Raw genomic sequence first — 57,671 nt, forward strand, 5'->3', positions numbered from 1 at the left:
TTTCATGATTTATGAACATTTGACACCGGATGAAATAACAGAGAAGTACTTTACAAAATATAATAAGGAGAATCCCAATCATCAAATGACAGCTTTTGATAATGTGAACTATTGTCTTGCTGTTAGAAAATAAATGTGAAAGTTTTTCATTAAGGTGGCATAGATTTTTAATGACTTTGAAATTTAACAAGCACAACAGATTAAATTACTAATAAAATAATATTGAATTAATAATTATGGAGCTGCATATATGTTTTTTAGATTTCCTGAGAATTTGATACAAAACAAAAATAAAGTATATATTGTAGATAAAAAATTTGCAGATGTGAATGGTGATGGTTATATTGAAACTTTAATAATTACAGGAAAGAAACCTTATGGAGAAAATGGTTTTATAAAAGATATAACTCTTACTGTAAAAAATGAAAAAACGGGATTGAATATAAAAGTAAAGCCAAAAGAAAATTCAGGTTATGAGCCTAATTTATTTATAGGAAGGTTTGATGAAAAAAGTAGCATACCATATGTATTTTTATCTATAGCTTCAGGAGGTAGTGGAGGATATTATTTTAATTATATTTATTCCTTTAAAAGAAATGTAGCAGAAGTTGTTTTTGATTATGATAAATTTAGTATTGAAAATGTATATAATGCTGTATATGAAAATTTTTATAGAGTAAGTGTAAAATCAGAAAATAAGGATTTGAAAGGCATAATAGATCTTAAGTCCATAAGAGATGAGGAGTATTTGTCCAAACTTTATAATAAAGATGGAACTCTTAAAGAGCCTACAGCGGCAGGGGTATTGTTTCTTTCTAATCTTTCACCCTTAAGCATAAATGGATCTGAGGTTTTTAAACTTTTAACGAATCAAAGAATAATAGGAATTTATAATGCAGATACATTAGGTTATGTAGAATCTATTTTAAAGTGGGATAAAGATAAATTTATACCTTTAGTAACTAGGTTAGTAGTATCAATGTAATATAAAAACCAATTGCAAATATAACGTATTTACAATTGGTTTTTATATAATTATTTAGTCTTTATATTTTTTTATAATGACCATCTATTTTACCATAAGGAATTAAAACAATTGGTTGATTTGCAGGTGTAAATAATTCTATTCCTTCTTGGTTTTCGTCTGGTCTGAAATATTTTTTCCCTAACTTTTCAACTATCCATCCTGTAATTCCTTTAGGGATTGAACCAAAATTACCGTTTTTTTCAACTGATTCAAAGGATGGCATTGCAGTACCTGTTCCATATAGAGGAGAATAGTAGCATCTTTCTGTAATTTCAATTCTGTATAACTTTTTTGTTTCTAAAAAACTCATTAAAATCCCTCATTTCTTTAGTTAGTTCCATCTGCTCTCCAAGTTCTAAGTTTAGCTTTTCTTGCTGCATCTTTTTGCTGTGCACTAAGTCCCCAGTAACCAGAAGCAACAGCTGGTTCCCAGTCACCATAGGATGGATTTGGAAGAGCAATAAATTTAGTTCCAAAGGAATCTTTATTTTTATCTGCAGAAGCGTTTCTCTGATCTAAACTTACACCATAAGTACCTATAGGCATGTCATTTTCATTATCGCCCATATAAGTTACAACATTATAATCTTTTGCAACAGCATCAAATCTAGGCTGCTTATTGCCTTTATCTGTTTGAAGAAGAAGATGTTTATCATCTACATTAGGGAAGCCTAAATCTTTCAAGTTTTTCATAGTTCCTTGCATTCCGTTTTTTGCATCTCTATTAGTAACATAGAATACTTCTACTCCTTTGCTTGAAAGGTATTGTAAAAGATCTTTAGCACCAGGCATAGCACCAGCTTTTGCTGCATCAACCCATTTTGCCCAGCTATCATTAGCGTAAGCATCATTATAGCCTGTATGACCTGCATCATAAGCAGTGTTATCTATAACTGCTTCGTCACAATCTGTGATTATAGCTAAAGGTTTATCACCTGATTTATGATTTTTAAGAGCTTCATCTACTTGCATTTTAGTTAGATTATAAGCTTGGTAACATAATTCTTTATATTCTGCAGCAGTTTGCATCCATAATAATGCCATTACATCCTGTTCGTTTAAATCCTTTTGAGAATAAGCAGCAGGAGCTGGCTTTGGTACTGGAGCTGACTGCACTGTTTTTGGCAATAATTTTATTGTCTGTCCAACATAGATTAAATTAACATTGGAAATATTGTTGATTTTAGCTAGTGCTTTGAAATCCATAGAGAATTTCAAACCTATTCTAAATAAATTATCACCAGGTTTAACGACATAAGTGTCTTGAGTAGTAGTTGTTGTTGGAACAGCTGGAGCTTGAGCAGTATTTGAAGCTGAAGCACTTTTTACAGCTGGAGCACCATCTGCTCTCCAGGTTCTAAGTTGAGCCTTTCGTGCTTCATCCTTTTTAGCTGCGCTAAGACCCCAGTAACCAGAAGCTACAGCTGGTTCCCAGTCGCCATAGGATGGGTTTGGAAGAGCAATAAACTTAGTTCCAAAGGAATCTTTGTTTTTATCTGCAGCATCATTTCTCTGCTGTAGAGTTTTACCATAAGTATCTACAGGTAAGTCATTTTCGTTGTCACCCATATAAAATACAACGTTATAGTCTTTTGCAACAGCATCAAATCTAGCCTGTTTATTTCCTTTGTCTGTTTGAAGAAGAACATGTTTTTCATCTATGTTAGGAAAACCTAAATTTTTTAAGTTTTTCATAGTGCCTTGTAATCCTGTCTTAGCATCCCTGTTAGTAACATAAAAAACCTCTACTCCTTTATTTGAAAGGTATTGTAAAAAGTCTTTAGCACCAGGCATAGCATCAGCTTTTGATGCATCAACCCATTTCCCCCAACTATCATTGGCATAAGCAGTATTGTGGTCTATGTGACCTGCATCATAGGCAGTATTGTCTATAACTGATTCATCACAGTCTGTAATTATAGCTAAAGGTTTATCACCTGATTTATGATTTTTAACAGCTGCATCTACTTGCATTTTTCCAGCATTATAAGCTTGATAACAAAGCTCTTTGTATTCTGCAGAAGTCTGCATCCAAAGCAGAGCCATTACTTCCTGTTCATTTAAGTCCTTTTGAGTATAATTTGATTTAACTGTTGCTGATGTTACTGTGTCTGGCTTTGAAGCAAAAGCTGGATTTGCAGCAAAAGTAACAATAGGTGAAAGTATGAGTGAAGTGCTTAAAGCAAGAGATAAGAGAATATTAATTTTCTTTTTTAACATAATTTCTAAGTCCCCCTTTGAAATTTTGTAATTAATAGTCAAGCTGACACTTTAATAGTTAGGTTGGCTATTTATGTAATATTTTATTATAATTATATTGAAAATATAATGAATTGTAAATACAATATGGTTATTAAAGAAAAATAAATATTAACAGAAAGATATTATGATGCGATTTATTAAGGCGTAAGGGAAAATGTAAATAAAACATATTATAAAAACTTTAAATCAGGAGGCGGCAGATTGAACAGTAAATTTTTAGAATCAGAAAGATTAATTTTAAAGCCATTATCCTTTAAAGAATTGGTATATATTAAGGATAATGATATTAGTAATATTGAAATAGAAGCAGTATCTAATTCTGTTAAGTCAGCAGTATCAAAGAAATTGAGCAAAATGAAATATATCGGTTCAGAGTTTCATGAATGGTATACATATTGGTTAATTATAAGCAAAAATAATGAAAAAGGGATAGGCTTCATTGGCTTTAAAGGACTACCAGATGAAAATGGTTATTTAGAAGTGGGATATAGTATTTCACCTAATCATAGAAAAAAGAGGATTATGACAGAAGCTTTAAAAACATTAGTTACATGGGCTTCTGAATTTCAAGACTGCAGGGGAATAATTGCCAGGGTTTTAAAAAGCAATATAGGGTCTCATAAAGTGTTAACTAATTGCAATTTTAAAGTAAATAGTTCTAATGAGGAAGAAAATAATTATACTCTTAAATTAAAATAGAAATGTAACATGATAAGTATAAAAGAATTAGGTTTTACCGAATATTGGTTGTAATACTTTTATTTTATATAACAAGATTGAAAAAGAAGGTAAATTTAGCTAATATAAGAGTACATGATAAATTATAATATAAGAAAAAGTTCGCTGTAAGCTGCATTTTTTTATTAAGTTTTGTGCTTTGAGCGAAGCAAAGGGGATGGATATGAATATGAAAGAAGTAAGTAAAATACATAGTACGTTTTTGGCAATATTTTCTATAGTATTTATTTGGTCTGCTATTTACCCTAAAGATTCTTTTACTTGGGTTTTAGAAGTTTTTCCAGCAGTTATAGGAATTATAATTATAATATTTACGTATAAAAAATTTAGATTTACTACTTTTGTTTATGGCTTGATTCTAATTCATGCAATTATATTGTTAATAGGTGGACATTACACTTACGCAGAAATGCCTTTGTTTAATTGGATAAAAGATAGTTTTCATTTAAGTAGAAATTACTATGATCGCTTAGGGCATTTTGCTCAAGGGTTTATACCAGCTTTTATTTCTAGAGAGATATTAATTAGAAAATCTTATTTAAAAAAAGGTAAGATGTTATTATTTATTGTTATATGTATTTGTTTGGCAATAAGTGCAGCTTATGAACTTATAGAATGGTTGGTAGCCGAAGTAACAGGTTCTGCAGCAGATGCTTTTTTAGGAACTCAAGGAGATGTGTGGGATACCCAATGGGATATGTTTTTAGCTTTAATAGGTTCAATGTCAGCTGTATTTATGTTTTCTAAAATTCATGATAAGTGTATAGAAAAATTTAAATAAAATAAATTTAAAGGGGATGTTTTAGACATTCCCTTTTAAATTTTATAACTAAAAATCCTATTTTGTATTTTGAAAATACCATATGAAGTTGCAAATTTTAAAATAAAACTTATTGTATAGTTTATCTATCTTGAGAGTGTGAATTTTAGAAAAAGCTATGCAAAGTTTCCATTTATAAATACAGGAATTTCTTTACCATCCTTTGTAATACCTGTAATACTTAAATCTTTTGTACCAATCATAAAGTCTACATGCTCAAAAGAATCATTTACACCTGCATTTTTTAAATCTTCCTTACTCATATTTTCACTGTTTTTTAAACAAGTAGGATAAGCTTCACCTATAGCCAGGTGGCAGGAAGCATTTTCGTCAAATAAGGTATTATAGAATAATATATTTGAATTGGAAATTGGAGAATCAAAAGGTACAAGAGCAACTTCTCCAAGGTAATGAGTACCTTCATCTGTTTCTATTAAGTTTTTTAAATTATCATAACCTTTTTCACAAGTAAAATCTACAATTTTTCCATCTTTAAAGGTAAGAGTAAAGTTTTCTATAAGATTGCCATTATAATTTAAAGGCTTAGAACTTGTAACTTTACCATTTACACCGAACTTATAAGGTAAAGTAAATACTTCTTCTGTAGGAATATTAGCCATAAATTCAGTACCTTCTGGTGTAAAAGAAGAGCCACCAAGCCATAAATGATTTTCTGGAAGTTCTATTTTTAAATCAGTGCCCAGGGAATTTTTATAAACAAGATATTTAAAGTTATTTTTATTAAGAAAATCCATAGACTTTTTTAAATTATTCTGGTGATTATTCCAAGCTTCTATAGGATCATCTTTATCAGCTCTTACAGCTTTAAATATAGCATTCCAAAGCTTTTCTACTGCCTCATCTTCCGAAACATCCTTAAATACCTTTTTAGCCCAGGCTTTTGTTGGAACAGAAGCAACACACCACACATTTTTGTCTGCCATAAGCCTTTCTCTATATTCAGACAATGCAGCACTTTGAGCCTTATTAGACCTCATTATTCTTTCAGGGTTTACGTCCTTCATAAGTTCAGGATTTGAAGCAGCAATACTAAAAAAAGCAGCCCCTTTTTTAGCACAAGATACGAATAAATCTTTTTGCCAGCTAGGAAATTCATCAAATATTTCATCTTTTCCATGTAAGTATTTTATTTTAGAGGAAAGTTCATCTCTCCAATTTATTATTACTTCTCTAGCCCCTTCTTTATAGGCAATTTCAGAAATAGTTCTGGTAAAGTCACCGCATTCTATAGGTGAATTTATAACTAAAATTTGATTTTGTTGTATGTTCAATCCTGTTTTTACGATAATTTGAGAATATTTTTCTAAATAATCTTTATGCATCTTAAAACATCCTTTCATAAAAAGATATTATAAGTATAACCAATGTAGTTATATTTTACAAAAAGGTTTATATTAACTTCACATCTAATTTTTTTAATTTTTCTTTAATATCATCATTAATGTCTGAATCAGTGATTATAACATGGAGTTCATCTAAAGTAGCAAATTTATATATACTATCTAAATTGAACTTTTCTTTTTCAATAAGCAAGAATACTTCTTTGCTGTTGGAAATTACAGTTTCTTTAAGATTACCATCTTCTAAGTCAGTGGTGCCTGCGCTGTTAGTAATTAAATTTACACCTGAGCTCCCTAAAAAGCTTTTATTAAAAGTATATTTAGATATACTTCTAATTGCCTCTGAACCAAAAACTCCACCAGCTTTATTATCATATATTCCTCCTATACATATTAACTTAACATTTTTATTATCATTAAAAAGAGGTGGAATTGTTGGCATGTTAGTTATCAAAGTTACTTTTTTATTACTATTAGCAATTAGTCTAGCTAACAGAAAATCAATACTTGAAGGTTCTAAAAAAATCACATCTTCATCTTCTATAAGATTAAAGGCTTTCTCAGATATTACCTTTTTACTGCTTAAGTTCAACTTCATTCTATCAGTTATAGGACTGCTTTTAGAAATTCTTCTGCTTAATATAGCCCCGCCATAGGTTCTTTGAATAGCACCATCTCTTTCTAATCTTTGCAAGTCCTTCCTTACCATACCTTCTGAAACATTAAATCGTTCACTTAGTTCTTTTACCTTTACCCTACCATTTTCGTTAAGTATACTTAATATTTGTTCTAATCGTTCTTCAGTAAACATTTAAGCACCTCATTAATTATCAATGTTTATCATTATTGATTAATATTATAACATTACTATTAAAATTCACAAAATATCTTGAATAAAATTTTAAAATGATATACAATGATAATAAATGATAAACAATAATAATAAATGATATTAATTGATAGAACTGTTTTAAAGATCATATGATTTAGCGTAATAGGGTAATGCCTAGCGTGATATTTTATATGTTTAGGCATCTTCAAAAACTAGGTGTAGTATTGTTTTTTTGAAGATGCCTAATAAATCAATAGTAGAGGAATATCTTGGGAGGTAAAATATGTACAAACTATTAGCTGTTGATATGGATGGTACATTATTAAATAGTAATAGAATTATTTCAAAAGCAAATAAGGAAGCAATTAGAAAGGCTGTAGAAAAGGGTGTTAATGTTGTTATAACATCTGGAAGAGGGCTTAAGGGTGTGGATAATTTTTTGGACGAAGTTCATTTAAGAGGAGAGAATCAATACCTTATTGCAAATAACGGGGGAACTATATATAGAACTAGTAATTTTGAATGTGTTGCATATAAAGGATTAAGAGGCAGGGATTTGATAAAAGCACATACTTTAAGCAAGAAATTTGGACTTAATATGATTGCATATACTCATGAAGGTCCTATTGCAGCAGAGGAAAGTGAATTTACAAGATTTGAAGCAGAATATGTTGGAACTCCTGTTAAAATTATTAATTTTAAATCAGATATTGAAGATAATGATGAAATTACAAAGATATTATTTTCTCAGACAGAAGAATTGTTAGACAAAAAAATGCTTGAGTTGCCAAAGAAATTTTATACTGAATATAATGTGGTGAAAACTATGCCAATAATTTTGGAAGTTATGAATAAAAATTGTAACAAGGGTTATGGTGTAAAAGTTTTAGCAGATAAATTAGGAATAAAAAAAGAAGAGGTAATGTGCATAGGTGACCAAGCAAATGATGTTGAAATGTTAACTTATGCTGGTCTTGGGGTTGCAATGGGAAATGCCATTGAAGAGCTTAAGGATATAGCTCAATATGTAACCTTAGACAATGATAATGATGGAGTGGCAAAGGCTATTAAAAAATTTATATTGTAAACTAATTGCTTTGTATCAGAAACTGCTTATATGGACAGCAGCACATAAGCAGCTTTTGTTTTAAACTTACCCTATACATGTAACATCTAATTTATTACGATCTACTAATCTTTTATATTTGTATTTAGGATATCCAACCATAAGAGCACCTGTGATTACTTTATCCTTAGGGATATTGAATAAATCTAATAATGGTCTATAATTTAAAAATGCACAAAATTCAAATAGTCCAGCCCAACAAGAACCTAATCCTAATGTAGGTGCAAATAGTTCCACATAGGATAATGCAGAAATGCTGTTTTCTCGTCCATTTTTAAAATCCTTTGGTGCAGTTGCGAGTATAAGATGAGGAGCATCACGTAAAATTGAATCTATGCCATTTTTTCTATAATTATTTACATGTCTTGAAAAACTCCAGTGAAGATCAATGTTATCTTCCATCCACTTAACTATTATTTCAGTAGATTTTTCTAATATTTTTTTATCTTTTACGATAATATAGGATACTCCTTGTGAATTGCTGGCAGTAGGGGCAAAACGTGCAATATTAACTAATTTTAATAGTTCTTCATATGGCACAGATGTATTTTTATAACATCTTATTGACCTGCGTGATCTAAGAAAGTATTCAGCAGTTTTTGAATCCAAACCTTTAAAATCTTCTATTTCTACCTGACTATTTAGTGGTGTTTTAACATTGTCAAGTGCACCACAAGGGCATACAGCAGCACATTGTCCACAGGCAATACAAGAATTGTTATTGTTTTTTGGACCATCTTCTTTCATATACAAAGCTGTAGTTGGACAAACTTTTGTACAAGCTCCGCATTTTACACATAATGATTCATTTACTTTAATTAAATTCATTAACATTCACCTCTTAAATTTTATGATTTACAAATTCAGTTCCTATATCAAATGCTTTAGCACAATCTTTAGGAAAGATTTCTTTATGTCTTTTTAACTTTTTTTCGTGATCAAACTTATCTGAAACTACTTTTGAATAATCGTTAAACTGATAAGTATCAGTACAATATAATGTTTTGCATTTTCCAAAGAATTTTTTAAATAGTAATTCATTAGATTCAAGATATTTATCTAAATGTATATTTTTCATTTTTTCTTCAGATATGTTCATCGTATATATTAATGCTGTAGGAATGTTTCTAGGTAGAAGTGTAGGGTGATTAGTATACTCTATTAGTGGAAAAAATAGTCTTTCCATAAATGATCTTGTTTCACCTGTAATGTTGTTTAAATATATAGGTGAACCTAAAACAACTGCATCTGCTATATGCAGCTTTTTCAGTACAGGGGAAAGATCATCTTTAATAATACATTTACCATAATTTTTACCTTCTTTTAATTTACATGTAAAACAGCTGATGCAACCTTTGAAGTTTAAATCATATAGATGAATAATCTCTGTTTCAGCACCTTGGGAGGCAGCTCCTTCAAGAACCTTATTTAATAAAGTTGCTGTATTATGATCTTTTCTAGGACTGCCATTAATAGCTATTACTTTCATAATATAAAAACCTCCTATAAAATATTATTTTTTATTCAATAGAATTTCATATTTATGTTGCATTTTTAAATTAATATTGTAAAATGTTTTACAAGAGATAGTATATACTGTACTATTATTTTTTGGAAGTAGGTACTTTTAAGTAGTATAGTATCTATTTGTATACTATAGAGAGAAAAGAGGTGGATTTTAGTGATGTCAGTATAGCAACAAATAGTTTGATATATTTCATCACTAAATATAATGAATGTTAAAATTTAAAGGTAATGAATACAGCTGTTCTATGGAATTAACTTTAGATATAATAGGTGGCAAATGGAAACCACTTATCATATGGCATTTAGGCAAGAAAACTATGAGATTCAGCGAATTAAAGAAAACTTTGCCTAATATTACTCAAAAAATGCTTACTCAGCAGCTTAGAGCATTGGAAGAAGATCAATTAGTGAATAGATTTGTTTACACTCAAGTGCCACCTAAGGTGGAATATTCTCTTACAGAGAGAGGGAAAACTCTTTTGCCTGTTTTATCAACTTTATGTGAATGGGCCATAGGATATTCTAATTCCTTAGAGGACAATTAACTCAGTTCTTTTTTGAATTTGTACTAGTACATTCATGATATAATGAGGCATTAAACTCTCCACCCAAAATTACAATGATAGAAATTAGAAAAAGCCAGGTAAGTAGGACAATTATAGCTCCAATGCTGCCGTAGATAACTGAATAATTAGCAAAGTTATTTACATAGTAGGCAAAGCCGGTAGATACAAGTATAAGATGAAGTATTGCAAATAGGGAACCTGGCAAAACCTCAAGCCAGGTAAGCCTTTTACAGGGTGCATAGCGATAAAGAGAAGTAAATATAAATACAGCAGTGGATATAAATATAAAATATCTAGTTAATGTCCATAGAATAATTAACCTATGAGCAAAACTTAATTTATAAGCTGTATATTTCCATATGATATGTCCTAGTATCAATAAAAACATCATAATTAGTATTATAAAAGCCATTCCAATTGTGCAAAGTATTGAAATAATCCTAACCTTAATGAAGCTCCTTGATTCAGGAACTCCATAAGCTTTATTGAGACCTTTTATAATTCCTGTAAAACCAGAAGATGCAGACCAAATAGTAAGTATTAAACTAAAGGACATAAGCTGGCTGTGTTTTGTGGTGATTACTTCAGAAACTGTAGTACTTATAAGATTGAAGGCACTTGCCGGCATAATTTTACTTAAAGCTAGTAATATTTCATTATTGTTTAAGGAAGTATGTCCTATAAGTGTCATAAGAAAAATTATAAAGGGAAAAAAGGATAGGACTAAATTATATGCAAGCTGGGAACCTAAAGCAGGAATATCATCATTGTTGAATCTATAAATCAAATCTAATAACAATCTTTTCATAATTATAACAATCCTTTTCAATACTCCTTTTTATTATATTGCATAGGCTTGAGTTATATGATTTAAAAAGAAGAAAATGAAAGTGATTTTTATGAGAAAATAGTTTTAAAATTAACTTTCTAAGTTAAAATTTTCTATTTGTAAAAATTGCGGTATAAACAGTAAAAAAATAGCTTGACCATTTTTAACTATAATGTAGTATAATATTTTTTAGAATGCAAAAGGAGGGTAGTGAAGAGAATATGGAAATTTAAATGAGTAGAGGATAATTTTTGTATTTAATCATTACTAAAATATAATAATAGATGAGGAACGTAAGAGATGACAATGGAATTAGAAAAATACTACAATAAATTTTGTGAAGATAAAAGGTTAACGAGAAGATATGGACAAGTTGAATATATCACTTCCATGAAGTATATTCATGAATATCTAGGAAATAACAAGAATGCAAAAATATTAGATGTTGGTGCAGGAACAGGCAGGTACTCTGTACAACTAGCAAATGAAGGATATGATGTTACTGCAATTGAACTTGTGAAACACAATCTAGGTGTTTTAAAGTCAAAAGGAAGTGCAGTAAAAGCATATCATGGAACAGCATTGGATTTATCAAGATTTTCAGAAAATACTTTTGATATGACCTTGGTGTTTGGACCTATGTATCATTTATATCAATTTGAGGATAAAGTAAAAGCACTGCAAGAGGCAAAAAGAGTAACCAAATATGGAGGTTATATTTTAGTTGCATATTGTATGAATGAATATAGTGTAATAACCTATGGTTTTAAGGAAAATAATATTCGTGAATGTATTGATAATGGAAAACTTACTGATGATTTTCATGTTATATCCGAGCCAATAGATTTATATGATTATGTAAGGATTGAAGATATTAATAAGTTAAATGAAGAAGTAAAACTTAAAAGAATAAAATTAATTGCAGCAGATGGACCTGCTGATTATATGAGGCCTGTTTTGAATGCTATGGATGAAGATACATTTCAAATTTTTCTTAAGTATCATTTTTCTACCTGTGAAAGACCAGAGTTACTGGGAGCAAGCGCACACACAGTAGATATTTTGAGAAAAGAATAAGTAAAAGATAGGAAGTCAATTACAGATAAGTCATTTATATATGCTGGGATATTGATAAATTAGAAGCATTTTGAATATTATATTAGTGGTTATTAATTTTCCTTAGAAGGGGTTTTTATGGATGCAAAAATATTTATGTCAGTATCGCAGTTAACTAAGTATATTTTTTTGATTTTTCTATTGGGAGCCATACTTGGTGGTATATTAGGAGGACTTATGGTTTCAAAAATTAAAAATGGCTTTAAAGGGAATAAAAACAGATTTCATAAAAATAAGTAATATCATAATGAAAAAGTAAGGAGTTAAAAAGTACAGCTCCTTACTTTTTTAGTTTGAATTAATGAAAATAAGTTTTGAAATTAATATTACAATGGTTTTGCATTTTAATATAATTAAAAATTGGTTTTGAAATAACCTGATAATATATAGCCTAATCGTATATATTGACAAATTATAACACTGTAATATATAATTAATTTCGAATTAAAATTTACTATGTCTTGGGAAATTATGAGCTATATACTTAATTTGGGCACTTTGTATATAGGGAGTTATTAGTGCAACCGGCCGAATATTTATTTGGTCGATTTTTTTATATATTTATTATTTTTGAGGTTAAGCTGTAATTGAAAGGTGAATTATGAAAAGAAAGAATATCTTTATTATAATTTTATTAGGAAGCATTTGTATAGGTGCGTATACATATAAAAATTATAAGGTTAATACAAGTTCAGGAAAAATAATTATAAGTAAAAAGAGCAAGTATGATGCATCAGAGGAAATAAAAAAAGCATTGAGTTCATTAAATAATAGTAAAAAGGCAGACGTTATAACAAATGTAGATGCATCAGCAAATGTGGTAAGTTTATCATTTGATGGCCTTAGTGATAAGGATACTATGAATAAAATAGTAACTATGTTGAATGAACATGGAATTAAAGCAACATTCTTTGTTCCGGGAATTGAAGCAGCTGAGGATTCCAGTATAGTGAAAATGATTCAAAAATCTGGACATGATATAGGAAGTGGAACTCTATCTTCCACTAAGAATATGGAAAAGCTATCCTCAAAGGAATTAGTTACGGATTTTTGCAGAACTAATAAAATTTTAAAAATCATAACTGGAAAAAATCCTGTTTTATTAAAGTGTAATTCCACAGTTTATAGTGACAGCATATTGAAAGCAGCTTATGCATCAGGGAATAAATATGTGGTTGAAAGCAATTATTATTTAAATTATCAAAGCTTTAAAAATTATGATCAAGCGTATAGGTATGTAAATAGTTTAAAAAGAGGAACTATAATTTCTATAAAATTGGAAGGGGTTCTTGATAGTACTGAATATAAAGGAAAAGAAGAGAAACCTGCAATAGATAAACAGGCTAATGTGAATATAGATAATAAGCTTGGTATAAGTGAGGAAAAAAGTGAAAAGGAAAAAGAGGACAATATTGTACAAATTGTAGGATGGCTTTTAAAATCAATGGATGAACAGAAAAAGACTGTTGCTAAAGTATCTGAAATGCCAAATGTTGAAAAATATAATAAGCTTCAAAGAATAAAAGATACAATAGCTAGTAAGTATACTAAAAAGGATGCATTGAAAACTAAACCTAATAAAAATAGTACATTGGTAAATAAAGCAGAAGGTACTAAACCTAAAGATAGTAATAATACCAAAGATAACATAGATTTAATAAATTTTAAGGAATTAGTAGAAGAAAATAATAAGAGACAAGCTCCTGTTGTATCAGAGTTTTATACTACTCAAAAGGCTTTAGCTTATACCTTTAGAGGATTAAGTAATGAAACTAGCTTGAATAATGTACTTATAGAACTTGATAGGGTTAATGCTAAGGGGACATTTTTTGTAACAAAGGATGAAATATTAAAGTATCCAGACAGAATAAATAGGATATTGAGCAAAGGGCATGAAATTGGCAATGGTGGAATAACAACCAATTTAAATTTACTAAATAAATCACCAGAAGAAATTTGCAAAGAAATATATGAAGTAGATAAATTATTAAAGGAAAGAGGAATAGCCACAAATGCATATATGCCTGGATATGGATATGTAAATCCTAAAATTCAAGAAGCATTATCAGCAGCAAATAACATTCCTTCTCTTAAAAATTATGAATTGTTTACTTACACAAAGGCACCTATTACTAATAAATATAAAGGTATGAGTGCCGAAGACATTGTACATAGTTACTTTAATGTAAATTCATATTTATCACTTAGAAAGGGAGAAATAGTTTATTTTAGATTAGATTCAAATTTGTTTAAAAATGATAATGCTGTTGCCAATATGGTTGACATATTAACTAAAAATTATGTCCAGAATGGTTATGTAAGTAAATATAATGAAAAAACCAAGGATTATGATTTAGCCCAAAAGCCATTAGGATATTCACTAGTAACCTTAGACAATCTACAAAAAACTATTGAAGAACCATCACAATATGGAAGATATAATATTATAAAAGATCAAGTTCCCATGAAAAAGAGAACTTATGAAGAAGCTTTATCAATGATGAAGACCAATTATATAGGAAATGAATATGTAGATTTAAGTGATTTTACTGAAGAAGAAAAAACATCTCTTGATAAAAGTGGAACTATTGATACAAAGGGAGAAAGTGTTATATTTTTTACCTTTGATGACTGGGGAGGAGATCCTGTAGTAAATGCTTTGATAGATGTTTTAAATAAACATAAGGTTCATGCAACCTTCTTTGCAATATCAAAATATGCAGATGTTAATGCAGGAATATCAAATGCTAATCCAAATTTACTTAGAACAATTGCTTTAAATGGTAATGATATTGGAAGTCATAATTATAACCATGAACTTTTAGGAACTAATAGACAAGAGCTTGAAGAGTCTTTAGTAAAATCTTATGATGTTATGGAAAGTGTAATAGGAGATTTAAATTCACTTAAACCATATTTTAGGCCACCCACCCTGCTTTTAAACAAAGAGGGATTGGCAGCTGTATATGAAAGTGGTTATAAATATTGTGTTAGTGGAAACATAACAACTCATGACTATGAGAGACCTTCAGCACAAAATATTGTTGATTATATACAGCAGGGCTTAGTTAAAAATAAGGGAAATGTAGTGGTAATGCATATGAATGATCAAACTTATTATACTGCAGAAGCTTTGGATATATTTTTAACTAATAATGAAAAAGGAGTGTACGGAGAAAAATATAAAATCGCAAAATTAAGTGATTATTTAGGAAAGTAACTTTGTACAAACTAGGAGTTTTAGAAATGCTTACACAAAAGAAATTAAAAAAATACGAAAGTGAAGAAACTGATATACTTTTAAATCCACGTAAGGATAGAAGATTATTAGCAAATGTTCCAGATAAAGAAGCTATAAGAACTACAGTTGATAGAAGAGGAAAAAAGGTAATAGAAGATTATAGTGATGACCCTAATTTGTTTATAAAAAGTAAAAAAGCTGGAATAAGATATGTAATGAAAACTGATGTTAAAGTAAGATGTGGGAAACACAAGGCAATCAGCAGCTTTAAAGCTAAATCCATAGATGTTTCAACTACAGGAATTTTATTAGAACTAAAGGATAAGAAACAATTAAACATAATCGTTAAGGCTGACAATATTAAATTAAAATTTAAAGTACTGCCAGGTGCTATGCCGGAAGGGTATGAAATGAATGTTAATATTAATGGCAAAAAGGTTAGAGATGCTGTTAATGCAGATGGAAAGATAGTATGTGGCATAGAATTTCTGGAAAGTTTATCTGAGTATTCTGGTAGGAAAAAGGACAGATATGTATTAGCTTCTTCCAGCTTATTACTATTGTTTATAAGTATATTTATCATACTAATGAGAGCAGAAAGTATTATTTATTTTGAATTTAACAAGTGGATATATCTATATAGTATTATTGCAGCTGTATTTTTATTAAGTAGGTATTTATTTGGAGTTTTGTACAAACCTATGCCTATGGATATTGATTATACTCCAGGTGTAACAATTATTATTCCTTGCTTTAATGAAGAGGAATGGATAGAAAATACAATTTTAAGCTGTATTAATCAAGATTATCCTATTGATAAGCTTGAAGTTATAGTTGTAGATGATTGTTCAAATGATAAATCTGTAGAAAAAATAAAAAACACCTTAGATAAGCTAAATAATGAAGCAGAAAGATTTGATGCTGCAAATAGGGTAAAATATTTTGTTCAAGAAAAAAACATGGGAAAAAGAGAGGCTCTTTGTAGAGGCGTTTTAAATGCAAAGCATGATTTAGTAGTATTTGTTGATTCAGATAGCTTTTTAGATCCCTTTGCAATAAGAAATCTGGTGCAGCCCTTTAAAGATCCTAAAATGGGTGGAGTATCAGGTAGGACAGATGTTGCAAATACTTTTACAAACACTTTGACTAAAATGCAGTCTGTTAGATATTATATTGCCTTTAGAATTATGAAAGCAGCAGAGGCTTATTTTGATGCAGTTACATGTTTATCAGGACCACTTTCATGTTATAGAAAACAAATAGTTATGGACAATATGAATGGGTGGATAAATCAAAAATTTTTAGGTCAAAGGGCAACCTTTGGAGATGATAGGGCTATGACTAATTTTGTATTAAATGGACATAGAACTAGTTATCAAGATACAGCAATTTGTTCCACTATTGTACCTAACAGTTATAAGGTATTTCTTAAGCAGCAAATGAGATGGAAAAGGTCCTGGCTAAGGGAGTCAATTATTGCAGGAAAGTTTATGTGGAAAAAAGAACCCTTTATGGCTGCTTTCTTTTACATGGGAGTATGTGTTCCTATTGCTGCACCTGTAATAGTTATTTATAATTTAATATACGTACCTATTGTACATAAAATATTTCCTACCACATTTCTTTTGGGACTTTTAATGATGTCACTTATGATGAGTTTTGCTCAAATGTTCTTTAGAAAAAGTACTACCTGGATTTTTGGAATGCTATTTTGTATTTATTATGAAGCTGTACTGCTTTGGCAAATGCCTATAGCTTGGGTAACCTTCTGGAAATCCACTTGGGGAACAAGAATGACTCCAAGTGATATAGAAGCTGAAAGAAAAAAGAGAAAAGCATTTAATATTTTAACAAAGAAAGGGGAGAATGTAGTTGAAAAGTAAAGAATTCTCTCCGGAAAGAAAAGATAGAATTAAGAAAATAAGAAGTATATTTCAAGGAATAATTTTATGTGCAGTATTAATATGTATTGCAAAAGTACTGTTTACAATTTCAACATATAAACCCTATAGTTCAAATATTGTTTCTAAAAGCAGAAAGAGTGGTTTTATCTCAATATCCTATTTTGGTGTAGATAGAACTGGAGATGATACACTAATAAGCACTGATGCTTTAGAAAAACAATTAAAAGCATTAAAGGATAATGGATATGTAACTATAACACAGCAGGACATATTGGATTACTATAAAAAGGGAAAGGCACTGCCGGAAAAATCCTTATTTCTGTTGTTTGAGGATGGAAGAACAGATACAGCAATATTTTCTCAAAAAATTTTAGAAAAATATAACTATAAAGCTACAATGTTGACCTATGCAGATAAATTTGAAAAAAATGATCCCAAATTTTTAATGCCTAAGGATTTGATGAAACTGAAAAATAGTTCTTATTGGGAATTAGGTACTAATGGGTATAGATTAGAATTTATAAATGTTTTTGATAAAAATTCAAATTACTTAGGAAATTTAGATTCAGTTCAATTTTCAAAGGAGGCTCCTAAAGTCAATAGAAAATATAATCATTACCTTATGGACTATATTAGAGATGAAAATGGAATACCTTTGGAAAGCTATGATGAAATGAAGCAGCGTATTGATAATGATTATAAAAGCTTATCAAATATATACAATAAAGATATAGGATATGTACCAGCTTTATATGCACTGATGCATTCAAATACAGGAAAGTTTGGCACTAATGATAAAGTCAGTGAAATAAATGGTAAATGGATTGAAAAAACTTTTAGTATGAATTTTAATAGGGAAGGATATTCATTAAATTTGCCAGACAGTTCTATTTATGACTTAACAAGAGTTCAACCACAGGCTTATTGGAGTACCAATCATTTATTAATGAGAATTTGGGATGATACCAAAAAAGATGTTAAATTTGTAGTAGGAGATAGAGAAAAAGCTAAAAAATTTGAGAAGATAAAGGGACAAGCAGAGTTTGTAGACGATAAAATTATATTGACATCTCAGCCAAAGGAAAAAGGACTCATAAAGCTTGAAAACAGCCAAAATTATAAAGACATTAAAGTATCAACACTGCTTAATGGGAATATAATAGGTTCCCAGTCTATATATTTAAGATCCAATGAGGATGGAAGCAGTAGTATATGTGTTCAGCTTATTAACAATACAATTAGTGTTATTGAAAATTCAAATGGAACTAAAAATGTGTTGTATTCATCAACTTTAAATAAGAACAATAGAGAAATTGATATAAAGGAATCTGGAAGTAAAAAAGTGGATATAACATTAGCTTCCCAAAAATTAACTTTAACTATTGATGGAAAGAAGATAGTAGAAGATTTAAAAGTGAGTAAGGAAAAGGAAGGAAGTATCCTTCTTGAGTCTGCGTGGGGAAATTATGGATATAGTCAAAGAAACATTGCAGATGATGTATATGATGCAGTGTTTAAAAGTTTTAAAGTGACTAATACAAGTAACAAGGTTTTATATGATTCATCCTTAAAAGGAATGGAAGCTGTAATTTATAATACTAAAAATTATTTTAATGAAGTTGTAAATTGGTTCATTAAGAATTTATAGTTTGAGAGAGGTTAATATGAAAAAAAAGTTGTTTTGGATTGTACCTATAGTATTGTTAGTATTATTAACACCAATTATATATAAAGGTGTTAATTCAAAAGAGGCTGATTCTAAGGACAATAAGGTCGCAGCAAAGGAAGGTTCAAAAGCATTTGGTGGTGATGTAAATAGTCTATCTGCCTGGGTTGTATATTGGGATTTAAGTGCTGATAAAGAAATTAAAGCTTTAAACAATAAATTAAAAAATGTTTCCTATTTTTCAGCTAACTTTGACTCAAACAGCAAACTAGTGATGCCAGAAGAATTAATTAACTATTATAATGAAACAAAAGGTTTTAAGTACGATAAATATATAACTATTGTCAATGATAAGGCAAAAGGTGATGGAAGCTATTCATTAAAGGATACAAGCTTGTTAAAAACTTTATTAAATAATGAAGCTTCAAGAATAAGTCATATTGAAGATATTATGAACCTGGCAGTTAAGTATGGTTTTAATGGTATAGAAATTGATTATGAACAAATAAAAAATGATATGGGGCTTTGGAATAACTATATATTATTTGTAAATGAACTATACAAAAAGGCTGAAAGCAAAGGTTTAAAACTGAGAGTTGTACTGGAAACTAATACACCTTTTGATAAATTGAATTTTGCTGAAGGACCAACCTATGTACTTATGTGCTATAATTTGCATGGCGGCTTCAGTAAACCAGGTGGAAAAGCAGATGACAAGTTTATTAGAAGTTCAATAGAAAAAATGAGTAAAGTTCCAGGAAAGAAGGATTTTGCCATTGCAACAGGAGGGTTTAACTGGTCATCCAATGGAAAAACTACTTCTGTTACGGAAGAGGAAGCTAACGGTATATTAAAGAAGTACAAGGCTAAAGTACGACGTGATGATGACAGCAAGTGTTTATATTTTAGCTACAAGGATGAGAATAATTTGAACCATGATATATGGTATGCAGATAAAATTACCTTGAATTCATGGATGAAGGTTATAAGTGAAAAAGGTTATGACATTAGCATTTGGAGATTAGGTGGAAACTTATTTTAATAGATAATGAAAAAGACAAGATGTGTTTTAAAATACACCTTGTCTTTTTTTGAAATTTAATTTTAAAATTTAATCTTTTTAGAAACAGTCATCATATCGTAAAAAGTTGCTTCAGCTTCATCTATGTAGAATATTTCGAAAATTCCATCGCCTACTTTATATATATTTTTAAGCATAGGCATAATATTTAAAGCAGCTTCTTGTGATTCTTTTGTTGTATTAAAAACTACCTTTCCATTTAATCTAAGCCACTTTCCTTCTGGAGAAGTTGCACTGATTTGGCATTTTGGGTTAGCCTTTAATTGTTTGTATACATCCTTTGTATTTCCGGTACAAAAACATAGCTTATTATCATATTTCATTACAAATCCAAAAGGACGTAATGCTGGATTATCTCCATTTACAGTAGCAAGATAAAAAACTTTGTTGTCAGTTAAAAACTTTAAAACTTCATCCATAATTATTATCTCCTTTATCCATAAAATATTTTGTTAAGTTAAATTTGCTCAAAGAATAGCTTTTAATACCCTAAATAAAAGGGTAGTCATAGGGCAAATGTAACTAATTACATTTTATCACAAAAATTATAATACACAAATTATATAGTAAATTTTTCTATTGATTGCTGAAGCTTACTTGAAAGCTGTGAAATTTCATGGTATAATTTACTTAAAAAGGGGAGCTTGTTTAAGCAGGCTGAGAGGAAGTGTATACTTCGACCCATAACTTGATTCGGATAATACCGACGTAAGGAAATATTTGATTTATACTTTTTATTATTTTGCAAGTGTAAATGGAATGTGCCTTACTTACAGGTATATTCCATTTTTTATTTTTTTAGAAGCAGCGGGGGAGCTCCCGAAGCTTTATACCAAAAGACAACTAAATAGCGAGGGAACTTGTGTTTCAAGGTGAGAGGAAGCTTTTGAGCTTCGACCGACCAATATGGCTACTTGTCATATAGGAAATTGCTATTTAGTTACTCTAAAACTATGCCTAAATGATGGTGTTTATTTCCTATATGATTAGAAAATAAATATTATTATGGAGGTATTTTATTATGGAAAGAAACTCAAAATTATTAAAAAAACTTATGCTGGCAATGCTTATAGCAATGGGGGTTGTAATATCACCAATTCTTCGTATAGAAGGAATGTGCCCTATGTCTTCAGTTATAAATATTACATGTGCAGTTGTTCTTGGACCTTGGTATGCACTACTTTGTGCTGTTTGCATTGGAATTATTAGAATGTTCCTTATGGGAATTCCACCTCTAGCTTTAACTGGTGCCGTTTTTGGAGCCTTTTTATCAGGAATTTTATACAGAGCATCTAAGAATACTTTGATTTTTGGAGTTTTAGGTGAGGTTATAGGAACTGGTATTATAGGAGCCATTGTTTCAGCACCTATTATGACATATTTTTGGGGTAAAAAAGGACTTTCATTGATGTTTTATGTTCCTTTATTCTTTACTGCTACAATTATAGGAGGAGCAATTGCCTTTATCTTCTTGGGGGCATTAAGTAAGAATGGGATGCTCATAAAGATTCAAAAGAGCTTGGGGGTAAAAGTTTATGACAAATCAACAGAGGTTAATAGAGAGGTTATTGCAAATAAAACACAGTGTTAAAGTTAATAAACCTCTTATTCACTGTATTACAAATCCAATTTCAATAAATGATTGTGCAAATGTAGTACTTGCTGTTGGAGCAAAACCTATTATGGCCGAACATCCTTTAGAGGTTTCAGAAATTACTTCTGTTTCTAAAGCATTGGGAGTTAATCTTGGAAATATAACAGATGCTCGAATGGAATCCATGATGATTTCAGGTAAAACAGCTTTTGAAAAGAAAATTCCTGAAATAATTGATCTTGTAGGTGTGGGCTGTAGTAATTTAAGATTAAACTATGCAAAAAAATTTATTTCAGAGTGTCATCCAAGTGTTATTAAGGGTAATATGTCTGAAATAAAGGCAATTTGTGATATAAAGAGTAATGCAAAGGGAATAGATGTAGGTGAAGGCGATGAAATAACAGCTAAAAGCTTTGATGAAAATATAAAAATAATTAAGGAATTATCACTTAAAACTGGTGCTGTTATTGCAGCTACAGGGGTAATAGATATAGTAGTAAATGGTGAGGATGCTTATTTAATAGAAAATGGCTGCGAAATGCTTTCAATGGTAACAGGTACAGGCTGTATGGTTACTGCCCTTATAGCAAGTTATATTTCCTCATTAGATATATTAGGTGGTACTATTTTAGCAGTGGCACTTATGGGAATATGTGGGGAACTGTCACAGCATGTTAGTGGGATAGGAAGCTTTAGAACTGAAATTATAAATAATATATTTACAATTTCTGATGATACTATTGTAGAAAAAATAAAATGTAATTTGAAATAATATAAAGATCATAAAAAATTTCATATAAATATATTAATCATGAAAAAATAAGACAGAAAGGCTTAAACGTACTTCTGTCTTATTTTTCTTAAGTTATAAGCTTATTTAAATAGAGTTTTAACTTTGTTATATATTGCAATATAATTATTTTAGTACATATTCAGCTAAAACGCTTTGAAGCTCATATATATTCAAGCTTTTGTTAAATTGTTTTTCTATAGGAGCTGGTGTTCCTGATATCCATATTTTTAACTCTGCATCTAAATCAAAATGTCCTGATGTTTCAATGCTAAAATGAGTGATGCTTTTATATGGAATTGAGTGATATTCTACTTTTTTTCCAGTTACACCTTGTCTGTCTACTAGTATAAGTCTTTTGTTTGTAAAAATAAACATATCACGAATTAATTTATACGCTTTTTCAATGTTCTCTGAAGATGACAATATGTTATTAAGCTCTTTTTCAACCTCTTGTATGTTTACTTCTGATGCATTTCCCATTAGGCCATCAAATAATCCCATTTATATAACCTCCAAACATTATATTTAAGTCTATATAATGTTATCATAAATAGCTTAAAACTCAAAGAAATATATTTTTTAGGTAAGATGACAAAATTATTTTTCAGCAATATATTTTATGATGAGATCTACTGTAGCTAATAATGCATCCACATGAGTTCTTTCATAAGCATGAGATGCAAAAACACCTGGACCTATAAGTGCTGCTCTAACATCCCAACCAGCAGATAGTGCTGCAGAAGCATCTGAACCATAATGAGGATATATATCAATCTTATATGGAATATTATTTTCCTTACATGTATTTACTAATTTTTTTCTGAGATCATAATCATAAGGACCAGAGGAATCTTTAGCACAAATACATACAGTATATTCTGAAGAGTTTTGTTCACATCCAGGAGCCCCCATGTCAACAGCTATAAATTCTTTAGTGTTTTCAGGTAAAGCTGCACTGGAGCCATGCCCAACTTCTTCATAATTACTTATATAAAAATTAGTTGTATAAGGAAGCTTTAGGTTGTTTTCGTGAAGATATTTAATGACATACATGAGAACTGATGCACTAGCTTTATCATCCAGATATCTGCTTTTAATAAATTCTTTTTCAGTGATGGTGGTTCTTGTATCTATGCATATATAATCTCCCACATCGATACCAAGAGCTTCTACGTCACTTTTAGAGAATACCTTTTCATCCAATATTACTTCCATATTTTCAGGAGTCCTTTTAAGATTACGAGCATCATCACCACTTATATGAACAGATGGCTTTGTTGTTTGAATAGTACCAGAATAACTTGCATCATCTAAAGTTTTTATAGTGCAATTTTCACCTTCCAAAGTTGACATCATATAACCACCAACAGGTACAAAAGAAAGAGCACCATTTGCTTTTATACCTTTAACCATTGCACCTAATGTATCAATATGTGAAGTAAAAGTTCTTTGATAATCATTATTTGCTCCGGAAAAAGATATAACAAGAGCACCTTTATTTGTAGTTTTATAAGGTATGTTCAGCTTAGTGAGTTCTCCTTTAAGATACTGCATTACTGAATTAGTATATCCTGTTGGACTTGGTATGGAAAGAATAGTTTTTAATTCATTTAGAATAGCATTTTTATCATAGTTCATAATTTAATCCTCCAAAGTATAAGTATATTTTATGTAACTGTTTTCGTATTTATTCTATGATTATAGCTAATATAAGTCAATATAAGTATGTAAAGTAATGACAAAACAAAAATGGTTAATTATCCATTTGGAATTTGATTTAGTATTATACAAAATGAGTATAATATGTAGCAAATCTTGAGATGTATTTTCAAAAACTTAATATGTTTATAATGGTATAAAAAAACTAATATTGACAATATACATGGAAGAACTTACTATATAAATAGTAAGTTTTGTTGAAATGTGTAGTAAAATGGAATTTATTATTAATATTAGTAATATAAAAATAAATTTTAAATTAAATTATAGGGAGGACACAAATTATGATTTCTGAAAATGGAGTAGAGTACATAAAAGCTATGTGTGAAACTCAGGCGAATATGATACCAGGAGGTGTTATTTATTTAATTAGTGATGGAAATACATATACCTGGAGAAAAGCATCTAATGAATTTGATTTGAATATTTTTCAAGTTGGTGAAAAAGTAAATTCTAAAGGCGTTACTAGTAAGGCTATGAGGGAGAATAGAGTTAGTATAGAAACTGTTCCAAGATCCTTATATGGAGTTAGATTGAAAATTGTGGCAGAACCAATAGTTAATGAACAAGGACAAGCTGTTGGAGTATTTTCTACAGTATTCCCAATAACTAATCCTGTATTAAAATCATTTAATGATTTTGCACCAGTTTTAGCTGAAATGTTTCCAGACGGAGCTGTAGCATTTGCCACAGATTTATATAAATATGCTTGTATTCAAAATTCAAAAAAATTCCAAATTCCTACAATAAAAATGGGGGAAAGCTTTAAAGAAGATACTGCTTGTGCTGAAGTAATAAGAACTAAAAAGCCAGTTTTATTAAAAGCTGATGCTAGTAAATATGGTGTACCAGTTTTGATAATCTGCCATCCATTATTCAATGAAGATAGAAGTGAAGTTGTTGCAACTTTTGGTTTAATCGTTCCTAAGATTGTAGCCGAAAATTTGATAGGAATAGCTGGAAATTTGGAAAATAGTCTTGAAGAAATATCTTCTACCATTGAACAATTGGCATCATCAGCAACGGAAATACATAGCAATGAACAGAAACTTAATAATAGCATAAATGAAATAACTGGTTTATCAGTACAAATAAATGAAGTATCTTCATTTATAAGGGAAATATCTGATCAAACTAAAATGCTTGGATTAAATGCTTCTATAGAAGCAGCAAGAGCAGGTGAAGTGGGGCAAGGTTTTGGAGTTGTAGCTCAACAAATTAGAAAATTATCTGAAGAATCTAAAGGTACAGTTCCTAAAATAAAAAAATTAACTGATGAAATTAATTTTAAGGTAGCTGAATCTAGTGAGAAGAGCCATAATTCTTTATCTTCAGTTCAAGAACAAGCTGCAGCTGCCGAAGAGATAACGGCAAGTATAGAAGAAATAACTGCTATGGCAGAAGAATTAAATAAAATTGCTAACAAACTTTAAAAATATTTTATATTTTTAAAAGTTGAGCATATTATAAATGAAAGGGTGTGAATAGGATGAGTATAGGATATGCATGTTTGACAATAGGGGTTTCAGATGCCAATTTAAAAAGTTGTATTGCTAAAAATTTATCCAATGAGAAGTTATTGGATATAATAGAGCATAATTTAAAATCCCTTAAAAATATCATTTATTATAACATCAAAAATAATATACACCTTTTTAGAATCAGTTCTGATTTAATTCCTTTTGGCTCAAGTTCTTTAAATAAGCTGCACTGGTGGGAGATATTTTCTGAAGAATTTTTTGAAATTGGTGAAGAAATTAGAAAGAATAATATTAGGATATCAATGCATCCTGGACAATATACTGTACTTAATTCACTAAAGGAGGATGTAGTAAATAGAGCAATTGAGGATTTGAATTATCACACTAGGGTTTTAGATAGCCTTGGAGTTAGTGAAGAAAACAAAATAGTGCTTCATATTGGTGGAATTTATAATGATAAAGAGCAGGCAATAAATAGATTTATGAATAACTATGAAGCTTTGGAAGATAGGGTAAAACAAAGGCTTGTTATTGAAAATGATGATAAATCTTATAATATAAATGATGTGCTCAAAATAGGAACTAAATTAAATGTACCAGTTATTTTTGATAATCTGCATAACGAAATCAATCCACATGTTGAAGAAAAAAGCGATTTGTATTGGATAGATGAATGTAAGAATACATGGAAAAAGAAGGATGGATATCAAAAAATCCATTACTCACAGCAGGATATTTTAAAGAAAACAGGCTCACATTCAAGTACTATAGCAGTAGACAGATTTATTGATTTTTACGAAAGCTTAGGAAGAGAAGATATAGATATAATGCTTGAAGTCAAGGATAAAAATCTTTCAGCAGTAAAATGTATAAATTGTGTAACTAAGGATAAAAGGATTAGCAAACTTGAAGAAGAATGGAGTAAGTATAAGTATACCATTTTGGAAAATTCACCTAGAATTTATTTAGAAATAAGGAATTTGCTTAAAAATAAAAAACAGTATCCTGTTGTACAATTCTATAATTATATAGATGAAGCTATGAAAGAAGAAGTTACCATTGGAAATGCAGAAAATGCAGCACTTCATGTATGGGGATATTTTAAAAATATAGTAGACACTAAAGAAAAAGAAAGCTTTCTTAAAAGCATGGATAACTATAAAAAGGGTAAAGTATCTATTAATGTGATTAAAAATAAGTTATTGAAGATGACAGTTAAACATAATGAAAAATATCTTAAGAATTCATATTATTTCATACTTTGAGGTTGTTGGCAAAGAAAATTAATTAAAGGGAACATAAATAGGATTGCAAGTTAAAGCCTATTTATGCTCCTTTAAATTATATAAGTGCATTTTGTTTAATTAATTCACGCCTTACTTCATCAGAAGATGCTGAATTTGTATTACTGTAAATTGCAGCTGCAGCTCCTGCAGCATGTCCTGTAGCCATTGCTGTTCCAGTAACCCTAATTGATACAAAAGTTAAAGTGTCACAATCAATAGTTCGTCCAGCTGCCCAGAGGTTATTGATGTTCTTAACTTTTATGCAGCCAAGGGGAATATCATAATATGAATAGTTATACACTGGATATAAATCATTTGGCATACCTGGTTTGTTATGTGCCTCACTCATCCAAGCAGCACGAGCAATGGAATCTTTATAATGTCTTCCTTCTTTTAAGTCTAAAGCTGTAAGTTTGTATTCACAAATAATGTGTCTTGTTTCACGTATACCGATTTTAGGTCCTGTTTGAATTATATAACACTTCTCACCTCCAGGAAGAAATCTGCGTAAAGCTTCAACATAGGACCATGCTTGTTCACGTGCAGATATTTCACCACGAGTCAAGCTTAAAGCATCAACTCCATTTATATTTTCATCTGCAACATTTAAAAGCACATCAGGTGAAAAAGGTAGTTGGAAGTTATCTCCAATTTCTTTAGTCAAGTGTTTTATTCCAGCTTTTTTACCTTTAATAACAGCTTCTTTTATTTTTTCAGGGCTTATATCAACTTCTGAAGGTATTCCACCTATACGAATCATAAGTGTTGAGGCTTGAAAATTACCATAAGCATCCCCCATAACATAACTTCCTCCAGCCATTGCAGTAAGATTTGCATCACCACTAGCGTCTACAAAAGCAGAACCTGTTATTGTAAATTTACATCTGTCATCTATACAAGTTATAGATTCAATATGTCCATTAATTTTATTTGCTTCTATTACTTGAGCATGCAGCAGCACATCTACTTTTGCATCACTTAATACTTTATCTAGTGCATATTTAAATGATTCAGGTTCAATCATAACAACAACAGGGCTATTAGGTTTATCATCACATCGTATAGGTTTATCATATCTTCCTAGTTCTGAAAGTTTGTCTAATATTTTTTGTGCTGATCCTTTAACTGCTTGTTCATAGGGGGTACCCTGAGTAAAAAGCCCACATATTGCAGGAAGTGTACAGTGTGTTAATTGACCTCCAAAATATGGATTCCTTTCAATTAATAATGTATGAGCTCCAGCTTCAGCAGCACCTAATGCAGCAGCTACACCTGCAGTGCCACCTCCAACAACAACCACATCATATTTAAGATTTTGTCTTGATAATTCCAACAAAATTTTTTCCTCCCTTTGACTAAATTTCAATTAGATTATACCTAGTGGAATTATTTACTACAATTCATAATTGTGATAATATTATTTCGTTATAGGAATATATCTATTATTAAAATGGAGGTATTGATGTGAATATTGATACTTTAAAGTATGTATTAGCTCTAGCAGAATATCAGAGTTATTCAAAAGCAGCTGAAGAAATGCATATTTCTCAATCTTCTCTTTCGAAACAAATAAGTAAATTGGAAGGTGAGCTTGGTGTTAAATTGTTTGATAGAACAACTCGTCATATTTGTTTAACTGTTGCAGGCAGTGAATTTTTGCGTCATGCTGCAAAAATTCTAAATGATATTGATGAAGCAGAAAAAGCAATGCAGGAATATTGCATAATACAGCGAGGGGAACTTGTTATAGGTACAATTCCAGTAATATGCTATTTTGGTCTAGCATCACTTATTGTTTCTTTTCAAAAAAAGTATCCTGGAATAAAGTTAAAATTAAAGGAGGCTGAAACTAAATTATTAATTCAGCTTCGTAAAAATTTAAAAATTGATGCTGCCTTTGTTACATTCACAGATGATACTGAATTGAATAGCACATTTGAACTTTTCCCCATTATTACTGATCATATAGTTTTGGTAACACCACAATTTCATCCTTTAGCTGCATATAAATCTGTGGATTTTAAAGATATTGCTAATGAAAAATTTGTTTCTATGACTAATAATTCACTTGCAACTGAGATATTTATTAATGCTTGCAAAAAAGCAGGGTTTACCCCTGATATCGTATATGAAAGTGATCATATTGATATGATTGTGGGATTTGTATCTGGTGGATTAGGTGTATCCTTGTTAACATCACAAATTGCTAAGAAGTTTACCAAAGGAAACAACATTAAAATAGTAAATTTAAATGAAAAAATTAATATTACAATAGCTTTGGCTATACCAAAAGAAAATAATTTAACACCTGGCATAAGAACTTTTAAAAAATATACCTTAGAATGGTTTAAAAAATGATAAAAAGAATTTAAATTTAAGCTTGATAAAGCAACATTGTTTGTTCAAGCTTTTATTAATAATATACGATAATATGGTTAATTATAAATATATTGGTTAAAAAGTAGAATTTTAAATAATGATATTGAAAGTTATATAAATGCTAAATAAACATTCAAATTAGGAAGGGTGTTATTTTGGAAAGTAGTAAAATATTAAAAAGAGAACGGATAAATCGTATTTTATCAAAAGTATATGAGTATCCTCTTACAATTATTGAAGCTCCAATGGGGTTTGGTAAAACTACAGCAGTTAAAGAGTTTCTTCAGTCTGAAAAAAATCTGTATATTTGGATTACATTTTTAAATTCTTCACAATCTCTTAATTACATCTGGAATCAGTTTTCGGAAGAAATAAGTAAATTAGATGCAAAGTCAGGAAAATCTCTAAAAAGCCTTGGATTCCCAGTAGACGTGCCTCAGAGTGAAAAAGTTTTGTCTGTATTAAATAATATTGATTATAAGGAAAAAACAGTTTTTGTTATAGATGATTATCAACTTTGTCCAAATCCTAAAATGAATAATTTCATTACTAAAATTGTGAAGGAGAAAATAGATAACTTTTATATAATTATTATTACCAGAGATACTACAAAAATTAATTTATCTGAATTCCTTTTTAAAGATATGTGTCAGATAATATCCCAACAGCAATTGAGGTTTACAAAAGAAGAGCTAAGGGAATATTGCTTGATGATGAAGAATAATATACCTGATGATGACCTAATAAAAATTAATGAATATACAGATGGATGGATATCCTTAGCCTATATGATACTTTTAGGCTTGGAAAAAGGTATACCTGTAGGTATGAATAGTACTATTGATGATTTGGTAGAAAATACATTATTCAATATATATGGAGAAAACATTCAGAATTTTTTGTTGAAACTTTCTGTAATGGATAACTTTACAATTAACCAAGCTTTTTATATTACTCAGGAAGAAAAAACAGATGAAATTTTAAAAAAGCTTCGCAAGGAAAATGCCTTTGTTTTTTACGATGAAGCTTCAAAAATATATAAAATACATAATGTACTGCTGGATTTTCTTAGGATAAAGTTTAGCTTTAAAGCTAAGGAACTTAAAGAAGTGTATAGACGTCTTGCTGAGTGGTATATGGAGAAAAGAAGATTTCAAACTGCTTTTGGTTATTTATATAGAGCAGGGGATGAAGAAAGAATCCTTTTAGAACTTAATAAGCCTGAGAATGCATATAATGAATCTTTGTTCGAAGGATATTTAGATATGTTCAGTAAAATTTCTGAAGAGCTGATTTATAAATACCCTGTAGCATATTTGAGGTATATGCTGTGTTATATTGTAGCTGGACAGGATATAGAAACGTGTATGCAGAACTTAGAAAGGCTTCAGTTATTTTATGAAAAGGCTGATAATATAGAAGTTGAATATAGGGATAGAATTCTTGCTGAAATATTAATTATTAAAAAATTTGCAGTATTTAATGATTTGGAGAAAATGTGCATTATTAGTGATAAAGCTAGAAGTCTTTTAAAAGGAAAGCAATCCTATATATTGCTTAGAGAAAATGAATTTACTTTTGGATCTCCTCATTTGCTATACATTTATTTTAGGAAAGAGCAAACATTAAAAAGAGTTTTACAGGTTGTTGTGGAAAGAATGCCATTACATGCAAAATTGGCAGATGGTAATGGAACAGGCTGTGAATATTTAGGGCTTGCAGAATATGCACTGGAAACAGGTGATTTTGAAGCTGCTGAGATAAATAGCTTTAAGGCCATTTACAAGGCCAAAACTAAAACACAGACAGGCATTATAATAAATGCTTATTTTAATCTCATGAGGCTTTATATATTTCAGGGAAAGATAGGAGAAGCTATCCAAAAATTAAATAAACTTCAAGAGAAAATCGATAAGCTAAATCATTCTATATATAATACTACTATAGATTTATGCAGAGGATATATTTATGCCTGCATAGGGCAGAGGAAAAAGATTCCATACTGGCTGCAGATAGGGGATATGACTGCTGAAGATTTTGTTTATCAAGGCATGGCTTTCAGTTATATAGTTTATGGTAAGGCAGTAATGCTGTCTAAAAATTATATTAAGCTTGAAATGCTTGCTGAAAGCTTTGTTGAGCCTTTTTCTATATTCAATAATGAATTCGGTTTTATACACAATTCTATTTTTGATGCAGTAGCAAAATATAATCTCTATGGCATGGAAGAAGGTGTAGCAGTACTTGAAAAGGCGTTACTTAAAGCTCAATCAGATAATATTGTAATGCCCTTTGTAGAAAATGCATCTCATATTATGAGTATGCTGGAAGTAATATTAAATAGAAACTTGAAAAACAAGTATATAAAGCGAGTTATTGATTTAAGTAAACAGTACAATGAAAACATACTAAGCAGTAATGAAGAAAAGGTAAAATTATCACAAAGGGAGATAGAAATTCTTACACTTACTGTAAAAGGACTAAAAAGAAGTGAAATAGCAGCTAAACTCAACATATCTGAAGGTACAGTAAAAACACACTTACAAAATATTTACAAAAAACTTCAGGTTAGTGGGAAGTTTGAAGCTATAAAAATTGCACAGATGTATGGAATAGTTTAAGGTATCCGAAAGAAAAAATCAAAAAATACTCCGTTTGGCGTATATTAAAATAAAAAATTCTCTATTACAATTAAAATTGTATGGAGAATTTTTTTATTTAAAAAGATATTCTAAAGCTTTGATTTGGCCATAGTCGTTTAAGCAGAGATATGCAAAATTTGTGATTTTGATATGGCTGCTCATCTTACGTAAGGAAAGAGAGTTTCATTTGTTAAGGGGGGAGGAATTAAATGAGAATACTAAAGGTTACACCAAATGATGATTACTCAATTCTAATAGAATTTGAAGGCGGCGATAATATTTTGTTTAATATGCAGAGGCTGGTAAACACAATACGTTACTCAAGTTTAAAGGATATTGAACGGTTCAAAAATATAAGAATTGAGGATAAAACAATTTTTTGGCAGGAGGTGGATAGTTCGAAAGAAAATATGATGCCTATAATGCTTACTTTGGATAATATTTTGTTTGCACTGAGGGATTAGAATAAAGGAGTTTTGTTTGAATTTGATAAAAAACTTTTATACTTTTAAGTGTAGGGATTTTTTATGTGGATTTAGAAAGGGAAGAATATAACTTGAAAGGAATGATGGAATTTTTGGACAAGGAATATAAAATTGTTAGCATAATTAAAAATATAGAAAAATTTTTATAAGGGGGACAGAATAAATTGGAAAAATGTTTAAAAAATGTAGTAAGGATAATTACTATTTTGTTTATTTTAACTACATTAAATTGGAAACCGGGTGTAATTATCAGTAAAGTTTATGCAGCAGCATCGCAGGGACCAACAGATATAAGTTTAATCAATGCATCCATTGAAGATAAGGCTTCAATTAATGATATTATAGGAGCGTTAAGTGCTACAGATACTGATTCCACAACTTTTACCTATTCATTTGTAGCAGGAAATGGAACAAATTATGCAGATAATGAAAAATTTACAATAAGTGGAACTACTTTGAGAATTAAAGAAGTACCAGACTATTCTGTAAAAAAAAGCTATTCAATATGTATAAGAGTAACAGATGGTCATGGACTAACTTATGATAAAGCATTTACTATAAGTGTGGTTAGGAGAACAGCAAACTTTGATAAGTATGCAAATTCATCGGACTATAAAGATATTCAGGTGAATATGGGCGTATCTGGTGATATGCTAAGCAATATCACAAATGAAAGTTTAGTCCTTAATCCAGTAAGCCAGTACACAGTATCAGAAGATAAGCAAATTATAACAATAAAGAAGGAATATTTGTTAGGATTAAGTAATGGGGTAGCAAGCTTAACCTTCAATTTTAGTGGGAGTATACAAAAGACTTTAGACATAATAATAGATGATACAACACCAGCAGCAGTAACTAGTTCACCTAACCCGTCCATTTATGGACAGTCAATAACCTTTACTGCCACTGTTCCAGGTGGAGCTACAGGAATAGTTACTTTTAAAGATGGAACTGTGACACTAGGAACAGGAACGATAAGTGGTGGAACAGCTACCTTTTCAACATCTGCTTTGACAGGTGGGGCTCATACTATCACAGCAGTTTATGGTGGTGATGCTAATTATAGTGGAAGCATTAGCAGTGCATTTACACAAGTAGTTAATACAGCAGCAAGCACAACTACGTTAGGCAGTTCAGCTAATCCGTCCTTTTATGGACAGTCAGTAACCTTTACTGCCACTGTTCCAGGTGGAGCCACAGGAACAGTAACATTTAAAGATGGAAGTACAACATTAGGGACAGGAACGTTAAGCAGTGGGACAGCTACCTTTTCAATCTCTGCGTTGGCAGTAGGCTCCCATTCTATAACTGCAGTTTATGGTGGTGATGCTAATTATAATGGAAGCACTAGCAGTGCACTTACACAAGTAGTTAATAACACAGTAAAACCAGCAAAAACATTAACTTCAGACACAATATATAATGATGTAGATCATTATATAGATATAATCTTTGGAGCAGATTCAGATTTTGAAGGAAAAATAACAGGAGTAAGTTTTAATGGAAATGCACTTGAAGCAAGTCAGTATGGTGTTTCAAGTGGAAAGGTAACCTTAAAACCATCAGCAGCAACAACAGATTCATCAAAGCAAAGCTATTTAAGAACACCTGCAGCAGGAAATGTAGTAATAACAGCAACAGGTTACGATGATTCAATAGTATTGCAGACAATCAATGCAGGAGAAGTGGCAAGCCTTGTGGTTAGCAGACAGCCAGCAGCTGGAATCACAAGTGGAGATGAATTTGCAACACAGCCAATAGTGACTTTAAAGGATCAATATGATAATACTTGCTCAACAGGAGTGTCAAGCACAGTAAACGTAGTAGCAAGTGCAAAATCAGGAACAGGAACATGGACAATAGGAGGAACAGCAACGAAGGCAGCACTAGCAGGTACAGCAACTTTTACAGATTTAACATGCAGCCTTACAGCAGCAGGAAATGGAGCAATTCACTTTGCTAGTGGAACACCTGCAGTGGACAGTAATACCTTTACAATACCTGCAGCAACTGTACCAGGGTCACCAACAGGAGTAAGTGCAACAGCAGGAGATGGCCAAGCCACAGTAAGCTTTACAGGACCAGCATCCGATGGGGGAAGTGGAATAACAGTCTATACAGTAACATCAAATCCAGGAAATATTACAGGAACAGGATCAGCAAGTCCAATAACAGTGAGCGGATTAAGCAATGGAACAGCATATACTTTTACAGTAACGGCAACCAATGGAGTGGGGGCAGGAGCGGCTTCAAGTGCATCTAGTAGTGTAACACCAACAGCACCAGCACCGTTGCAAACAGCAGCACCAGTAATAACAGGGACTCCAACAGCTGGAGATACAAGTATAAGTGGAACAGCAGAAGCAGGATCAAGTGTAATACTCAGTGTAGGAGGAGTTGCAAAACCAGCAGTAACAGCAGTAGGAGGAATTTGGACAGTTAGTGGATTGACATTAACAGCAGGGCAAAGTATATCAGTAACAGCACAAGCAAGTGGAAAAACAATAAGTAGTGCAGCGACAGCAACAGTAGCACCACCAACATATACTCTTACTTATACAGCAGGACCATATGGAACAATATCAGGGATAAGTCCGCAGAATGTAGCTAGGGGTAAAGAAGGATCAACAATAACAGCAGTACCAAATCCAGGATGTCACTTTGTAAACTGGAGTGATAGTGTGTCTACAGCTGCAAGAATAGATAGAAAGGTTCAAAATGATATAACTGTGACGGCTTACTTTGCCATAGATCCACCACCATATATACCACCAACTCCACAGCCTACAACTGAAACTAGACAAGTTCCTGTAGTAGTTGGTAATGGAAATCAACAAAGTACTGCAGTGCAGACAACTATAACAAGAACTACAGATACGCAAGGGGTAAAAACAGATACTGTAAAATTTGATGAAAACACAGCAGCAGAAGCTGTAAAGAAGGCTTCAGAAGCAAAAAGTACAAAGGCAGCTATAGACATTTCAAATACATCAGGAAAGAGTGCAGATAAAACAGAATTTCAACTTCCAGCAGTTTCAATGGGTGAACTTGCAAAACAAAATATGTCTCTAAGTCTAAAAACAGAAAAAGCAGCCTTAGAGATACCAGCAGTGACAATAAAGAAATTAGGTGAACAGGATGCAGGGGTAAAGATAAGTGAGGAAAAAGATGGAAGCAAAATTGAAAATAATAAAGCACTTGTATTAAAATTAGCTTCAGGTGCACAGATAGTTGCAGCACCACTTAATATAGAAGCTAATATTACAGGAAGAGTAAAGATAACTATTCCTATAGATTCATCGAAGATTCCAACTTCAAAGGAGGAGTTAGACAAGTTCCTTTCTTCCTTAGCGGTTATGGTTCATCACAGTGATGGAGAAGATGTGGTGGATAAAGGAACTATTATATATGATGAAAAAGGTAATGTAGTAGGTATTTCTATATATGTGAATAAATTTAGCAGCTTTACTTTAATAGAAATACCAAAGGACTATTTTAATGGTAAAACCACTGTTATGCCAGATAAGGTAGATGAAAACAAAGAATGGCATCTCAAGTTTACAAAGGCAGCAGATCCATCTACAGTAACATCAGATAATATATATGTAACTGATTTAAAGGGAAACAAAGTAGATGTAAAGGTAAGCTGTGATTCAGATAATATAATTAAGGTATCACCTGTAAATCCATATAAATCAGGAGAAACTTATTATATTTACATCACCAAGAAGGTTACTTCAAAGTATAAGGAACCACTAACAGAAGCTTTAAGATATGAGTTTACTGTAAAATAAATATTTTTAAAGGTTGCAAAAATAGAATACTATAAAAATGTAATAAATAAAAACTGGCCTTTTGGACAAGGACATTTTGTAAAAAATCTCTATACTATATTAAGTGTAGAGATTTTTTATATCTGTATTGAGAGCTGTAGATGTAAAATTTCGGCTGTGAAAGTATTTTTAATGCTTTTGTAGGAATTTATAATCAAAAAATTGTTGTTGCATATAAAAGTAGTATATAATATAATGATAATTATGCATTGATATAGTTGAGTATGCAACCATACCAATGCATAACATTTATATGGAGGGAAATGTATGAACAAAACAAACGAATTAGGTACAGAAAGTATTGGGAAGCTTTTATTAAAATTTTCAATTCCTTCGGTAATTGGAATGGTGGTTAATATGCTTTACAATATTGTAGATAGAATATTTGTCGGTAGAGGAGTAGGTTCTATAGCGCTTTCAGGAGTTGCAGTAACATTTCCAATAGTTAATGTAATAATGGGTTTTGCAATGCTGGCTGGAATTGGTGCAGCAGCTGTAATTTCAATAAAGCTTGGTCAGCATAAAAAAGAAGATGCTGAAAAAGTATTAGGAAATGCATTTACCTTACTTGTTATATTTTCATTATGTATAACTATTTTTGGAATATCATTTCTAAATCCAATTCTTAAGGTGCTTGGAGCAAGTAATGAAACTTTACCTTATGCTAGAGACTTTAGTTTTATAATTCTTTTAGGTGTAATGCTTCAAAGTGTAAGTATGGGACTTAATAATATCATTCGTGCAGAAGGTAATCCTAAAACTGCCATGCTCACAATGTTAATAGGTGCGGTACTTAATTTTATAGCAAATCCAATATTTATATTTGTACTTCATTTAGGAGTAAAAGGTTCTGCTCTTGCAACTATTGTTTCACAAAGTGTTACTGTGATTTGGACATTGCAGTATTTTACAGGTGGAAAAAGCTTATTAAAATTAACCAAGAAAAATATGAAGTTGGATAAAGTTGTAGTAAAAGAAATAATATCTATTGGTATGTCACCATTTGCGATGCAAATGGCTGCAAGTTTAGTTACTATTACTTTTAATAAAAGTCTTGCTATATACGGAGGAGATATTGCAATAGGAGCATTTTCTCTTATAATGAGTGTAACTATGCTTATACTTATGCCTATTTTTGGAATAAATCAAGGTGCTCAGCCTATAATTGGTTATAACTATGGAGCTAAACAATATGACAGAGTAAAAAAGACTGTATTTTACGCATCAGCAGCAGCTACAGTAATAACTACTTTAGGATTTATAATGGTTCAGTTATTCCCAGTACAAATAATAAGTATTTTTAATACCAGTGATAAAAGTCTTATAAGCATGGGAGCTAGAGGACTTAGAATAGATCTTTTGTTCTTCCCAATTGTAGGAAGTTCAATAGTTTGTACCAACTATTTTCAAGCAATAGCTAAAGCTAAGTTATCTACAATATTGAGTCTTTTAAGACAAGTTATAATGATTATACCACTGCTTATTATACTTCCACCATTTTTTAAATTAGATGGTGTATGGATGGCTCAACCTATAGCAGATGTATTGAGTACAGCAATTACATTGATTCTTGCAGTAAAGCAGATGAAAACATTGGGACATTCACAAAAAATCACTGAAGATAGAGCTGTATCAGATGCAGCGCGTTAGTTAAGCAGAGAAGTTTCATAATTAAAAATAGGAAGTTAGCAATGGTAGTGATGGGATAAATTAAAGTTAGAAACTAACATGATTTTAATTGATTAAGAGTTAGCATAAGATTAAAATGTTATCCAAAAATTACCGGTATATAATAAACACAAAAAGGTTACTATAATAGCATAGGGTATGTAACAGTTGAGCCAAGATTTATATGTGCTTTGAATAGAGGTATATATGAATCGGCCAACGATTATATATAGGTTATTGTGAAATAGCTTATATGTGGTTAGAGGGAAGATTTTATATTGTGGGGAAAAGCTTTAGTATAGTCAACAAAATTGATTATATTAGGGTTCCAACTTATGATATAAGGTCGAGCTAAGATTATATGGAGTGTTGAAATGATTATATACAGCCGAGAGGTTGTGTGTAGTTGTGTAGATATTTTATATAGTCGAAGGAACCATTATTATAGGTAATGAACTGCTTTATTATGGTGGGAACATCATAGTGAGGTAATATATGTTATCTATAGTGGTGCAACTTAGATTATTACGTGCTCTGTTTATAGAAGAACTATAAGTGGATTTTTAATACAAATCTGTTTATAGTTCTTTTTCATTTTAATTATAGAATAGTTCATGAATTTATAGCTGAACAAATATGAATTGTTTTTTTGTAATCACTTATCTTTATATAAATATTTATTATATTGCATTTAACGTAATGTTTTTGATAAAAAAGTGAGAATAAGTTATAATATGCACATATATTATTAAAATTTTAAAATATTAACTAATTATTTAAAGGAGAGTCATATGGAAATTATAAATAATTCATCTTCTGTAATAATAGTATTACATGAAATATATGGAATTAATCAGCATATACAAAAGGTTTGTGAAAAATTTTCTATAAAAGGATATGATGTTATTTGTCCAAATTTAATTAATGTGAACAAGCCTTTTAATTATAATTTTCAAGAGGAAGCTTATAAATATTTCACAAAGAGTATTGGATTTGATTCGGCAGTTTGTCAAGTGAAGCAGCTTCTTATGGAAGCAAAGCAGCAATATAAGCATGTATATTTATTGGGGTACAGTATAGGTGCAACAATTGCATGGTTATGCAGCAGTGAAAAAAATATATGTGATGGCATCATAGGATATTATGGTTCACGAATTAGAGACTATATAGATATTACTCCCAAATGTCCAGTCTTGCTAATTTTTCCTAAAAAAGAAAAATCATTTAATGTACAGGAATTAGTTATAGCTTTGAAAAAATTAAATATTGATATTTATATGTTAAGTGGAAAACATGGATTTAGTGATCCGTTTTGTGAAAATTATAATGAGAAGTCATTCCAGGAAGCAGAAATATTAGTAGATAATTTTTTAGAAAAGATAAATTTTATTTTTTAATATAGAGAGTTGAGATTCGTAAAATTATTTATTTTAATTAAAGTTGGAGGCTGCTTGTAACACAAGTCAAAACACAATTAATGTAAAAATTATGTTGAAAGTTAAGCATAAATGTAAAATTTATGCATGAAAATGTTGAAATAACATTACACTTGATGTACAATATTCCATAAAGATGTATAAAGTTATCTAAAATGGAAAGGGGCTGATTAATTTGGGGCATAATGGTAATCAACATTCTTGGTTGGATGAAGTCGAATTAAAAGATTTGATAGATTTAAATCTTTTGCAAAAATTTCAAGATGATTTTGCAAATAGCTTTGGTATAGCAAGTATAACCTTAGATAAGGATGGAAATGCGCTAACTAATGGTAGTAATCTTACAGATTTTTGCATGAAATATACTCATGGTTCTAAGTTAGGAGAAAAAAGATGCTTGGAATGTGATTTAAAGGGACTTAACGAGTCAATAAGAACTGGAGAAGCTGTTACATATGATTGTCATGCAGGTCTAGTGGATTTTGCAGCACCAATAATTGTTAATGGAAAGCACTTAGGTGGAATATATGGTGGTCAAATAACAAATAATGAACTAGATGAAGAAAAAATTAGGCAGTTGGCAAGGGAATTGGATATTAATGAGGACCAGTATGTAGCTGCTTCTAAAAAAGTGCATGTTATTTCAAAAAAAGAATTGAAAATTGCGGCTGAAGTTTTACATACAGTTGGTAACACTTTAGTTCAAATTGGTGTCAAACAGTATTTGTTTAAAAAAATGTTTGAAACGTTAAAAGAAAATGTTGAACAAGCTTCTTCTTTAATAGATAATTTAGCTTCTTCTTCTGTAGAAATATCAACAAATCAACAGCAGCTTAATAATGAAGTAAAAAAAGTAGAGAATTTTTCAAGTGAAATACTTAATATATCAGAATCTATAAAGCAAATTGCCAATGAAACCAATATGCTGGGTTTGAATGCTGCAATAGAAGCTGCAAGAGCTGGAAGTGCTGGTGCTGGTTTTGGTATAGTTGCTGATCAGATTAGAAAATTATCCTTGAAGTCAAAAGAAACAGCAAATGGCATAGCAAATGTCAATTTATCTATAAAAGAATCTGTGGATAGTTCAGTTCAGATGTCTAATGGTACTTTATCATTGACAGAACAACAGGCAGCTTCACTTGAAGAAGTTAGCGCTAATTTGGAAGAACTAAAAGAATTATCACAAAATTTAAATACACTATAATCTTAACTACATGAATAAAAGGGCAAACACTTAAAATTTTACATGTGTTTGCTCTAAATTATTTATTTTTACTATTTCATCATGAGAAATAGTTTATTTAATACTTTTATACCACCATTACTATTTGAGCTATTGAGGGTTTTCTTGTTTTCACCATTTATATCCTGTCTATAAATTGTAGTATCCTTATCCTTGACTTTATAATATATGTAATTATCTATCCTTTGAGCTTTTGAAACACTGCAAGCTGTTAATTTTGTTATATTTAATGTTTCTATATTAAGCATATAGAGCATGTTTTCTACATATTTAGCTTCTATATCAGTAAAGCCTTCATAAGTAAATAGAACATATTGCTTAAATACCCCGAGTATATTATTACACTGATTAGTTTCATAAACTTTTTTTCCAGTTTGTAAATCTTTTATAACTGCTAAACTAAGATTTTTGTCCTTGTATATAATGTAATTATTATAAAAATAAACATCTTTACAAAAAGTCTCAACTACAGATTCCTTATTTTTATAATTTATATTAAATTTTTTTAGCACTTCTTCTCCTTCATAAGGGTAGTTTTTTCTTTTATAATATATATTATCTTTAAAATAATGGAGATCAGAAATACATCCAATGGATTCATGTAATATAGAACTATTCTTATTGTACAATGTCATTGATTTTATGTAACTTTTGAAATTATGATTTTCACAGTAATATATGACTTCATCATTGATGCAGTAAGCATTAATGTAAGACAAATTATTATATATTATATAAGTATCTTTTCCTTCTAAATTACACTTAATTAACATAATTTCATTTTCATGTTTTATAGTATAAAATATACTATCTTTTACTATTACAGCATTTTCTACTTTAGAATCTACTATTAATTCTCTTTTTCCATCATATTTAGAAATTCTATATAATTTATAGTATTGTGAAGAATCAATATAATAGATAAATTCGCCTGTGTCTACATAAGTATTTATATTAACTTTATCATAAATATCAGCTATATTCTCTGAATCATTTACGGTCAAAACCGTTTTATCCAAATTTTTCATGGCAATCTCCTCGTTTTTATTTATCGATTAAAATATTATTATCTTTTCCAGAATTCACTAGTCTTATGTAATGGGAATTAATTGAGGTACAATACATATTATCTATAGTAGTGCAATTGAATTAGTATAAAAGAACTATATTGAAAAAAAGAAATTAAACTTTCATTAACAAAAATTAAAGAATGTTAAAAATCTGACGTATCAAATGCTGTAGAATATGTTCGAAATAAAAATATTGAGATTAAATATGTAGAATATTCATAAAATGAGCAAAATTTTTATATATTATTTAAATTGAATGTGTTTGATTATAAAATACCATAACAGTTTGATGTATTAGAATTTTAATAAGTGGGATAGGTTGAAAAACAGAGCTAAAGCTATATATAACCTTTAAATACAAAATATAGAATTTCAATTAATGACGGTATTGCTATTTACAAACCATTTTAATTCTTTTAATGAATAATTTTTTTTATTTATAAAATTAAAAAAGTGTATTTTTAGCAATAATTATGGTATAATCTATTTTATAATTATAGTTATACTATAATGAATTGCAGTGTTACCATAATTATAAAATATAAAAGGAGGTACATCTTATGGATAAAAAATTATCTAAAGATGCATATGGTGGCGTAGCGGGTAAAGACTACGTTCCTTACATTTCCGGTGGTTCTAAATCTGGTGGAAATGTTGCTGTATTAACAATCGGTATTATTTTAGCTGCATTATTTGCAGCATCTACTGCCTATTCAGGTATGAAATCAGGGCTTACAGTTGCTGCTGGTATACCTGGTTCAATAATAGGTTCCGCATTTATAGCTATATTTGCTAAACAAAAAGGTATTCTTGGCAAAAACTTAGTTCAAGGTATGTCAAGTGGTGGTGAATCCATTGCTAGTGGTATGATATTTGTTTTGCCAGCAATACTTTTAATAGGTTCAAAAGTTACTTTCTTAGAAGGTTTTATTGTTGGTGTTGGTGGAGTTTTATTTGGTGTAGGTGGAGCTTCACTTGTTCATAATTATTTAATGATTGAAGAACATGGAAAATTAATGTACCCTGAATCAATGGCTATATCTGAAACACTTGTTGCTTCAGAAGGTGCTGGTGAATCAATGAAGTACATGGGAATAGGCTTTGGAATAGGTGGTGTTATAACTGTTATAACTAGTTCATTTTTAAATGTAACTAATAACGTTATAAGCTATGTAAACGAATCTTTTTATAAATGGAAGCTTGAAGTTGAAGTTAACCCTTTATTATTAGGTATAGGCTTTATAGTTGGTATGGATGTTTCTTTAATGATGTTTGCTGGTTCTATACTATCTAACTTTGCTGTTTTGCCTTTAATAGGTTATTTTGTTTCTCTTGGTCAGGGAAGTGCAACTGTATGGAATAATCCTCATGTTACTATAGGTGCAATGCAAGTTAAAGACATAGCTGGTAGTTATGTAAAATATATAGGAGCAGGTATGATGCTTTCAGGTGGTTTAATAGGTGCTGTAAGACTTATACCAACTATAGTATCTTCTATACAAGAAACTCTTAATGCTAAATCTTCAAATACTGGCAGTTCATCTGTTGGAAATTTTATAATAATTGGAGGTATAGTAGTAGGCTTTATAGGTGGTTTCGTGGTGTCTGGTGGTAATATAGCTATGGCAATATCTGGAGCTATTTTATCAATAATTTTATCATTACTATTTGTTATAGTTTCTGGTCGTTTAACTGGTACTATAGGTACTTCAAACCTTCCTGTATCAGGTATGACTATAGCTTCTATAGTTGTTGTAACATTATTGTTTGTTGTAATGGGATGGAAAACTCCTGAAGATAACAGATCATTACTTTTATTTGGTACTTTTATAGTTACTGCAATATCTGCAGCTGGTGGATATTGTCAATCACAAAAAGTTACCTTTATAATTGGTGGTGACAAAAATGAAATGCAAAAATATTTTACTATAGCTGGTATAGTTGGTGTTGTAATAGTTACTGGTGTTATATTAGTACTTTCTAGTCAGCTTGCAATGACTGGTGACAATGTGCCATTTGCATTACCTCAGGCTAACTTGATGTCAACATTAACTGCAGGTATAATGTCAGGTAAATTACCTTGGGTTATGATAATTGTTGGTGCCGTTATGGGATTGTTCTTATACTTATTAAAACTTCCTGTAATGACAATTGCTATAGGATTTTACTTACCAATATCTACAAACTCTATAATATTAATAGGTGCTTTCATGCGTTTATTTGTAGAAAAAATGTCCAAGTCTGAAAAAGTAAAAGAAGCTAGGGTTGCTAATGGTATAAGCTTATCTTCTGGACTTGTTGCTGGCGGTTCTATAATAGGACTTGTAGGTATAATACTTATAAATGTAGTAAAAGTTATAAAAGTAGGCGAACCAAGTGGATTTGCTGCTTCTAATGGAATGGCATATATAATACTTATAGCTTTAATAATAGCTTCTGTAGTGCCTATATTAAACAGTAAGGTGAAAGATGCTGAATAACAACGAAGATGTTTTAAATATAATATTTAAAATTGTTGATAATTTAGAATATGAAGTGGACAAGGACAATATTGTGACTATACTTGAAAAACAAGATCACAAGATTCAAAGGTTCTTTAGAAAACTTAAATTTAGAATTCCAGAATATAAAAAAACTACTCTGGATGAATATGCAAGTTATGTGTTTTTACAAGTAGATGGCAAGAAAACAGTAAAAGATATTGGAGAAAATCTAGAAACAAAGTATGGTGACGAAGCTCACCCGACTTATGAAAGATTACTACTATTTTTAAACCATATCGATGTTAATTGTCACTACATAGAAAAAACAAATTTGTAATGAAAAAGATGGTACTATAATATAAGTGCCATCTTTATTTTTTTATTATATTTTCTATTTCAAGGCCATTCTTATAAAGCTTAATAAGCTGATCTTTTTTAATGATTTTCATATTAAACCATCCTTTTAATTAGCATAGTGTATTTATATTATCTTGGGCAATAAAGCATTCAGAATTAAAGAAGAAAATTGATAGATAGTTAAAAAGAATACTAAATGTATAGAAAATTTGAGAAATGAGGACAATATTTCTTGAAGGAGGTGTTTTTTTATGGATAATAAGTTATCTAAAAATGCATATGGTGGAATAGCTGGTAAAGAATATGTCCCTTATATTTCAAAGGGCTCGAGGTCTGGTGGAAATGGTGTTGTACTAATAATTGGTATTATTTTAGCTGCACTATTTGCAGCATCTACTGCTTATTCAGGTATGAAATCAGGGCTTACAGTTGCTGCTGGTATACCTGGTTCTATAATAGGTTCTGCATTTATAGCTGTACTTGCAAAACAAAAAGGTATTCTTGGTAAAAACTTACTTCAAGGTATGTCAAGTGGTGGAGAATCAATTGCCAGTGGTATGATATTTGTTTTGCCAGCAATATTTTTAATAGGTTCTAAAGTTTCTTTTTTAGAAGGATTTACTGTTGGAGTAGGTGGGGTTTTATTTGGTATAGGAATAGCTTCGCTTGTTTATAATTATCTCATTGTTGAAGAACATGGGAAATTGATGTACCCTGAATCCATGGCCATATCTGAAACACTTGTTGCTTCAGAAGGTGCTGGAGAATCAATGAAGTATATGGGAATTGGATTTGTAATAGGTGGTATTATAACTGTTATAACTAGTTCATTTTTAAATATAGCTAACAATGTTATAAGCTACATAAATGAGTCCTTTTATAAGTGGAGATTTGAAGTTGAAGTTAATCCTCTATTACTGGGTATAGGATTTATAGTTGGTATGGATGTTTCATTAACTATGTTTGCAGGTTCCATATTGTCTAACTTTGCTGTTTTGCCTTTAATAGGCTATTTTGCAGGTTTTGGAAAAGGTGGAGCTAATGTATGGAACAATCCAGGTGTAGCTATAAGTGCCATGCAGGTCAAACATATAGCTGGTAGTTATGTAAAATATATTGGAGCAGGTATGATGCTTTCTGGTGGATTAATAGGTGCCATAAGGCTTATACCAACTATAGTATCTTCTATACAAGAAACTCTTAATGCTAAGTCCACAAATGGTGAGGGAGGCTCATCTGCAGGAACTTTAATATTATTGGGTGGTATAGTGGTAGGTTTTATAGGTGGATTTTTAGTATCTGGTGGCAATATGGTAATGGCAATAACTGCTTCTATTTTGTCATTATTCTTATCAATGCTATTTGTTATAGTTTCTGGTCGTTTAACTGGGACTATAGGAACTTCCAACCTTCCTGTGTCTGGTATGACTATATCTTCTATAGTTCTTGTAACATTGCTATTTGTCATAATGGGGTGGAAAAATCCTGGAAGTAATAGATCGTTACTTTTATTTGGTACATTTATAGTTACTGCTATAGCTACGGCTGGTGGTTATTGTCAATCACAAAAAGTTACTTTTGTAATTGGTGGAGATAAAAATGAAATGCAAAAATATTTTGCTGTGGCTGGTGTGGTTGGTGTTGCAGTAGTTACTGGTACCATATTAGTACTTTCAAGCCAGCTTGCAATGACTGGTGATAAAGTACCATTTGCACTACCTCAAGCTAATTTAATGTCAACGCTAACTGCGGGTATAATGTCAGGTAAGCTTCCTTGGGTTATGATAATTGCTGGTGCTGTTATGGGAATAGTTTTATTTTTATTAGACCTTCCTATAATGACAGTTGCTATAGGATTCTATTTACCAATATCTACAACTTCTATAATATTAATAGGTGCAATAGTTCGTCTGCTTGTAGAAAGAGCTTCTAAATCAGAAAGGGAAAAAGAAGTTAGAGTTTCTAATGGCATAAGTTTATCTTCAGGACTTGTTGCCGGTGGTTCTATAATAGGACTTATTGGTATAATATTTCAAGTATCAGGTGTTATAAAAGGAACTGAGCCCAGTGGATTTGCTGCTTCTAATGGAATGGCATTTGTAATATTAGCAATTCTAATAATAGCTACTATGATACCTATACTGAACAGTAAAATAAAGAATGATGAATAGCAACGAAGATGTTTTGAATACAATAAGCCATTGCTTAATAGTGCGAAGCAATGGCTTTTTAATTTTGATGATTATATACTGTACTTCCACTAAGTAAGACTCATTGATTTTTAGACTTACTCTAAGTTTGTATTCCAATCTAATGTATTCCAAGGACTTTCTTTATCTATAATTAAATTTTTAATCTTGGAAACTTGTTCTTCAGCGGAATCTGCAGACATGTTTTTTAACCAGGTTTGCCTTCCTGCAATGTAAGCTAATCCATATTCCCTCCAGCTGGAGTAGGCCTTTTGTGCAAGTTTAGCAACTTTAAGCATAAGATTCCAAGCTTCTTCGCTGGATATATAATTAAGGAAAACTCCATCTCTACATAAAAATATATATCTACCATAATCCCATGCGATTACGCCTGCATTAGGAGTAATTTTGTCATAATTTTTGATAAGACTGTACTGAATGTATTTTGAAGAATTCTTATCAAGTCTGTTCAAATATGTGTTTTGTTCAGTTTCAGAAAGAGTAGAAAAAAAGTACCTTTCCTGTAAAAAATCAATTCCATGACCATCCTTAAGAAGCCAGTTAAGAGATCCTAGAAGGTCGGCTTTATTTGATATACCCCAATCACGTTTCATCATATGTCTATTATCTTCTATTAGTTCAGGTGTTTTTTCACATCCACATAAAGTATCATGACGATAATCGTTTTGTTCACCTAATACTGAACTTAAAGCTATCATCCAAAGTTGAGCCTCGCTTAAGTTATCTGGGTTATAAATCTTCTTCATAATTTTCTCCTATACTAATATTTAAAGTAGGTAAATTTAAAGGGTAATGATCTAATGGTTTAGTAGAAGGCCAAGCTTTTTGTGAAGACGGATTTGTTTTGAACATTAAAAATCCTTTTCTGCACTGATATTTTAGAATACCTTCATAACGAACTTTAAAATCTTCATTAGAAGGATCAGTATCTAATGCCTCTTTAGCAAACTTAAGTGCATTTTTCTTGTTGCCTGATTCATAATAAACCATACTTAAATAACTTAATAAATCACCACTTTTTAATCCTAATTCAAGTGCATTTTCAAGATTGTAAATAGCAATTTTGCATAAGCCCTTTTTGTATAAAATTACACCATAATGGAATTCAGTGTATGGATTTAATTTAATATCATGATTTTTCTTCACAAAGCCTTCATAATCTGAAGAAGCACTTCCTCCATTTATAAAATCATTGAGTTCAGCACAAAGCCAAATAGAGTTAATATATGCATCTTCATCCTCTTTATTAATCTCTAATATTTTCTCATAATATTCAAAAGCCTTTTTGAAATCCTGTTTATATGAATAGCAATATGCTAGAAGTTTAAGTATTTTGCAGCTGTCAGGTTTTAATTCATAAGCTGTAAGATAGTCTTTAAGGGCTCTTGATACATCTCCAGTAGCTCTATGGATATCTCCTATTAGTATGAAACCAAAAGGATCTTTAGGATTAGCATCACAATAAAGCTTTATCTGCTTAAGAGCAGCTCTCAAATCTTTAAGTTTAAAATGAGTTAAAGCTAGACGCAAATGTATATCCTTAATAGATGTATGCCAGTCTAATGCTTCTTTAAAAGAATTTGCGGCCTCCTCATATTCTCCTAATTGAAGATGACAATAACCTTTTCTATACCATGCGTTAGAAAAAGAATATCTATGATCTACAACTACACGATGATCATCCCTTGCTTCTTTGAAATTTTTCAAAGCATAGTGAGCAATTCCTCTAATAGAATAATATATCCATTTAGATGGATTAATTTTAATAGCTTCATCACAAAATTCTACAGCCTTATGATGATCACCATTACATCTATAAGCATCACCAAGGTTAGATAGGAGCTCAGCATCATACCTATTTATTTTTAGAGCAGCTTTAAAATCCTTTAATGCTGCATCAAAATCTTGTTTTAATTCTAAGAAGAATACTCCTCTGTAGAAAAGTGATTCATAACCATTTTTACCTTCTTCATATGACAGTGCTAGGGCTTTATCAAAGAATTTTAAGCATTTTTCCTCTTCTTTCATGTTATATAAAGCTCTTGCTAATAATAAATACATATCAGAATTTACATCCACATTTTTAGGCAGTCTTTTAATAGTATTGTAGCATTGTTCAAAATAATCCATTTCAAAATAGATTTTAGCTAATTCGTATAATATGCTAATATTTTCAGGATCATTAGCTAACTTTTCACTATATTCATCAATTAACTTAGCATTTATTTCAAGTATACATGCACGAGAATCAACATCATAAGGGCATGTTTCAGATATTTGTTCATATAAAATTTTTGATTCTAGTAGGTTATTAAAATGGAAATAACACCTTGCAAGTCCTCTTAAAGCTGATACATTGTCAGGCATTAAAGTAAGAGCTTGTTGAAAATCATAATAAGCACTATTTATTTCTTTAAGCTTTAAGAATATATATCCTCTATTTAAGTATCCATCAATTTCCTTTGGAGCAACCTCTATTAAATGAGTAAAAGTTGATTTTGAATTTTGTAAGTTGTCCAACCTCAAATAGTATGTACCTAGCATTCTAAGTAAATCAGGATCATTAGGGAATATCTCCATAGCGGCTTTTAAAGATTTTTCAGAAGCTTCTAGATTATTATTTATTAGTGCATTAAAAGCAGTTAAACGAAGAGATATAAATTCATCATAATTACATTCATAATCCTTTTTAAAGAATTCATAACGTAAGCTGCACGGAGAATAAATCTGACTCATAATGAAATTTATAAAAGATTCATCAAATTGTTTATATAAATCATTTTCTTCTTCAGTCCAGAAAAAGTATTCATTTAATAAAAGCCAAACATCATGTGGAAGATTATAGTTATCCATTAAAAATTCCAGCATATTAAAACTTAAGGCTTTTTTTATATCTAATACCCAAAAGGTTTCATCTTCCAATAATTCTCTCCAATTGTTGATGTCAATTCTCTTAAAGAAGTCATTGTATATTGAATGAACTCTATTCATAAATTTGTCTACTAAGTTTTCAGAAACATTTGTTGGTTCATTTTCATTAAAATCATTATAAGTGTTAGGAAATTTAGTTTTTAATGTTATATCTTCATTTTGTAAAACTGCTTTTTCATCTTTAACAATATTTGAAGATTTAACTTCTTTTATATATTTTGCTTCTTTTAAGGCAGATTCATAGGCTTCTCTAAGCTTTTGAAAGCCTTCCGGGTCATCCTCAGGGTGATATAATTTTAATTTACTAGCATAAGCTCGTTTAATTGCTTTTATATCAACTGTAGGTTCAATATCTAATATATTCCAATAATTCATTTTAAAACTCCTGATATTTTTCTATTTGATCTAATTTTTTCTTTAATACATTGGCAGCTTTTCTTATTTCATCATTATTTTGACGCTTCAATATATACTCAAAATCTTGAAGCATGTTGTCAATTAAAATTCTGTCGTTTCCTAGATATTCTTCATAAAGACGTTCTCCTCGAGCAATAAGTAGTTTATTTTCCATTCTGTCTCTTGGATGAATCTTTATACTTTCTAAAGCTTTAAGCCTCTTTGTAATTTCTTCTTCAGACATCATACCTGGATTTTCTTCAATAACTATTCTCTTTTTTAATCCAGTTTCAACAGCAGTTACTTCTACCTCCAAAATTCCATTAATATCATAGGTGTATCTTACAGCAATAGCCTCCATGCCAGCGGGAGCTTGTGGTACATCAATGTTTAGTTCTCCAAGTTTAATATTATTTTCTATAAGACGGCTTTCTCCTTGATATATCCCAATATTTATGGATTTTTGGTTATCATATATTGTATACAAAAGTTCTTGCTTACTTGCAGGTATTACAGTGTTACGTTCTATAATTGGAAAGAAATGTCCTGGCTCAAATTTGCCGGAAGTATCTCTAACTACTACATCAGTACCAAGAGTATACGGACAAACATCTGTAAGTACAACTTCTTTTAATACAGAATTTCTTTCTTTCATTGCAGATTGTATTCCTGCTCCTAAAGCAACTGCTTCATCAGGATTAATACTGCAGCAAGGTATTCTGCCAAAGAGTTTACTTATAAAACTGCTTATTAAAGGCATTCTAGTAGCACCACCAACTAGGATTATAGAATCAAGCTCATCTGGATTTATTGAAGCATCTTTTAAAGCTCTTTCAATAGGATTTCTAAGTTTATTAATAAGTGATTTAGCTGCAACTTCAAATTCCTGGCGGGTTATGTTAAATTCTAAAACTTGTCCATCTATGTGACAGCTCATAAAAGCAGAATTGTTTTCCTTAAGATTTCTTTTGCAAATTTCTGCCTGCTTTCTTAAAGCAACATATACTTTGAGATCTAAAGTTTCTTTATTTAATTTGTGGTGTTCAATAAATAGGTTAACAAGAACTTCGGTAAAATCTTCTCCGCCTAAAAAGTTATTTCCAGATACAGCTCTTACTTCCATTACATTTTCAAACAATTCTAATATAGAAACATCAAAGGTTCCACCACCTAAATCAAAAACTAAGAAGTTTGATTCTGTTTCTTTTTGGTGAAGCCCATAAGCAATTGCTGCAGCTGTAGGTTCGTTTATTAATCTTTCTACCTTTAGTCCAGCCAATCTACCAGCTCTTTGAGTAGCTTTTCTTTGAGTATCATTGAAATACGCAGGTACACTAATTATAACTTCTTCTACAGGTTCACCTAGATATGCTTCAGCGTCCATCTTTAAAGAACGTATAATAAAGGATGAGAGTTCTTCTGGTAAAAACTTATGATCTCCTATATGAAAGGCTTTATTGGTTCCCATATAACGTTTAAAAGCAGCAACAGTGCAATGAGGATGAGTGATTAAACGTTCCTTTGCCACTTGTCCTACTAATATTTCGCCATTATCATCAATGCTTACAACAGAAGGTGTTAACTTGCTGCCTAGGGCATTGGGTATTATTATGGGACCATTTTCTGTGAAATATGATATTAAACTATTTGTAGTACCTAAATCTATTCCCAAAATGGCCATGTTAAGTCCTCCTAAATTGATCTATAACTCAACTTTTACACATATAAAATTTTCAGTAACCATTAACTAAAAGCATTGAGTCCATTATGATTAAATTGCGAAAGTTGAATTTTGTAATTTTAACTGTTTATTTTTCTATTTTTATGAAACATATATAATTATAGTAGAATTTTGCCAAAAAATAAATAGATTATGAAATATTTGAAGGAAGAAGAGATCTAATGATATCTTACTGGCAGGTAGTTTTAGTAGAAATTTTTTAATAATTGAATTTGTTCTACTGTTTTTTCATAAGTTATTGCTCTTCTTTTATATTTTCAATATTATAATACTGAGGGTGGGGCTATTTAATTATATATTGTGCTAAATAATAATATATAATTAGATTGTAATAGAGTATATTTATTAAGAGGAGGTATCACATTTTGGGAATGGAAGAAGTAGAATTTTTACCATCAGGAATTTTAACCTGTTTATTAAATGACAGAGAAGTACGTATATTAAAAATATCTCCTAAAAAGTTAACTGTGCGTTTGGCTGATGAAATAGATAAAATAGATTGTTTAAAAGTAATATTTTATATATTTGATGAAGGCAGATATGAGGAAGTAATAATAAAAAATTACAACATTATAGAAAAAAGAAAAGAGGAGTTCAGTTTAACATATGTTTTTTCTATTGAAATGGATGAATATTCAAATAATGTAAGAAATATTTTTAAAAACTATTCAACATATGTTAGGTTAAAAGCTTTTGGTGATGATAATGAATTTTCAAAGGAAATGGTTGGATATCCAGCAGAATTGGATTATGAATTTTATAAGTATTATCTAGAACAGAAAAGAGACTGGATGTCAGGGCTAAATTATTCAGAATGGAATGAGAACATTATTGATTCAATAGAGGTAGCTATTGCTTTAGATAATGATATTTTATATAAGAAGTATATGAACAAGGATATCAGGAGTTTTAAAAATGATTATTTAAAAGAGAATTTTGTAGATAATCATAAATTGTTTCAAAAAGATATTACCAGGCTTTATATTGGAAATGAATTTTGCCATAATTTATTTCCACAAATGAAAATGTTAATGAATATGATGCAAAAGGCCAAAGAAGAAGAACTTCAGATAACTTTATGTTTTACATATATGAGAGAGTGTTATATAGAAAAAACGAGAGATGTTATAGATAAAGTATATAATTGGTGTGATGAAAATAATGTGGTAATAGAGATTATAGTAAATGACTTTGGAATGCTGAAATTGGTTGAGAATAAAACAAATTGTTTTAAGTTGTCCTTAGGGGTTTTATTGAATAAGAGAAAAAAAGATCCAAGATATATTTATAAGAAGGGATATATGGAGAACAAGAAACTAATGTCAGAAAACAACCTTAATAGTTCAATTTTTAATAAGTTTTTGAAAGACTACAAAATACAACGATATGAATACGAAAGCTGTGGATATAAAATTTCTATTGCAGAAGGCTACCATAGTATGCATATTCCTTTTTATCAAACAAACACATCACAATATTGCCCACTATATGCAATGTGTACAACCATGGACAGGGGAAATCAGAAGCTTGTTACTGCATGCCCAAAGTATTGCAATGATTATGTTTTTTCTTATCCCAAGCATTTAAAAATGGTTGGAAGGTACAATTCTTTATTTGCTTTTGATGATACTTTACTGAAAAAACCAAAGGAAGTAGAGTATTACATAAATAGTGGTATAGATAGATTTGTTTTGAATTTTATATAGCGTAAGATATGAGCAGGAAAGTAAACCAATAGGCGCTTGTATTGTACTTAGGAGGAAAATATGATGAAGATAACAGCAGGACTAGGCTGTATTGATGATTATAAAACATTAGTGAAAGCTGGGGCAGATGAAGTATTTTGTGGATTTGTACCCTATGAGTGGAATAAAAAATATGGCAATCTGTTTCCTTTAAATAGAAGAGAAGTGCTTTATTATAATATTCAGATAAGTTCTCTGGAGGATATGAAAATACTTAAAAGGATGGTTGATATATATAAGGTGCCAGTGAGTATAACTTTTAATTATTTATACTACCTTGAAGAACAATATGAAATGATAGCCAAAATAATAAAAGATTTAATAGATATTGGTTTTAATGAATTCATTATAGCAGATATTGCACTTATATTATATTTGAAAGATAAGAATATAATATGTTTCATACATTTAAGTGGAGAATGTGCTGAATTAAATCGTTTTTTCATTGATTTTTTTAATAAACTCAATATATCCCGTTACATATTCCACAGGAAAAATTCAATTGAAGATATGAAATCATGTATAAATAATAATAAAATGAAAAACTTAGAGTATGAAGCATTTATTTTAAATGAAAGATGCCATTATACTGGGGCTTTTTGTAATTCTCTGCACTGCGATGAAATGATACATTTGTGTAAAATGCCATATCAGTTATCAAAAGTAGATGAATATGCAAATAACTTTAAAGAAGTAGATAGAAGGCTTGAGCTATATTATAAAGATCTGGAAAATAAGTATAATGAAGAAATTTATATGGAAAATCAATGTTATACAGGAAATGAAGACGAAATGAAAGATTCATATGTTTTGGGTAAGACAGGCTGCGGATTATGTTCTTTAAAAGAACTAAAAAAGGCTGGTATTACACATTTAAAAGTGGTTGGAAGAGGAAATTCCATTGAGAATATGGAGAGAGATGTACGAAATTTAAAAAAAGCTGTAGATATGTTGGATGATATTGAAGATAGCAAGAGTTATGAAAAAGTAGTAAAAGATAAATTGCTACATGGAAAATGTAATGGGGAATGTTATTACTCAACTAGGAGGATATAACTTTGGATATAAAAGAAAAAGTTAAAAAACTGCCTTTTTCACCAGGAGTATATCTTATGAAAGATTCACTGGATACTATTATTTATGTGGGAAAATCTAAAAATCTAAGAAATAGGGTTGGGTCTTATTTTATAAATTCTAAATCACATTCTCCAAAAGTAATAAAGTTAGTGAAAAACCTTAAGGATTTTGATTATATCTTAACAGATACTGAATTTGAAGCTTTACTTCTTGAATGCAAATTAATCAGAGAAATTAAACCAATATATAATAGACAAATGAAAAATACCAAAGGTTATTGTTATATTAAAATAAATATGAATGAGAAATATCCAGATATTGAAATTGTCAGTGAGACTAACAATTCTGATGGAAATCTTTATTTTGGGCCTTATACTAATAAAAATACTATAGAAAAAGGGCTTTATGGTATAAAGGAACATAGCAAAATTTTATGTACTAATAGTTCTCGAAAGGCCTCAGGCTGTATAAAGTATTCTAGAAATTTGTGTATTGGTATGTGTACAGCTAATCCTCCTAAGAAGCATTATTTTGCTTTAGTGGAAAAAGTGATAAAGCTTCTTAATGGAACTGATTTTACTATTCTTGAAGAAATGGATCAGGAAATGAATAATGCTGCTGAAAACTTTGATTTTGAACGTGCAGCTAAATATAGAGATTATATAAGGGCAATAAAGCATTTGATAAGTACTGCGAAAATTATTGCATTTACAGAAGCCAATAAAAATATTGCTTTAGTAGAGTTTTTAAATGATAAAGAAATTAAGTTTTTTTTAATAAGATATAATAAGGTAATTTTCAGTGAAAAATATAAAATTAGTGATTTTGGTGTTGATGAAATAAAGAACAAATTGAAAAGTAATATTATATCCTATTTTGGTAATGCTTTAAAAACTTCAGTTAATATTGGCAAGAATGAAATAGATGAAGCTCATATAATATATAATTATTTAAAAGGTAAAGAAAGTACATGTAAATATATAGTGATTCCAGAAGGATGGATTAGTGAAATAGGTAGTTTAAGTATTAATAGAACTGTTGATAAATTTATTTTAGATAACTTATTTAATATACAAAAATAAGAAGTTTGTAATATGGTAAGAAAAATCTTAAAGGATACTAAGTACTGACAAATACTTAGTCAAGGCAAGTTGGACGATAATGAATACACTTAATGCATTGAAAAGATTTTTGTATCATATTTAAATTTAATGGCTTCATTATCACTGTCCCTCACTATGTTGCGTTGATACACTGTTTATTTTTTGTTAGTATTATATCACCAAGACAGAACATTAAATATTAAAATATTGTTTAAAGATATAACAATATATCCAAGTAAGGCTTCATATTGCAGGTGAATATATGAAAAAAATTATGGATGAAAAATTAATTTATGAAATACTTTCCGTTGTGGAAGAAATCCCAGAAGGGAAAGTGGCTACGTATGGACAAATTGCTGGCCTTATTGGTAGAGCCAAAAATGCGCGACTTGTCGGGAAGGTTCTTAGCCAAGCAGAATTTTATGGGAGATATCCATGTCATCGTGTGGTAAATCATGCTGGAAGGTTGGCACCTGGGTGGCAAGAACAACGATTTCTGCTATTAGAAGAAGGTGTATCCTTTAAAGATGCGAATCATGTTGATATGAAGGAAAATCAGTGGGAATGTTAGGATGCAGATTAAACATGAATGAACAGAATTATTTAAATTCCATAAACTAAAAAAGAAAGGTAATTTTCCATATTTGATTATAATTATCAACTTATTTGTCTAATCAAGACATTTGCTATTAAACAAGATATAATATATATATAAGTTAATACCAAAGTAAAGGAATTGAAATAGATCATGAAAAAAATAGTAGTAGGAATATTAGCACACGTAGATGCGGGAAAAACAACATTATCAGAAAGTATGCTATATTTAAGTGGAAAAATTCGAAAGCTAGGAAGAGTAGACAATAAAGATGCTTATCTAGATACCTATAGGCTCGAGAAAGAAAGAGGAATAACCATATTCTCAAAGCAAGCCATATTTCAGGTGGATGAAGTACAAATTACTTTGCTTGACACTCCAGGGCATGTAGACTTTTCAGCAGAGATGGAAAGAACACTTCAAGTATTAGATTATGCAATATTAGTCATAAGTGGTGCTGATGGAATACAGGGTCATACCCAAACTTTATGGCGTTTATTGTCTATATATAAAATTCCAGTGTTTATATTCATTAATAAAATGGATCAAGTAGGCACTGATAAGGAAAAGCTTATGAAAGAGCTAAAAAATAGATTAAATGATGGATGTATAGAGTTTCAAGAAAATGATATGGATATTTTTTATGACCAAATTGCAATGTGTGACGAAAAGGTTATGGAGAATTTTATAGAAACAGGTGAAATCAAAAGCGCTCTGATTTCTGAACTAATAAAGAGTCGTAAGGTTTTTCCATGTTATTTTGGATCTGCACTTAAATTAGAAGGTGTAGAAGAGTTTATTAATGGAATAGTAAAGTATTCTGAAAGACCTTTATATGTGGAGGAGTTTGGTGCAAAAGTATTTAAAATTTCTAGAGATGATCAAGGAAACCGTCTAACCTTTATGAAGATAACTGGAGGAAGCTTAAAGGTTAAGACAGCTTTAACCAATAAACCTACAGACATAGAAAACAGTACATATAATATTTGGGAAGAGAAAGTAAATCAAATTCGAATTTACTCAGGTCAGAAATTTGAACTTGTAAGTGAAGCAGAGGCTGGATCAATATGTGTGGTTACTGGACTTACAAAAACTTATCCAGGTGAAGGGCTTGGCGTCGAAAGTGCATCTTCTAAACCACTGCTTGAGCCGGTATTGTCATATCAGGTTATATTAAAAGAGGACTGTGATCCAAGAATCTTGCTTCCAAAGCTGCGTGAAATAGAGGAGGAGGAACCTGAACTTCATATTATTTGGGAGGAGAATTTGCAAGAAATTCAGGTTCAAATAATGGGAGAAGTACAAATT

Annotated in this window: 46 protein-coding genes and 2 riboswitches (2 of these 48 only partly in view); of the genes, 31 read left to right on the forward strand and 15 right to left on the reverse strand. The window is 30.3% G+C overall.

Translation table 11 applies throughout. The annotated features are described in order from the left end of the window. Both Ccar_RS02755 and Ccar_RS02760 read left to right on the forward strand, forming a co-directional pair. On the forward strand, positions 1–133 hold the 3' portion of the coding sequence (locus Ccar_RS02755; protein ID WP_007058997.1) for a class I SAM-dependent methyltransferase. The gene continues 782 nt to the left of window position 1, outside the view; 133 of the gene's 915 nt are visible here — the last part of the coding sequence; its start codon lies off the left edge, out of view; it ends in the stop codon at positions 131–133. A 117-nt stretch (positions 134–250) separates the two neighbouring features. Further along, positions 251–985: a hypothetical protein gene (locus tag Ccar_RS02760; protein WP_007058996.1), complete on the forward strand. Its 735-nt coding sequence runs from the start codon at positions 251–253 to the stop codon at positions 983–985. A gap of 61 nt (positions 986–1,046) precedes the next feature. On the opposite strand, the gene Ccar_RS02765 is transcribed toward Ccar_RS02760, so the two are convergent. Both Ccar_RS02765 and Ccar_RS26620 read right to left on the reverse strand, forming a co-directional pair. Beyond that, on the reverse strand, positions 1,047–1,337 hold the full coding sequence (locus Ccar_RS02765; protein ID WP_007058995.1) for a hypothetical protein: 291 nt from the start codon (positions 1,335–1,337) through the stop codon (positions 1,047–1,049). Positions 1,338–1,354: 17 nt separating this feature from the next. Next, entirely contained in the window at positions 1,355–3,247 is a 1,893-nt protein-coding gene (locus Ccar_RS26620; protein WP_007058994.1) for a 5'-nucleotidase, lipoprotein e(P4) family, read from the reverse strand. Between the two features lie 243 nt (positions 3,248–3,490). On the opposite strand from Ccar_RS26620, the gene Ccar_RS02780 reads away from it, so the two are divergent. Continuing rightward, positions 3,491–3,988 (forward strand): GNAT family N-acetyltransferase, encoded by a 498-nt coding sequence (locus Ccar_RS02780; protein ID WP_007058993.1) that lies wholly within the window; start codon positions 3,491–3,493, stop codon positions 3,986–3,988. Positions 3,989–4,190: 202 nt separating this feature from the next. Continuing rightward, positions 4,191–4,808, forward strand: coding sequence for a DUF2238 domain-containing protein (locus Ccar_RS02785; RefSeq protein WP_007058992.1), 618 nt, complete (start codon positions 4,191–4,193; stop codon positions 4,806–4,808). Positions 4,809–4,963: 155 nt separating this feature from the next. On the opposite strand, the gene Ccar_RS02790 is transcribed toward Ccar_RS02785, so the two are convergent. After that, entirely contained in the window at positions 4,964–6,190 is a 1,227-nt protein-coding gene (locus tag Ccar_RS02790) for an aminopeptidase (protein ID WP_007058991.1), read from the reverse strand. A gap of 67 nt (positions 6,191–6,257) precedes the next feature. After that, on the reverse strand, positions 6,258–7,019 hold the full coding sequence (locus Ccar_RS02795; protein ID WP_007058990.1) for a DeoR/GlpR family DNA-binding transcription regulator: 762 nt from the start codon (positions 7,017–7,019) through the stop codon (positions 6,258–6,260). 304 nt (positions 7,020–7,323) lie between these two features. Between Ccar_RS02795 and Ccar_RS02800 the strand changes: the two genes are divergently transcribed. Then, entirely contained in the window at positions 7,324–8,127 is an 804-nt protein-coding gene (locus tag Ccar_RS02800) for a Cof-type HAD-IIB family hydrolase (protein ID WP_007058989.1), read from the forward strand. Between the two features lie 66 nt (positions 8,128–8,193). Here Ccar_RS02800 and Ccar_RS02805 read toward each other — a convergent pair whose 3' ends face one another. Next, positions 8,194–8,994, reverse strand: coding sequence for a nitroreductase family protein (locus tag Ccar_RS02805; RefSeq protein WP_007058988.1), 801 nt, complete (start codon positions 8,992–8,994; stop codon positions 8,194–8,196). A 13-nt stretch (positions 8,995–9,007) separates the two neighbouring features. Then, positions 9,008–9,655, reverse strand: coding sequence for a flavodoxin family protein (locus Ccar_RS02810; RefSeq protein WP_007058987.1), 648 nt, complete (start codon positions 9,653–9,655; stop codon positions 9,008–9,010). A gap of 247 nt (positions 9,656–9,902) precedes the next feature. Here Ccar_RS02810 and Ccar_RS02815 point away from each other — a divergent pair, with 247 nt between their 5' ends. After that, entirely contained in the window at positions 9,903–10,238 is a 336-nt protein-coding gene (locus Ccar_RS02815) for a winged helix-turn-helix transcriptional regulator (protein ID WP_007058986.1), read from the forward strand. Between the two features lies 1 nt (position 10,239). On the opposite strand, the gene Ccar_RS02820 is transcribed toward Ccar_RS02815, so the two are convergent. Then, on the reverse strand, positions 10,240–11,067 hold the full coding sequence (locus Ccar_RS02820) for a YihY/virulence factor BrkB family protein (RefSeq protein ID WP_007058985.1): 828 nt from the start codon (positions 11,065–11,067) through the stop codon (positions 10,240–10,242). Positions 11,068–11,388: 321 nt separating this feature from the next. Between Ccar_RS02820 and Ccar_RS02825 the strand changes: the two genes are divergently transcribed. The 6 genes from Ccar_RS02825 (at position 11,389) to Ccar_RS02845 (ending at position 20,057) form a co-directional block, all read left to right on the forward strand. Beyond that, on the forward strand, positions 11,389–12,165 hold the full coding sequence (locus Ccar_RS02825; RefSeq protein WP_007058984.1) for a class I SAM-dependent methyltransferase: 777 nt from the start codon (positions 11,389–11,391) through the stop codon (positions 12,163–12,165). Between the two features lie 117 nt (positions 12,166–12,282). Beyond that, on the forward strand, positions 12,283–12,444 hold the full coding sequence (locus tag Ccar_RS26625) for a hypothetical protein (protein ID WP_007058983.1): 162 nt from the start codon (positions 12,283–12,285) through the stop codon (positions 12,442–12,444). A gap of 215 nt (positions 12,445–12,659) precedes the next feature. Beyond that, positions 12,660–12,743: riboswitch (cyclic di-GMP riboswitch) on the forward strand. 62 nt (positions 12,744–12,805) lie between these two features. Beyond that, positions 12,806–15,424 (forward strand): polysaccharide deacetylase family protein, encoded by a 2,619-nt coding sequence (locus Ccar_RS02830; protein ID WP_007058982.1) that lies wholly within the window; start codon positions 12,806–12,808, stop codon positions 15,422–15,424. A gap of 26 nt (positions 15,425–15,450) precedes the next feature. Beyond that, on the forward strand, positions 15,451–17,328 hold the full coding sequence (locus tag Ccar_RS02835; RefSeq protein WP_007058981.1) for a glycosyltransferase: 1,878 nt from the start codon (positions 15,451–15,453) through the stop codon (positions 17,326–17,328). Next, entirely contained in the window at positions 17,318–18,997 is a 1,680-nt protein-coding gene (locus Ccar_RS02840) for a polysaccharide deacetylase family protein (protein WP_007058980.1), read from the forward strand. Before Ccar_RS02835 ends, Ccar_RS02840 begins: the two co-directional genes overlap by 11 nt. Before the next feature lie 16 nt (positions 18,998–19,013). Beyond that, positions 19,014–20,057: a glycosyl hydrolase family 18 protein gene (locus tag Ccar_RS02845; protein ID WP_007058979.1), complete on the forward strand. Its 1,044-nt coding sequence runs from the start codon at positions 19,014–19,016 to the stop codon at positions 20,055–20,057. Positions 20,058–20,119: 62 nt separating this feature from the next. Here the strand turns inward: Ccar_RS02845 and Ccar_RS02850 are convergent, their stop codons facing one another. Beyond that, positions 20,120–20,515 (reverse strand): pyridoxamine 5'-phosphate oxidase family protein, encoded by a 396-nt coding sequence (locus Ccar_RS02850; RefSeq protein ID WP_007058978.1) that lies wholly within the window; start codon positions 20,513–20,515, stop codon positions 20,120–20,122. A gap of 207 nt (positions 20,516–20,722) precedes the next feature. Next, positions 20,723–20,830, forward strand: a riboswitch (TPP riboswitch). Between the two features lie 287 nt (positions 20,831–21,117). Here Ccar_RS02850 and thiW point away from each other — a divergent pair. Further along, on the forward strand, positions 21,118–21,687 hold the full coding sequence (gene thiW, locus Ccar_RS02855) for an energy coupling factor transporter S component ThiW (protein WP_048029864.1): 570 nt from the start codon (positions 21,118–21,120) through the stop codon (positions 21,685–21,687). After that, complete coding sequence (gene thiM / locus Ccar_RS02860; protein WP_035774122.1) at positions 21,665–22,462, forward strand: hydroxyethylthiazole kinase; 798 nt, start codon at positions 21,665–21,667, stop codon at positions 22,460–22,462. The genes thiW and thiM overlap by 23 nt, the downstream gene beginning before the upstream one ends. A gap of 144 nt (positions 22,463–22,606) precedes the next feature. On the opposite strand, the gene Ccar_RS02865 is transcribed toward thiM, so the two are convergent. Both Ccar_RS02865 and Ccar_RS02870 read right to left on the reverse strand, forming a co-directional pair. After that, entirely contained in the window at positions 22,607–22,984 is a 378-nt protein-coding gene (locus tag Ccar_RS02865) for a PH domain-containing protein (protein ID WP_007058975.1), read from the reverse strand. 96 nt (positions 22,985–23,080) lie between these two features. Then, entirely contained in the window at positions 23,081–24,121 is a 1,041-nt protein-coding gene (locus tag Ccar_RS02870) for a M42 family metallopeptidase (RefSeq protein WP_007058974.1), read from the reverse strand. 365 nt (positions 24,122–24,486) lie between these two features. On the opposite strand from Ccar_RS02870, the gene Ccar_RS02875 reads away from it, so the two are divergent. Together Ccar_RS02875 and uvsE are read left to right on the forward strand one after the other, a co-directional pair. Continuing rightward, positions 24,487–25,635, forward strand: coding sequence for a methyl-accepting chemotaxis protein (locus Ccar_RS02875; RefSeq protein WP_007058973.1), 1,149 nt, complete (start codon positions 24,487–24,489; stop codon positions 25,633–25,635). Between the two features lie 56 nt (positions 25,636–25,691). Further along, positions 25,692–26,948, forward strand: coding sequence for a UV DNA damage repair endonuclease UvsE (gene uvsE, locus Ccar_RS02880; RefSeq protein WP_007058972.1), 1,257 nt, complete (start codon positions 25,692–25,694; stop codon positions 26,946–26,948). 76 nt (positions 26,949–27,024) lie between these two features. Here the strand turns inward: uvsE and Ccar_RS02885 are convergent, their stop codons facing one another. Beyond that, positions 27,025–28,305 (reverse strand): FAD-dependent oxidoreductase, encoded by a 1,281-nt coding sequence (locus tag Ccar_RS02885; protein ID WP_007058971.1) that lies wholly within the window; start codon positions 28,303–28,305, stop codon positions 27,025–27,027. A gap of 128 nt (positions 28,306–28,433) precedes the next feature. Between Ccar_RS02885 and Ccar_RS02890 the strand changes: the two genes are divergently transcribed. The 7 genes from Ccar_RS02890 to Ccar_RS02920 all read left to right on the forward strand — a co-directional run bounded on the left by Ccar_RS02890 (position 28,434) and on the right by Ccar_RS02920 (position 40,616). Next, positions 28,434–29,327 (forward strand): LysR family transcriptional regulator, encoded by an 894-nt coding sequence (locus tag Ccar_RS02890; protein ID WP_007058970.1) that lies wholly within the window; start codon positions 28,434–28,436, stop codon positions 29,325–29,327. A 176-nt stretch (positions 29,328–29,503) separates the two neighbouring features. Further along, positions 29,504–31,969: a LuxR C-terminal-related transcriptional regulator gene (locus Ccar_RS02895; protein ID WP_007058969.1), complete on the forward strand. Its 2,466-nt coding sequence runs from the start codon at positions 29,504–29,506 to the stop codon at positions 31,967–31,969. A 230-nt stretch (positions 31,970–32,199) separates the two neighbouring features. Further along, positions 32,200–32,454 carry a DUF2442 domain-containing protein gene (locus Ccar_RS02900; RefSeq protein WP_007058968.1) on the forward strand — a complete coding sequence of 85 codons (255 nt, stop codon included), beginning with the start codon at positions 32,200–32,202 and terminating at the stop codon, positions 32,452–32,454. A 185-nt stretch (positions 32,455–32,639) separates the two neighbouring features. Next, entirely contained in the window at positions 32,640–36,269 is a 3,630-nt protein-coding gene (locus tag Ccar_RS02905) for an Ig-like domain repeat protein (RefSeq protein ID WP_007058967.1), read from the forward strand. A gap of 306 nt (positions 36,270–36,575) precedes the next feature. After that, the gene (locus Ccar_RS02910; RefSeq protein ID WP_007058966.1) at positions 36,576–37,958 is read left to right on the forward strand and encodes an MATE family efflux transporter; all 1,383 of its coding nucleotides are present in this window, start codon (positions 36,576–36,578) and stop codon (positions 37,956–37,958) included. A gap of 809 nt (positions 37,959–38,767) precedes the next feature. Continuing rightward, positions 38,768–39,373, forward strand: coding sequence for a dienelactone hydrolase family protein (locus Ccar_RS02915; protein ID WP_007058965.1), 606 nt, complete (start codon positions 38,768–38,770; stop codon positions 39,371–39,373). A gap of 214 nt (positions 39,374–39,587) precedes the next feature. Next, positions 39,588–40,616 (forward strand): PocR ligand-binding domain-containing protein, encoded by a 1,029-nt coding sequence (locus tag Ccar_RS02920; RefSeq protein ID WP_007058964.1) that lies wholly within the window; start codon positions 39,588–39,590, stop codon positions 40,614–40,616. 71 nt (positions 40,617–40,687) lie between these two features. Here the strand turns inward: Ccar_RS02920 and Ccar_RS02925 are convergent, their stop codons facing one another. Continuing rightward, on the reverse strand, positions 40,688–41,683 hold the full coding sequence (locus Ccar_RS02925) for a DUF5050 domain-containing protein (RefSeq protein ID WP_007058963.1): 996 nt from the start codon (positions 41,681–41,683) through the stop codon (positions 40,688–40,690). 602 nt (positions 41,684–42,285) lie between these two features. On the opposite strand from Ccar_RS02925, the gene Ccar_RS02930 reads away from it, so the two are divergent. From Ccar_RS02930 to Ccar_RS02940, 3 genes are all read left to right on the forward strand, one after another. Then, positions 42,286–44,205, forward strand: coding sequence for an OPT/YSL family transporter (locus Ccar_RS02930; protein ID WP_007058962.1), 1,920 nt, complete (start codon positions 42,286–42,288; stop codon positions 44,203–44,205). Further along, positions 44,195–44,545, forward strand: coding sequence for a PqqD family peptide modification chaperone (locus Ccar_RS02935; RefSeq protein WP_007058961.1), 351 nt, complete (start codon positions 44,195–44,197; stop codon positions 44,543–44,545). The genes Ccar_RS02930 and Ccar_RS02935 overlap by 11 nt, the downstream gene beginning before the upstream one ends. A gap of 271 nt (positions 44,546–44,816) precedes the next feature. Further along, positions 44,817–46,736 carry an OPT/YSL family transporter gene (locus Ccar_RS02940; RefSeq protein WP_007058960.1) on the forward strand — a complete coding sequence of 640 codons (1,920 nt, stop codon included), beginning with the start codon at positions 44,817–44,819 and terminating at the stop codon, positions 46,734–46,736. A 116-nt stretch (positions 46,737–46,852) separates the two neighbouring features. On the opposite strand, the gene Ccar_RS02945 is transcribed toward Ccar_RS02940, so the two are convergent. From Ccar_RS02945 to Ccar_RS02955, 3 genes are read right to left on the reverse strand one after another with little or no spacing between them, the layout of a single operon-like run. Next, positions 46,853–47,521: a DUF1266 domain-containing protein gene (locus Ccar_RS02945; RefSeq protein WP_007058959.1), complete on the reverse strand. Its 669-nt coding sequence runs from the start codon at positions 47,519–47,521 to the stop codon at positions 46,853–46,855. Then, the gene (locus Ccar_RS02950) at positions 47,505–50,081 is read right to left on the reverse strand and encodes a J domain-containing protein (protein WP_007058958.1); all 2,577 of its coding nucleotides are present in this window, start codon (positions 50,079–50,081) and stop codon (positions 47,505–47,507) included. Before Ccar_RS02950 ends, Ccar_RS02945 begins: the two co-directional genes overlap by 17 nt. Position 50,082: 1 nt before the next feature. Next, on the reverse strand, positions 50,083–51,783 hold the full coding sequence (locus Ccar_RS02955) for a molecular chaperone HscC (RefSeq protein ID WP_007058957.1): 1,701 nt from the start codon (positions 51,781–51,783) through the stop codon (positions 50,083–50,085). Positions 51,784–52,208: 425 nt separating this feature from the next. Here Ccar_RS02955 and Ccar_RS02960 point away from each other — a divergent pair, with 425 nt between their 5' ends. From Ccar_RS02960 to Ccar_RS02980, 5 genes are all read left to right on the forward strand, one after another. Next, the gene (locus Ccar_RS02960; RefSeq protein ID WP_007058956.1) at positions 52,209–53,549 is read left to right on the forward strand and encodes a hypothetical protein; all 1,341 of its coding nucleotides are present in this window, start codon (positions 52,209–52,211) and stop codon (positions 53,547–53,549) included. A 63-nt stretch (positions 53,550–53,612) separates the two neighbouring features. Then, entirely contained in the window at positions 53,613–54,644 is a 1,032-nt protein-coding gene (locus Ccar_RS02965) for a U32 family peptidase (RefSeq protein ID WP_035774097.1), read from the forward strand. A gap of 2 nt (positions 54,645–54,646) precedes the next feature. Further along, the gene (locus Ccar_RS02970; protein ID WP_007058954.1) at positions 54,647–55,747 is read left to right on the forward strand and encodes a UvrB/UvrC motif-containing protein; all 1,101 of its coding nucleotides are present in this window, start codon (positions 54,647–54,649) and stop codon (positions 55,745–55,747) included. 283 nt (positions 55,748–56,030) lie between these two features. Continuing rightward, positions 56,031–56,339 (forward strand): MGMT family protein, encoded by a 309-nt coding sequence (locus tag Ccar_RS02975; protein WP_007058953.1) that lies wholly within the window; start codon positions 56,031–56,033, stop codon positions 56,337–56,339. Positions 56,340–56,516: 177 nt separating this feature from the next. Next, positions 56,517–57,671 carry the start of a translation factor GTPase family protein gene (locus tag Ccar_RS02980; protein WP_007058952.1) on the forward strand. The gene runs 1,509 nt beyond the window's last position, so only the first 1,155 of its 2,664 coding nucleotides appear in the window; it begins with the start codon at positions 56,517–56,519; its stop codon lies off the right edge, out of view.

This window comes from Clostridium carboxidivorans P7 (assembly GCF_001038625.1).
GTDB lineage: Bacteria > Bacillota > Clostridia > Clostridiales > Clostridiaceae > Clostridium_AM > Clostridium_AM carboxidivorans.

Bases quoted from the DNA above. Each gene is read 5' to 3' on its own strand.
- Ccar_RS02955 (WP_007058957.1), bottom strand. From the start codon at position 51,783: ATGGCCATTTTGGGAATAGATTTAGGTACTACAAATAGTTTAATATCA.
- Ccar_RS02760 (WP_007058996.1), top strand. From the start codon at position 251: ATGTTTTTTAGATTTCCTGAGAATTTGATACAAAACAAAAATAAAGTA.
- Ccar_RS26620 (WP_007058994.1), bottom strand. From the start codon at position 3,247: ATGTTAAAAAAGAAAATTAATATTCTCTTATCTCTTGCTTTAAGCACT.
- Ccar_RS02805 (WP_007058988.1), bottom strand. From the start codon at position 8,994: ATGAATTTAATTAAAGTAAATGAATCATTATGTGTAAAATGCGGAGCT.
- Ccar_RS02865 (WP_007058975.1), bottom strand. From the start codon at position 22,984: ATGGGATTATTTGATGGCCTAATGGGAAATGCATCAGAAGTAAACATA.
- Ccar_RS02915 (WP_007058965.1), top strand. From the start codon at position 38,768: ATGGAAATTATAAATAATTCATCTTCTGTAATAATAGTATTACATGAA.
- Ccar_RS02830 (WP_007058982.1), top strand. From the start codon at position 12,806: ATGAAAAGAAAGAATATCTTTATTATAATTTTATTAGGAAGCATTTGT.
- Ccar_RS02975 (WP_007058953.1), top strand. From the start codon at position 56,031: ATGAAAAAAATTATGGATGAAAAATTAATTTATGAAATACTTTCCGTT.
- Ccar_RS02820 (WP_007058985.1), bottom strand. From the start codon at position 11,067: ATGAAAAGATTGTTATTAGATTTGATTTATAGATTCAACAATGATGAT.
- Ccar_RS02800 (WP_007058989.1), top strand. From the start codon at position 7,324: ATGTACAAACTATTAGCTGTTGATATGGATGGTACATTATTAAATAGT.
- Ccar_RS02835 (WP_007058981.1), top strand. From the start codon at position 15,451: ATGCTTACACAAAAGAAATTAAAAAAATACGAAAGTGAAGAAACTGAT.
- Ccar_RS02945 (WP_007058959.1), bottom strand. From the start codon at position 47,521: ATGAAGAAGATTTATAACCCAGATAACTTAAGCGAGGCTCAACTTTGG.
- uvsE (WP_007058972.1), top strand. From the start codon at position 25,692: ATGAGTATAGGATATGCATGTTTGACAATAGGGGTTTCAGATGCCAAT.
- Ccar_RS02850 (WP_007058978.1), bottom strand. From the start codon at position 20,515: ATGGATGAAGTTTTAAAGTTTTTAACTGACAACAAAGTTTTTTATCTT.
- Ccar_RS02790 (WP_007058991.1), bottom strand. From the start codon at position 6,190: ATGCATAAAGATTATTTAGAAAAATATTCTCAAATTATCGTAAAAACA.
- Ccar_RS02875 (WP_007058973.1), top strand. From the start codon at position 24,487: ATGATTTCTGAAAATGGAGTAGAGTACATAAAAGCTATGTGTGAAACT.
- Ccar_RS02785 (WP_007058992.1), top strand. From the start codon at position 4,191: ATGAATATGAAAGAAGTAAGTAAAATACATAGTACGTTTTTGGCAATA.
- Ccar_RS02845 (WP_007058979.1), top strand. From the start codon at position 19,014: ATGAAAAAAAAGTTGTTTTGGATTGTACCTATAGTATTGTTAGTATTA.
- Ccar_RS02950 (WP_007058958.1), bottom strand. From the start codon at position 50,081: ATGAATTATTGGAATATATTAGATATTGAACCTACAGTTGATATAAAA.
- Ccar_RS02795 (WP_007058990.1), bottom strand. From the start codon at position 7,019: ATGTTTACTGAAGAACGATTAGAACAAATATTAAGTATACTTAACGAA.
- Ccar_RS02815 (WP_007058986.1), top strand. From the start codon at position 9,903: ATGTTAAAATTTAAAGGTAATGAATACAGCTGTTCTATGGAATTAACT.
- Ccar_RS02940 (WP_007058960.1), top strand. From the start codon at position 44,817: ATGGATAATAAGTTATCTAAAAATGCATATGGTGGAATAGCTGGTAAA.
- Ccar_RS02910 (WP_007058966.1), top strand. From the start codon at position 36,576: ATGAACAAAACAAACGAATTAGGTACAGAAAGTATTGGGAAGCTTTTA.
- Ccar_RS26625 (WP_007058983.1), top strand. From the start codon at position 12,283: ATGGATGCAAAAATATTTATGTCAGTATCGCAGTTAACTAAGTATATT.
- Ccar_RS02935 (WP_007058961.1), top strand. From the start codon at position 44,195: ATGCTGAATAACAACGAAGATGTTTTAAATATAATATTTAAAATTGTT.
- Ccar_RS02810 (WP_007058987.1), bottom strand. From the start codon at position 9,655: ATGAAAGTAATAGCTATTAATGGCAGTCCTAGAAAAGATCATAATACA.
- thiW (WP_048029864.1), top strand. From the start codon at position 21,118: ATGGAAAGAAACTCAAAATTATTAAAAAAACTTATGCTGGCAATGCTT.
- Ccar_RS02925 (WP_007058963.1), bottom strand. From the start codon at position 41,683: ATGAAAAATTTGGATAAAACGGTTTTGACCGTAAATGATTCAGAGAAT.
- Ccar_RS02965 (WP_035774097.1), top strand. From the start codon at position 53,613: ATGAAGATAACAGCAGGACTAGGCTGTATTGATGATTATAAAACATTA.
- Ccar_RS02870 (WP_007058974.1), bottom strand. From the start codon at position 24,121: ATGAACTATGATAAAAATGCTATTCTAAATGAATTAAAAACTATTCTT.
- Ccar_RS02900 (WP_007058968.1), top strand. From the start codon at position 32,200: ATGAGAATACTAAAGGTTACACCAAATGATGATTACTCAATTCTAATA.
- Ccar_RS02930 (WP_007058962.1), top strand. From the start codon at position 42,286: ATGGATAAAAAATTATCTAAAGATGCATATGGTGGCGTAGCGGGTAAA.
- Ccar_RS02825 (WP_007058984.1), top strand. From the start codon at position 11,389: ATGACAATGGAATTAGAAAAATACTACAATAAATTTTGTGAAGATAAA.
- Ccar_RS02765 (WP_007058995.1), bottom strand. From the start codon at position 1,337: ATGAGTTTTTTAGAAACAAAAAAGTTATACAGAATTGAAATTACAGAA.